Consider the following 57,671-nt stretch of genomic DNA (forward strand, 5'->3'; position numbering starts at 1 on the left):
AGATTAGTGAGGTGCTCTTCTTTTTTCAATCACTTTCGAAGTTGAGAGTGGGGTTTATAGATATAATTTTATACTTGTATCAAAAAATGTTTATGTCAGAAAAGCGATAGCAAAAACAGCATCAGTTATCATCAGAATTAGAGACTCAGAATGCTTTAACCACCGATTATCGAGAGATTATGCATGATGCCACTGTTCGAGTCATGCAGATGATGATGTTCAGGCTTAATCGGCATAAAGCTATGCAGGGTACTCACTAGCCCTTGGATATCGTCTTGTTGTAAGTATGGACGGATATCATAATTACCTTGGTCAAATAAGCACAGATGCACCTTGCCCTGACTACTGACTCGCAAGCGATTGCAAGTATCACAAAAGTGCGCCGCATAAGGGGCAATCATGCCAATACGACCAACATAATTAGGATGACTGTACTCCACGGCTGGACCATCGGCACTACCGCGTTCATGCGGCTGCCAACCATGCTCTAACAAATAATCCGTGATGATATCAGACTGAGCATGCTGGGCAAAAAACAAATCGCTGTTGTCACTGGTCTGCATAAATTCAATAAAACGGTACGTCACCTGTCTGTCTTTGACGTAGTTAATCGCGGCGATCAGGTTTTCAAAGGCAGTTTCTGCCATTAAAATACTGTTTATTTTGAGTTTGATATCCGTCGTTTCTAGCAAGGTATCCATATCCGCCAATATCTGTGGCAAGGTATCAAAACCAGTCATTTTATGAAAAGTAGCCGCATCAAAACTGTCCATACTGATATTGAGCTGATCGAGTCCAGCTTCTTGCCAGCTAGCCAAATGTTTGCCTAACTTATAGCCATTACTGGTCATTGCCACTGTTTCAATGCCATCCGTTTGCTTAATGCTCTTGATAATGTCGACAACATCACGACGAATGGATGGTTCACCGCCCGTGATTCTCACTTTTTTGGTACCTACTTGGGCAAAGCCGTGTACCAAAGTGGCAATTTCAGAAACGCTCAACTCATCGTCAGGACGCTTGCCCTGATAGCCATTTGGCAAACAATACTCGCAGCGAAAATTACAGAAATCAGTAATAGACAGACGCAGATACGTCAGACGCCGTGCAAACCCATCAGTTAAAGGCTGATGATATTCAGCTGGCTGGTCAACAAGTACCATTGAGGAGGGTTGTATATCTCCATCAGACAGTACAGAGGCTGACGCAGGAGAGTACCATTTCGGGCTATCTATTTTGAGGGTGTCGTCATTCATATATTACTGCCATCAGTATTGCTTACCATAAGCGTTACTTTATTATTCGTGTTTAGCATTCCATAGCTAGATTGCTTATTCATTATGTCCATCATTTTATAGCAGATTGACTAACGATAAATCAGCGATGTAACCAAGGAAACGGCTGCACCGTAACCTTATCACCAGATGATATGTTGCCGCTGTCTTGATCTAACACAATAAAGCAATTGGCGCGGCTCAGCTGTTTTATTCTGTGTGATTGTTGACTCAAAAAACATTCCACTTGGTAATGACCTGCTTCATCTTGTGACAATACGCCGCGCTGAAAGTCTTTGCGGCCAGGGAACTTTTTGATGTCATTTGTGAGTTTAGCGTTGATCGTTAGCGGCATCGGCTGCTCGGACACACTCGCACCTGACATCTGCCATAATGCGGGTATCACAAACTGTAGCGCGCCCACAACTGTGGAGAGCGGATTACCCGGTAGACCAAAATACAACACAGGCTTATCAAGATTTTTATTTAACTCGCCAAATACGAATGGCTTGCCAGGTTTCATCGCCACTTTATAGTGGTTGATTTGTCCAAGCGTATCGATCACGGTCGTCAAAAAATCATAATCGCCAACCGAAACCCCTGCGGTCGATACCAGCACATCACAGTCTTGCATGGCTTCATGAACCGCAGCTGTCGTCTTCTCCAAGTCATCAGGAATGATGCCATAGTCACGAATGATTATAGGTAAGTCCGACAGTAGGCTTTTGAGCGTTGGGGTGTTTGAATTATATATTTGGGCTAGATGTTCCAGCTCATCGCCAATAGCGACGAGCTCATCGCCTGTCGCGAGCACACCGACGACGAGTGGTTGAAACACGCTCACTTCGCTGATACCTAAGTTTGCCAGCAAGCTGATATCGGCAGGATTGAGGCGCTTGCCTATCTTTAGCACAGCTTCGCCAGACTCAATCTCTTCGCCTTGCGCACGGATATGACTATTGGCATTGGCGGCTTGCGTGAGAGTGATGCTGTACGGCTGACTCTTATCAATAGTCGCTTTGATATCAGCAAAGTTGGTATTCTCTTGCATGATGACCATATCACAACAGTCAGGGACGACCGCGCCAGTAAAAATACGCACACCCTGCCCTGCTTTTGTCTCACCAGCATAGGCACTGCCTGCTTGAGACTCACCAATGATTTCAATCGTCTTGCCTTCTGACAGCTCACTTCCTTTTGCAATGGCATAACCATCCATAGCAGATAGATTCTGTCTTGGCACATCAAAAGGTGATGCAATATCTTGCGCGAGTATGTGGTTACGGCTGTCTAATAGATCACAGATATTGACGGCTCTTTTGTGCAGCGGAAAATCCACATCATTATAATCATTGATACGCAGCTTTATTGCCGCTTGTAATTCTTCCATGGTAATCATAAAGGTATGCTCTTTTGATCGTTCTAATTATTTATTCTTGAGTAGCTATTATTCACAGTTGCTATTAAAAAAGTTGCTATTGAAAACTGATATTAATCATCAATGGTTAAAGTCAGTCATCAAAAACTGCTTATGAAATCATACTCTCCTAGAGTCTATCATTCACAGTATCCATTTTCTTGTATTAACCTTGTCCTGATAAGTTTTGAAGAAAACCATATCAAGGAAGCCATATCTGATCTGCTTTTGACAGTTGGTGCTTGTGGCAGAACTTATGATGCTTTATATCGATCATTTTTAGCAAAAACAAGTATAGACTGAGGCAAAAAAAGCACCGTGGCAAGGTGCTTTTTGTAGAACAAAGTAAAAATAGCGGTTTTATCACGAAGGACTAAAACCACTGAAAAGGGTGGTTTCTATACAGTGTATAAAAACCGCCAGCTTATCTCACCATCCAGCCAATGAAGACGCACTACTTTGAGTGATAAACCCATCTGGTATTTGCCCATTATCCGCCTGCCAGCGCTGGAATGCCATGCGCGTGTTGGTACCTACAATGCCATCAGCCCCTTTGGTATCGTAACCCATGCTCGTCAAACGGAGCTGTAAGTTCGTGACCTGTGTGGTCGATAATGGACGCTCATAACGCGGCCATGATTTTCGCAGGCCACTTTGTCCATCAATTGTTTTTCCCAAGAGGCTCACCCCTAGCGCATAGCTCGATGAGTTATTATAGACTTTGATCACATCAAAGTTTGGGCTTAGCAGCAATACGGGGCCATCTTTGCCAGCTGGCAACCACAGCTCCATCTCGGTATTGGCATCTAGATAGACGTCATCTATCGTATCGACACCCATCGCCGCCCATCTGGCAGCAGGTTGCTTACTCCCCATCAGTGAATAATCAAACGAAGCAGGTACAGTCGCCTCATAAAAAGGTGCTAGACCGCGAACCCAACCTGAGTTGCTCAAATAGTTGGCAGTAGAAGCCAGCGCATCACCTGTGGCCCAAGGGTTACGGTGACCGTTGCCATCGCCGTCTACGCCTTGCTTGAGCCAAGTCTCAGGGATGAACTGCGTTTGTCCCATACCGCCCGCCCAAGAACCCTCAAGCTGAGACCATGAGACATCACCGCGCTCTAATAGCGTGGCTAATGATAATAGCTGAGCTTCAGCGAATTGTTGACGACGACCATCATAGGCGAGACTGGCAAGCGAGCTTGGCAGATCGCTGCTACCCGTGACCGCGCCATATGACGACTCCATACCCCATATCGCTGCGATCACCTCTGCATCAACGCCATACTGCGACTCTAATTGAGACAAGAACGCACGTTGCTCTGCAAACTTACGCTTACCTACGCTGACACGGCCACTAGAGACAGCAGAGTCCACATATTCCCATGGCATCTTAGAGAATTCAGGCTGTCCTGAATCCAACGAGATCACTTGTTGATTGAGATACGCTGAGTCAAGCAAACGACGAATCACCCCAGCGTCATAGCCTGATGATATCGCCCGCATAGAAAAATCTGATTTCCAATCATAAAAGCTGTTATAGCTTGGCTTAGGCGCTGGCTGCGGTTTGATGACTGGCGCAGGTGTTGGCTTTACCTGCACCGTTTGGGTCTGCGTGATCTCAACGCCGCCTTGGCGCACCGGTTTTTTTTGCATCGCTTGTTGGCTTGTACACCCAACCATCACGAGCGCTGGCATCAGGGTGAGGTACTGTTTTTTTAATCTCATAAAAAGTCTCAAATATGAATAAGTAAAATGTCTCAAAGTCGCCAAGCCATCAGCAACCATACTGCACGCTTAACGCCCAAGTACCGTACGTGGATCAATGGGGTTTCCATTTAAGCGAACTTGGAACTCTAGCCCCACCTGATTGGTCTGACCACTGCTACCCATTGTAGCAATACGTTGACCACGCTGTACTGCGTCACCTTCTTTTACAAGCAATTGGCTATTATGCGCGTAAGCCGTGATGTAGTCATCACTATGGCGAATCATAATCAAGTTGCCATATTCTGGTAGGCCGTTGCCTGAGTAAAGCACAGTTCCTGACTGACTGGCAAGTACCGGATCACCCACATTCCCAGCAAACCACATACCCATGTTGCCTGTGGCTGGATCAATGTTACGCGTGACTGGATTTCGCGTTGGATAGTCATAGCCAGCGGTAGAATTGGCAGGTGCTTGGTACGCTGGTGTTTGAGTTTGTGTGACAGGCGGCGTATAGGTCGGTTGCGGCTGTGCAGGTCTACTATAGTTATTACTTCTAACCGTGTTACCTTGCCATAGCTTGAGCCATTGCCCACTATAGATTGTGTACTTGCTGTCGAGGCCATTTATCGCCCCAATCTGACGATAGTTCAGATTATACCGTGCCGCAATTTGGCTGACCGTATCGCCACGCTGGACACGATGATAGTTAGGAACGCCCTGAGCGTTAGTAATAATCTTAGGGCCTGCTTGGTTGGGTAGCTGATACGTCGGCTTAGTGGCACAGCCGACCACAGATAAAGTAGCAACTGCCATCGTGCCAATCAATGCGGCTTTAGCAAAGTATGATCCGCTCATGATTTTTTTCATACAAGGTTCCTGTTCTTTGTTGCTTATCTATTGTTTCATCATCCAAAAGCGCTTGGTATGACTCAAAAGCCTCTGGTCGTACTTACGACACGGTAGTCATTAGCAAGTAATATCACTAACGCGGTCACTCGCACAGTACTCACTATTCATATTACTTTTGATTGTATCGTATCAAACTCATAAATCTAATATTGACAGCGTCTCTAATGTCGATGTCGGAGTATGGTGCAGACGCACTGGTGACAGACTGATGTATCCTGCCGCTACTGCTTGATCATCAGTCATATTGGGCACAAAAGGCACATCCGCATCATGAGACACTGTATCGCTGGGTATAAATGCCTGAGCTGGCGTCGTCGATGGGGGATCATCCTTACGCTTGCGTAACGATAACCAATAAGCATCTCGACCACGCGGATCAATCATATGGTGTACGGGCCGGGCGATTTGCTTATGTCCCAACGAGGTGACCTTTCGACCTTTGATATCACTACTGCTGCTCACATCGGGAATATTAACGTTTAATACATGATAGGGCAAACTTTTGAGAAGCGCTAATACTGAAGTCTCAGTAATGAGTTTGACAATTTCATCGGCGGCCACTTGATAATCACTGGCTGATTCTTGTCCGCCATTTTTGACACCGCCACCTACCAAAGACGTAGCAATAGCAGGTATCCCAAATAGCTGCGCTGTTAATGCAGCACCAAAGGTACCAGAAAACATCACATCCTGTCCTAAGTTGGCTCCTGAATTGATGCCCGTAATCACACAATCAAAAGTTATATCACCATATAGCTCATGTAGCGCTAGGTGAATACAGTCAGCAGGTGAACCGTTTACCGCTACAAATCCTGAAGCCAGTTTGTGCGTATGCAATGGTTTTGAGACGCTCAGAGCACTGGCATAGCCACTTTGCTCCTCACTTGGGGCAACCACCACCACATCGCCAATGGCAGATAGTGCTTGGGATAGAGCCACTAACCCCGGTGCATATACCCCATCGTCATTACTAATCAAAATCTTCATATCAACTCAGTATATTTGTATCAGACCATCTGTCTACCAGTCATTTTTGCTACCGTACCATATCTTTGTTAGCATAAAAATAGCAATCCACATCCCTTCTATCAAATACAAAAAAAGGGGCAAGCTGCTCTATCGCGCCATTGATATCAACATCTATGAGGAAGATTGGCTTGATGACACGAGCGATTATACCTGAATAATACCGACACACGAACTCAGTGTTCGTCCAAAAACAATCTGTCGTTTTTTTATCTGGGACAATGCCATCAATGTGAATATAAATTAAAATATTCTAGACAAAGCAATGCGTTACAATATACAACACCATAAAACAATACAAACTTCTGCGTTTATATTGTTGTGACTTCACTGGTATATGCTACGGATATGTTGCTGTAAACTACCCTTGGCTCACAAGATATCTACACATAAATCAATATTTTATGTGACTTTTATTTTTTTACCCATTAACATATCACCATTAAATAAAGATAAGCGAGTGTAATACTGAATGAAGAATCAATCGATATTATCTATAGCTTCTGTTATGGCAAAGGCCGCTTCGAAAATTGGGCTTGCAGGTCTAATAGCGTCGGTTGCTATAATGTCTCAAGCCTCTAATGCTGCAAATAATTCTGCGACCACCATTCCACTAGATATGTCTGGTATTAATATCACCAAGCACGAAATTGCTGTGATGCAGGTGCTATCAGAGATCTGTCCATCTATGCTAAACGGCAATCAAAAACAGCGCTTTTATAAGTCTTATACGGTGCAACTGCACGAGCTGATGCCGTCTTTAGAAGATCCAAAGGCTGCGATTCAGTATCTGTCAACACAACAAGATTATCGTCAGATACTACAAGGTATTCGTAGTTGGACCATGGGTTTCTCAAAGCAAGAGAATAAAGCGCTTTGCGAAGATCTTGCAAACGCAGAATACTAATACATATGAGGTAAGCTGTACCCAGTTCCGATAAACTGGACTATTAACGACTATAAAAAACCACTTTATCTCATCTGAGTAATTGCTTTCTTTCATCATCTTAAAGAGTAACGCTGACAACTTACTTATTAAGATTGGGTAACATCAAAGCTTGCTGCCACGCCGTTCATAAATCATGAGTGAGGCTGCAGGCTTTTTGTGATTATTAAGTGCGCTTTGTCAAAACCATCTCTAGATTGATGGAGTAAACACTTACATACCCATTCGCTTTTCTTTTCATTGGCGTCTGACTTTTTTGCATTTATCGATTCCCCATCGGTTGGCATTTTGCTAAGATAAGGCGTTAATTTTATGTCTATCGCGCAGTCGTTTCAGTTTTGATTCATACATTATTTTAGACAGGATGGTACAGTCGTGCTGCTTAAAACAATGTATGAAATTGGCACTGAGCACGAACGATAGATACATTTGGCTCCATGATGCGGTGTAATGATATATGACAGTAAAGCGTGTGAAAAACCAGTTAGTACAGCTGGTAGTTGGTGTAAGTATCTCAATGAGTGCAGTGATGGCAAACGCAGCCATACAACCACCTGAGATGGACAATACCGCCTATGTATTGATGGACTATAATACTGGTGAGATTTTGGCTCAAAAAAATGCGAACGAGTCGTTGCCGCCAGCGTCCTTAACCAAAATGATGACCAGTTATATCATTGAACAGCGTCTAGCATCAGGCGACCTTAAAGAAGACGACCAAGTACTCATGAGCAAAAATGCTTGGTGCCGTGGTAGCAGCAGTCAATCTTGTATGTATGTACCAGTCAACAAGACGGCGAGCGTCATCGACATGCTACGCGGCATTATCATCCAGTCGGGCAATGATGCCTCAAAAGCCATGGCTGAGCATATCGCGGGTAGTGAGTCATCGTTTGCCATTTTAATGAATGAGCAGGCCCAAAAGCTTGGCATGGATCATTCTCATTTCGTCAACTCTACTGGTATGCCAGCTGAAGGACATGAGGCCTCTGCATTAGATTTGGCCAAACTTGCTCGCGCCATTGTCAAAAACAGTGGCGATTACTATAGTATTTACTCAGAAAAAGAGTTTACTTACAATGGTATTACCCAAGGAAACCGCAACGCCCTACTCGCAACTGATCCAACGGTCGATGGCTTAAAAACAGGTCATACAAATGCGGCAGGCTATTGCTTAGTGGCGTCTAGCAACCGTGATGGTATGCGCCTCATTTCGGTCATCATGGGTACTAAGAGCCAACAAGCTCGTGCTGACCAGTCACGTGAATTACTCAACTGGGGTTTTGGACACTTCACCACAGTGACCAAAGCACCTGCTGGTCAGTTTGTGAGCAAAATTCCAGTATGGTTTGGGGAAGCTGATGAGGTCGAGTTGGCAACTGGCGACAATCTACAGATCCTAACCAGCAAAACGCAAAAGAATAAAATCACAACAGTGGTTGATATTCCTGAAAGCCTAGAAGCACCGATCAAAAAAGGTCAAGAAATCGGCAAAATGATGGCCGTTATCGACGGTAAAGCCGTTGCCTCTGTACCTATTGTTGCCACCAATGATATCGAACAATCAGGATTCTTGAGCCGTACTTGGCAACATATCGTACGCTGGGCAAAAAACCTGTTCTAAAAAATTTTAGAGCATATGTTTTTTCAGCCTAACTCAATTCAATAAACAAAAAAGACGCCTTATCTAAGGCGTCTTTTTTTCTTCAACAAGCACTTAAGCTCAACAGCTGGCAGAGGTAGCAATAGCAAAATAAGCTTGTATTGATACAATCTCTTACAGCGCTTCTGAGTTGACTAACCTGAAAGCAGACAAGACCATTTTAGGATGATGTTATGTCCATAGCAACCAACGTTTTAACAAGTCGCTCAATGCTTTGCTCTCGTAGGTTGTGCTATGACAGTAGTCAACGCCTGCTGATTTTAGCCCATACTCAAAACTATCGACATAACGTGCTCGATGCTGTGGATACCAATATATTAACATCGCACGCTGTCCACTTTCTTTGCGCTCATGTTGACGAATAAGCTTGGCTAACAGCTCAGCTTTGTCCGCGAGTACATCCTCAGCGAACATCACCATATCTACTTTTTGTGCCCGTATCTCATTCATCACTTGCTGTGCGTCTTGGTAACAGATCACCGTAGCGCCCAGATACTCAAGCTCACTCAATAGAGCACCTGTCTCGTGATTATAATAATAAATAATCACGAGACCATTGAGCAGTCGCTGCTGTCGAGATTGTTGTTGATTCGGCATCACTAACGTCAAAGTAAACTGAGTCCCTGACCCCAAGGTGCTATCAACATCAATCATAGCGCCCATCAGTTGTACCATTTGCTTAACCACAGGCAGGCCTACTCCTGAGCCTTCATACTGTCTCGTCTGAGAGGAGTCTACCTGAAAAAAAGGATTAAAAATATCTTCTATATGGTTGCGATCAATACCAATGCCCGTATCTTTTACACTCACTCTCCAGCGATTACTTTTGTCAAAATGCGTTAGCTGTGATGTGATGACCACTTGCCCAGTATGAGTAAATTTAATGGCATTACTGACCAATATCGACAGTATCTGTTGAATTTTTGAGGAATCGCCATATAGACTGTAATCTAAGTGATGAATATTACTGATCAGCTTTAGACCTTTTTGCTGGGCAACAGATTCAAAGTCTGTTAGAAGATCAGAGATCAGTTGTAATGGATTAAATTCATTTTTATGGATCTTTAGTTGTCCCTTTTGTATCTGATTTAATTGGATAATATGATCCAATGACAACACCAGCTTGTCACTGCCATTACTAATGATTTCAACCGCATCTTTTTGCTCTCTGGTCAGACTGTCATAGTCTAATAACTGCAGACCACCCACGATAGCATTGAGCGAAGTTTTCAATTCATGGGTAATCATGCTTTGAAAATTATGCAGCTGCACATCAAGCGACACATCTTTATTATGGAGCTGCTGCTCAAAGGCAGCAAGCATCTCATATCCCTGCTTGGCCTCTTGCAGCCGTCCAAACAATATGGTCAGCGCCTTTTTGATTTGTATCAGTTCGTGAAAATTAAAACGCTGCGGAATAATGGGAAGTTGTTCTAATTCTGCGTTTTTTATGACAATACCGCACACATCGTTCAGAGCTTCAATGTCTTTGACAGGCCAGTTCAGTTTTCGGAAAATATATATGCCTGACATAATGGTCAATATTAAGGTGGTCAGCCACAGAGGGATAATGCTACGAAACCAATGTGAACGCAATACACTCACATCCATCGTAATATTGATATAGCCAACCAGCGTGTTATTGCCACTGAGTTTATCAGTCACTAATAACGTACTCATCCCCTCAGATAAGTCTGCCGCTAACTGCTGATTTGATTTGGGTGTATTGAGCCAAGCACGCCCAAGCGCTTCAGGTTTACTAACGACTGGACAATTGAAACTGATCGTATCGGCAAATAACGCATTTTTCCAATCATTTACTGACTGGTTTACATCGTTAATAGGGTGCGATGTCGAATAAAAAACAATGCTTTGAATGCTAGGTTCATTCTTTAGTAATATATTGACCTGTTCAGCCACGACATCAGCACCGTTTGCGGTCGATGCACTGACCGTCATCAATGAGGCTAGCTGTTGTATGTGTTGCTGCTTTTCTTGATAGTGATGCACCAAGCCATAAATAAAAGGCAAGACAAAGCCTGCCAGCATCGCCACAATCACGGCTTGTCCGACAGAGCGCCAAATGAGCATTGAAATGGTTTGAGACGAACGGGTGTCCATGTCACTCCACTGAGTCAAGAAAACTTTTACTTATAGTACAGGTATTTTTAGAATGTGATAAGCGAAAGATTGAGGTAAGCAGTCCCTGTGTTGCGGTGGTTACCGAAGCACCATAATAATACAGTGCTTCGTGTTTTTATTATCTTCTATTGGTGTGCGACGACGTCAGTCATCAACAGATTGTCATATTAACGAGGCTTTTTATCTTTGGTAGTGAATTTCTTTGCACGGTTGCGCTCACGCTGACGTAACTGCTGCGTCTTCGCCTTGGTGGGCGTATCGCTCTTGTTGGCATATGGATTGTCATTTTGTTTAAAGATGACATTGAGCGGCGTGCCTTCGAGTTTGAATACTTGGCGGAATTGATTCTCTAGGTAGCGCTGATAGCTTTTGGGAAGCGCACTGGTTTGGTTACCATGGATAACAATAACGGGCGGGTTATGACCACCAATATGCGCATAACGTAATTTAATACGGCGACCCGCAATGGTTGGCGGCGGATTGGCAGTGACCGCATCTTGCAAAATTTGCGTCAGACGATTGGTTGATACCTCAAACATAGAAGACTTGTATGCACGTAGGATAGATGGATATAGATTGCCCACGCCGGTACCATGCAGCGCTGATATCAAATGCACTTTTACATAAGGAATAAAGTTAAAACGACGATCCATCTCAAGTTTAATATAGTCTCTTTGATCTGGCGTCAAACCATCCCATTTGTTGATGGCGACTACCAATGCACGACCAGCATCTAGCGCATAGCCGATCATATGAAGGTCTTGATCAACGATACCTTCATGAGCATCAATCACAATCACAGTCACGTTAGAGTCTTCAATGGCTTGTAAGGTTTTAATCACTGAGAACTTTTCTACTTTTTCATCAATCTTACCGCGGCGGCGGACGCCCGCCGTGTCGATCAATACGTAATCTCTGCCATCGCGCTGATAAGGAATATAGATGCTATCACGTGTCGTGCCAGGCATATCAAATACCACCACGCGATCTTCACCCAAAAGACGATTCACTAACGTTGATTTGCCAACGTTTGGACGACCGATAATCGCAAGCTTCAGACCGTTTGGCTCAACTAGGTTTTCTTGTGCAGGCATATCAGCTGTTAAGACTTCAAGCAAGTTGCCCACACCGCGACCATGACTGGCCGCCATCGGATATGGCTCGCCTAAGCCTAGCGCGTAAAACTCTGCGGGCGCTGCATCGTGGACACCATCAACCTTGTTTGCAACCACGTAGACAGGCTTACCCAGAGTATGCAAGAACTTACCAATCTCAGCATCAGCACCGATCATGCCAGCACGAGCGTCAACAACGAATACAATAATATCTGCTTCGTGTATCGCGGTATGCGACTGCTCAGACATATAGTCATCGATATTGCCGCTACCATCATCTGCTTCACCAATACCACCCGTATCCACAACAATGAATGACTTATCTTCATAAGTCGCATCACCGTATTGACGGTCACGAGTCAATCCTGACAAATCAGCGACCAATGCTTGCCGACTTTTTGTGAACTGATTAAATAAGGTTGATTTACCGACGTTTGGACGACCAATTAAGGCGACCACAGGCTTGATACTCATGGGTTACTCTCAGTGAAAGGCATAATGACGGACAGTACAGTGATTCTTCTGACTGATAATATAACCGTCATAAGAATGGGCTGCATGTAACCGCAAATTAAAATGAATGATAAAACAATAGCAAAAATAATGGTTAAGATGACTATATTATATCGGATATACAGATAGCACATCGGTCGCATAGAGTACGCGAAAGCCTGTGTTTAAACAAGCCCTTTACACAAGGCACTAAACGCTGACTAAGCAGCGTTCGTGTTTCATAAAGAATACTTAAAACGTTTTTTATTAGCGTACTAACTGCCAAATAGCCACTTGTCCTGACGTACTTTGAGTCATCAATTGATTGCCTTGCACTTGCAGGTTTGTTAGCGAGCCTTTGGTCTGCACACGGCTCACGATATCGCCAGTCGCTGGAGCAAACAGATGTACCACACCATCAAAATCACCAACCGCAATATAGTTACCAATCATCACAGGGTTGGTTAAGTCACGATACGCCAATGCGTCACTTTCCCACAACGTCTCACCGTTATTGCGATCATAAGCAACCACTTTGCCATCCAAGCTAGTCGCAATCACTTGCTGAGGATTGACGGCTAGTGCTTTTAGGCTGGCAAGCTCATTGACGAACATAACTTGACGCGAAGCCAAATCAATCCCTAGCAACTGCCCACTATAACTGATGGCAAATAATTGATCGTTATCTACGATAGGCATGCCGTCCACATCGCTCATGCGTTCCACTTCACTACTACCAGCACCGATACCGACACGTCTTGACCATTGCGGCAGTCCATTATCAATGGTAATTGCGTGCAAGCGACCATCCGCAGTAGCGAGCAAGGCAGTTTCGTTGTTTAGCAATGTGGGGGCTGCACTACCACGAACACTGATCGCAGGCACTTGCGTTGCAAATTGCCATACTGATTGACCCGTTTGCAGTGACAAACCATGCAAAAATCCATCATTGGCTGATAGTATGACGCGATTATTGCTAATCAGTGCAGGAGACAAGACGGTCCCCGATAACTGTTGTTGCCAGCGTTTGGCGCCAGTCGCGCTATCAAAGGCCATTACTTGACCATTACGAGTACTCACAACCGCTGTCTGACTTAATGCATCCAACGCCACGCCGCCGGTGATTTGGTCTCCGACATTGATAGACCATACACGCTCGCCCGCTCGATTAAAACCTGTTAGCTCACCACCACGTGATGCCGTCACGATTTGCCCATTGGCATAACCCACTTGTAGATTTAGTGGGTCTTTTTTACTGGCTTTTTTGTTGCCAACATCTGTGCTGAACACTGGCTGTAGCACATTGATTGGCTGCGCAATTTGTACCAATTTTACAGGATCATTAACCACTGGCTTGATACCGCGGTTGCACCCCACCACTGCAGTGCTCATTACAGCCAGTACTGCCACATGCATGACTGTCTTTTTGACGCTCTTAACACTGAACAGGGGATTTAACACTTTGCTTGCGCGAATAGATTGAGTCATTAGATGTTCTCACTACAAATGAATTATTATTAATTGGTACATTGGCCAACAGTGGATTGATAATCATAAAATCCGATCAAAAAACATGCAAACAATAGTCATCGCTTCATATCATCTTACTGAGCAGTCTCAGCGTCGACCGTTTCTGAGTTTTCGATAACCATTGGCTGCTCAGGAGTGGCGGCTTCTTGAACCAGACTTGCTTGCTGAGCGATTGGCTCAGGAGTGAGTCCTAAGCTCTCCATCTTCAACGCCAATACGGCTCGCGTTTCTTGACGACTGCGCAGTAATTCCCAAGCGTTGTTGTAGGACTTAATCGCTGAGTCTTTATTGTCTTGTGCCAAATAAATATCACCCAGCAGTTCTTGTTGACTGGCCTCGAAAGAGCTTGGCATATCATTGTTGGCCTCTGACAAGGCTGCATCTGCATCGCCTGTCGCCAGCAACGTTTTGGCATAACGCAGCTGAGTGATTGCCTTTAGACCTGCATCACCCAGATCGATTGCCAGCGCTTGCTTGAATGTCTCAGCTGCCGCAGCAAAGTCATCATTATCGACCTGTTGACGAGCTTTTATCATCAGTGCTTGCCATGCGTAGACTGAGTCACCATGCGTGCTGACCAGTGCATCAATATCTTTGTCTAACTCTGTGCGGCTTTGTACCAACGCGTCTTGTGCATCTGCTTCTAGATCTGGGTTTTGCGATGCCAAGCTCACTTCTTCATTCAATCGTTGAATATCTGCATATTGATCGGCGGCAACAGTATCTACTCGCGCATGGTTATTCTGCCAGTATGTCCAGCCAAAATAAGCAGCCAACGCCAGCAAAATCGCAGTGACAATATAGCCACCATACTGCTTCAATGATTGTATGGAGTTATCTGTATTTGGCGAATTGGGTGTCAGAGCCATATATATTTACCTGATAAAATGTACGTTAATTACTGCTACTAACCTTAAAGCTGCGGCGTTACAAGACCATTAATGACGAGAAAAGTTGTCTTCACTTAAGAGCCAATCTTGTGCTACCGTCTGCTGCTCACCTGTCTGCATGTCTTTAACACTGATCGTGTTGTCATCCAGCTCTTGCTGAGCGATGATGACAGTCAATGCTGCACCTGACTTGTCCGCCTTTTTCATTTGCGCTTTCAGACTTGTCGCACTTGCCATCTTCACTCGTACATCTGGACGACTATAACGTAAGTTTTGCGCATAACTGACGCCTGCGCTATAAACGTCAGGATGCGCCACAACGAAGACATCACAAGCTGGTATATCACCAATCGGCGACACGGCCTCCATAAGTAATAATAAGCGCTCAAGCCCCATCGCAAAACCAACCGCAGGTTCAGATTTTACAGGCTTTTTATCTAATTGATCATCGTTTTTGCCGACGGATTTTAATTGCCCGACCAGACCATCATAACGACCGCCAGCACAGACTGTGGCTTGGCTACCAAGCTTGTCCGTCACCCATTCAAATACTGTCTTATTGTAGTAATCGAGTCCACGTACCAGATGTGGATTGATCTCAAATTTGATACCAAGCGCCGTCAGATAGGCTTGCACTTGTTCAAAATGCGTCACACTCTCTGTGTCCAAGAAATCAGCAAGCTTTGGCGCATCAGCCAACACTGCTTGCGTACTCGCCTCTTTGCTATCCAAAATACGTAGCGGATTGGTGGTCAGACGGCGTTTGCTGTCTTCGTCCAACTGATCTTTTTTGTCTGTCAAATAGGCAACGAGCGCTTCACGATAAGCATAGCGCTCATCGATCTCACCTAAGCTATTGAGCTCAAGACGCATCTCATCGTTTAGCCCCAACTCTTTCCACATCAGATGCGTCATCGCAATCAGCTCAGCATCCGCGTCTGGTAGCGCACTACCGAAGCTTTCAACACCCAATTGATGAAATTGACGGTAACGGCCTTTTTGTGGGCGCTCATAACGAAACATTGGGCCAATATACCAAAGCTTTGGTGTATCACCGCGCAATAAATTATGCTCAATAACCGCACGTACCGCCCCTGCTGTACCTTCAGGACGTAAAGTTAATGGCGTGGGTGGCTCAGACTTGTCCGTGAAGCTATACATCTCTTTTTCGACGATGTCTGTGGCCCCGCCAATCGCACGGGCAAAGAGATCCGTTTGTTCAACGATTGGCAGGCGAATATGCTCATAACCATATCTACCAAGCACATCAGCCAATATCGCTTCTAAATGCAGCCATTTTGCTGACTGTTCAGGCAAAATATCATTGAACCCTTTAATAGCCTTGATCATGGTAAGCTTATATCCTTAAAATTTAACAGTGATGTCTATTATCATTATTTACGTGGTCAAATGAGCGCGATCGCTGCTCTATTTTTTGGCGATGTAGCCAAACGTATATATCCACCCTACAACTTATTTGACGCGTATGATCTCGTTCTCGCGTTTTTTAGCCAAAACTTCTGCATGAGCGCGCACCATGCCCTCTATTTCATCGACCAAATTTTCTGTGTCAATAAGATGGCTTTTTTCGCCCATACGATATACCAAGGATCTTGGCGCAGCACCCACGATCCCGATATCCGCTTCTTTGGCCTCTCCTGGGCCATTTACTTTACAGCCAATCACGGAAAGATCCATCGGCTCACGGATATCCTCTAAGCGTGACTCTAGCGCCGTCATCACTTTAATCACGTCAAACTCTTGACGAGAGCAGCTTGGGCAAGCGATAAAATTAACACCGTTCGAACGTATGTTGAGCGATTTTAAAATATCAAAGCCAATTTTGATCTCTTCTTCAGGCTCAGCCGCTAACGAGATACGAATCGTATCGCCAATACCATCTAGCAATAACCCGCCAAGAGCGATGGCAGATTTTACAGCGCCTGTACGGTAGACACCCGCTTCGGTCACGCCCAGATGTAATGGATTGTCAATCTGCGCCGATAGCAGACGGTAAGCGTCCAAGGTCAAAAACACATTACTGGCTTTGACAGACACTTTATACTGATCAAAATTTAATCGTTCCAAAATATCGATGTGACGCATTGCAGATTCAAGCATGGCTTCGCCAGTTGGCTCAGTATATTTACGCTGAATTTCTTTTTCTAAAGAGCCGGCATTGACGCCAATGCGAATCGGAATATTATGATGTCTAGCACAAGCAACCACTTCACGCACTTTGGCATCGCTGCCAATGTTACCAGGATTAATACGCAAACAATCCGCACCCGCCTCAGCCACTGCTAATGCAATTTTATGGTCAAAATGCACATCTGCAATCAACGGCACGCTCACAAGTTTACGAATCTCGCCAAAAGCTTTTACTGTGTCCATCGTTGGCGTCGAGACACGCATCAAATCAGCACCTGCTTCGACGCAGCGCTTGATTTGCGCGACTGTGGCTGCCACGTCACACGTATCAGTGTTGGTCATACTCTGTACGCTAATTGGTGCATCACCACCGATCGCAACATCGCCGACATAGATTTTTTTGGTCAGACGGCGGTTAATAGGCGATGGCATTGACATAGATAAATCCTTGAATCAAAAATAGAAAAACCATAGGCTTAGATACAAACACGAGAATACAAAAACACTCTCATACGACTGAGCACTTCAGTAACAACGCATCATGACGCTTTGATGTGTCAATAACAACTATGGTGTCAACTCAAAATCGGCTTGCTTGTCAGTGGCATAAGCATCCAAATCAACGGATTCTTGATTGAGCATCAAGCTGAGATTGTCGATATTATCAATTTGCACGCTAAATGGCGGGGTACCTGATAGATCATAGCTACCAGCCGTCTGCGCACCACTGATAAGGGTATTGCCCGAGGCATCCGTGATCGTCACCACCGCATCATCGGTCAGATTGACATTTAAAAAAGCCGTCTCTGTACTGGCATCACCTAAGTTTAAGGCGGATCCGGAGGCACCGACACTGTCTGTATCATTACTAATCGCAGCGCCTTGGGCTTGCTCTATAGCAGAGATGTCTTCGACAGTAGAAACAGGCTCTTGATTGTTTTCCTTACTCGCGTTACTGACCATACGGAATAAAAATACGGCCAAAATAATCAATGCAATCACACCAATAATTAATAATGGATTAAAACGAATGCGACTGTTTGTGTCGCGCTGTAGTGTGCCCATGGGCTGCAATGGCGTGTCGATATTATTGACTGATTTGGCTTTGAGCTCATTAGGATAAGCAGCATCAAAACTATTGGCGATTTTGGCAGAATCTAAACCCAAGTATTTGGCATAGTTAATAGCAAAGCCACGAGCGAAAGCCGCTTGTGGTAGTTCAGCAAAATTTTCGTTCTCTAGCGCTTCTAGATGACGTTTTAAAATAAATAACTCGGCGGCCGCCTCATCTAAACTGACTTGCTTAGTTTTACGGGCTTGCTGCAACATGGCACCAAATGATCCCTGAGCGTTAGATTGAGTGTTTGATGATGGGGTGGTCATTTCCATGGTGCCTCTGGATTATTAAGCCAAGTCTTAAGTTGTTTTGCTTCGTCGCTCAGTGGATAAGCGGATAAAAGCTGCTGAGCCAATTGTTGGCGTGTCGTCATATCGCCTTGTGCGGCAGCAAGCTTGATACCTTGTAAGAGTAGACGCGGGCTAATACCCTGCCCTTGTACCAATATCAGTGTCTCGTCATACAGCCTTTGAGCCTGAGGTACACGCTGTTGCTCAAGCAATAAATCTACCAGCTCAATATGAGCAATGATGCTGTTGCGATTGCCATCGAGCGCTCGCAAAAACGCCTTAGCAGCTGCGCTATTGTCACCCAACTGTAGGTAGGTACGACCCAAATTCTCTAGCGCACCGATACGACCTTCGTAACCGAGTGATGCGCCTGCAATCTCAAACTGCTCTGCCGCCTCACGATAGCGGTTCATCTGTGATAGATAGACGCCATAATTATTGTGCGCTTGCACAAAATCTTTGTCCAGTGCGATGGCTTTTTTGAAGTACTGGTCGGCTTTGGCAAGGTTGATGCGACTGCCTTCTTGCTGTAGCAAAACGCCCATCATATCATAGGCTGGCGCGTAACGGCTATCTGCAGCAAAGGCTTTTTCGAGTTGACGCTGGGCTGTATCGAGCTCATTTTTACGAATATACTGCGCGGCAAGTGAGGTGCGCACACGAGCGATTTCTTGCTGATCTAAATTGCGGTCACCGCTGGGCCTCGTGGATGTCTGATAAGGCGCGATGCCTGACAAGTCATTGTTAGGTGTACTCTGACAACCACTCAGCAATGCGCCTACTAGCGTGATTGCAAGAAGTACAGGTTTCGGTGCAGCCGTCTGCTTATAACGGTTGAAAAATGATTTTTGATACGTAAACTGACAAGAATTTTTAGAAGTCATCATAGCCGCCATCATAAAACTGTGATTCAATGCGTTCGATCTTCGAGGCATCAGTTTAATAGATTTAGCCCCTATAAGTACAATTTAGTTGTGATTAATTGCAATGTTATTCAATCTTTGTCGTTATTGATACATTTTCATTACCGTTGCGACAGATAAAAGACAGCTAAGCTTTTATGCCAAGCAGACAATTAGCGTGTCGTACAAGTAGATTATGAAACGCTTTCACGATCTTTGATGCTTTGTTGCCATGCAGCCGAGCGTCTGGTACGGTCAGCCACTTGTCCGACCAATTGACCACAAGCGGCATCGATATCATCACCGCGCGTTTGGCGAATGGTACACACAAAGCCTGCTTCACTCAATATATTACTAAACGCATGAATACGATTATTGCTTGATTTGTCATACGGCGCATGCGGGAACGGGTTAAACGGAATCAGGTTGATTTTGCTTGGTAGATCGTCTAGTAACGCCACTAACTGCTTGGCATGCTCATTGCTATCATTGACGCCATCCAGCATCACATACTCAATCGTGACGTGCTTTTTATGACGTGGATTGACATCATAGACATAATTTTTTGCCGCAGCGATAAGCTCATCTAACGGATACTTTTTATTAATAGGCACAAGCTCATCGCGCAGCTCATCATTTGGCGCGTGTAGCGAGATGGCTAGTGCCACATCGATGTCTTGCGCCAACTGATACATTTTTGGCACCACCCCTGAGGTAGATAAAGTCACACGGCGTTTTGATAAGCCATAAGCATGATCGCTTAGCATCACCTCCATCGAACCCACCACAGGCTTATAATTCAGTAACGGCTCGCCCATCCCCATCATCACAACATTGGTGACGTTATTTTCCCACAAACTATGATCGACGTGCTCTAAGCTTTCATCTTCGTCCGTCATATAAGAAGCATTGGCCACCCACAGCTGTCCAATGATCTCAGCGGCGCTCAAATCACGCTCAAACCCCTGCTTGCCTGTACTACAAAAACTACAATCGAGTGCGCAGCCAACTTGTGAGGACACGCATAGTGTTTTGCGGCCATTGAGTTTGCTGTCATCAGCTGGAATCAATACCGTCTCAACCAGTGAACCGCCCGTTACCTCAAACACCCACTTACGCGTACCATCATCGCTGTATTGACGATGGATAACCTTTGGCGGTACCACACAAGCATTGAGCGACAATTTATCACGCAATGATTTACTTAGATTGGTCATCTTCTCAAAGTCTGTCACCCCATGCTGATAGATCCACTTCATGACTTGAGTCGCACGAAACGGCTTTTCGCCGATACTTTTGAAGTAATCAGACAGCTGTGCTTGAGTCATGCCCAACAGATTGGTCTTGGCATACGCCTCATCCACCAGCCTAATGCTATCAGTAAGCTTGGTAGGGATGTGCTGGGTTGGTGCTTGAACAGTTGACATAATAGGTAACCTTTTTGCGTGCGCTCAAATAAGCGCGGCAATTATTGATATGAGCGTTGCCATACATACGTATGGCATGAATGCATGAGCAATCCGTTATAAGCGCATTTTTGGTATATTGCACAAAAACATGCTGATAAGGGATTGATAACGCTAGTTAAAACCAATAATGAGGGAATCTTTTCATAATTTCAATCTAGATTGCCTTATTATAATCGACATTGACTGTTATCAAATAATTAAAACGGCCTATACCCATAAGATATAAGCCGTCCTGCAAAAGCAATTATGAGCAATCAGTATGCTAATAATCGCTGCTATTAATAACTATTGTTATTAACGCTTACGTGCACATACTTCGTTATCGCTAAAGAAGTAGCTGATTTCACGTGCCGCTGATTCAGCTGAATCTGAGCCATGTACCGCATTTTCGTCGATGCTGCTCGCAAAATCAGCACGGATAGTGCCTTCAGCCGCTTCTTTTGGGTTAGTTGCACCCATGATTTCACGATGTTTAGCGATTGCGTTTTCGCCCTCTAGTACTGATACCAATACTGGACCTGACATCATGAACGATTTTAGATCATTGTAAAATGGACGCTCAGCGTGCTCAGCGTAGAAACCGCCTGCTTTTTCATCATCAAGTTGTAGCATTTTAGCTGCAACGATTTTTAGACCCGCGTCTTCAAAGCGGCTGTAGATAGCGCCGATGTGGTTGCCAGCAACTGCGTCAGGTTTGATGATAGATAAAGTACGTTCGTTAGCCATGAAAAGCTCCTAATAAATAATAAACTCGGTAAAAGTCAAAGGGTTAATGCTTTGTTTTGTCTTTGGCCGCAATGTTGGATATGGACTGATTTGACCAACTCATGATTCATCAAATCAAAAACCTGAGCGCCAACATAGGATTGCTGCCTATTATAATGATTAAGACTATAAATGATAGGGTTAATTTATGACTATAACTTGTATAGAAGCAAATTTAGTCAGCATCAATGATAAGTCGTACTACAAGCTTTAATAAGAATAAAAACCCCAATGCTTAGCACTGAGGTTTTTTTATTGATACTACAGACTACTGCATCACAGTAGCCTTAAAAACTACGCATCGTATGGATCACGCAACACGATAGTCTCTTCACGATCAGGGCCCGTTGAGATGATGTCAACTGGGCAACCGATCAAATCTTCGATACGTTTGATATATTTTTTCGCATTTTCTGGTAAGTCGTCATAATTAGTAATACCGACGGTTGACTCACTCCAGCCTTGCATGGTTTCGTACTTAGGCGTTACTGACTCATAGAATTCAGCATCATGTGCGCCGGCACACTCAGTCTCAGGCAGGTTGTAGCCCACACCAATGAGCAATTCTTCAAGACCATCTAGTACGTCAAGCTTGGTCAAGCAAATACCTGACATAGAGTTCAGTACCACTGCACGGCGTAATGCCTCAGCATCAAACCAGCCACAGCGACGCGCACGACCAGTCGTCGCACCAAACTCGTGACCGACTTTGGCTAAGTGAGCACCAACATCATCGAACAATTCGGTTGGGAATGGACCACTACCAACACGCGTGGTATAAGCCTTGGTGATGCCCAATACATAATCTAAGTACAATGGACCGATACCTGTCCCCGTTGACACGCCACCAGCGGTTACGCTTGAGCTGGTCACAAACGGATAAGTACCATGATCGATGTCAAGTAGCGTGCCTTGCGCACCTTCAAACATTAGGTTTTTGCCAGCCAGACGCAATTGGTTAAGGTCTTCGGTGACATCAGTAACCATGCCATTAATCTCATCGCGCCACTCTTGGCAGAGCTTGTACGTCTCATCAAAGTCAATCGCGTCAACTTTATAGTACTCAGTTAATTGAAAGTTGTGATACTCAATCAAGTTACGTAGCTTTTCTTCTAGATCTTCACGGAACAAATCAGCAAGCTTGATCGCACGGCGTGCGACTTTGTCTTCGTAGGCAGGACCAATGCCGCGACCTGTTGTACCGATTTTGCCGCTGCCACGCTTGGCTTCACGCGCTTGGTCAAGTGCTACGTGATAAGGCATGATAAGTGGACAGTTGGGAGAGATACGTAGACGCTCACGTACTGGTACGTTGTTGTCTTCTAACTCTTTCATCTCTTTTAGTAGTGCGTCAGGTGCTAACACCACGCCATTACCGATAAAGCAAGTGACGCCTTCACGCAAGATACCTGATGGAATCAAATGCAAGACCGTGGTTTTGCCATCGACAACCAACGTGTGACCAGCATTATGACCGCCTTGGAAGCGGGCTACTGCTGAGGCTTTTTCGGTAAGTAAATCAACGATTTTACCCTTACCTTCGTCGCCCCATTGGCTACCCAAGACTACAACATTCTTACCCATGATCAATCCTTACCTTTATGTATTGAGGTGTGTGCAATAACAGTTGAAAAACTAAAATGATTTTATTGACTGTATCTTTTTATCTAACGAACAACATAGCGTTTTAATAACTGGTGCTTGATGCGCGTGTGTTTCACAAATGACTCATTAAACCGTTTGCAGTTGCCATTGATTATCAGCAAAAACCAAGCGATGAGTGACATCATTTGGGCTGTCTTGTGCGTCGAGCGGCATGGTAACGCGATAGCCTTGCTGACGTAGACTCTCAACTTGTTGTAAGAGTGTCTGCATCTCATCTTCATTGGCATTATTTATAGCAGCAAAGTCAACTAGTACTGTGGTTGGTGCATCAAGCTGCGTATGCGCCAGCAAGCGGCTGACATCCATACTAAAGCCTGTGGCCGCGCGTAGTGTTTGCGTCTGGCTTTGCATGCCATCAAAACGACCCCCACGTACCAAGGGCTGCGTCTCACTATTGATATAGCCGTTGAACACAATACCTGTGTGATAATGATAGCCTGATAGTTCTGTCACATCGATACTGACTGGGCACTGCCATTGCGTTTCTAAATATGACTTTAGACGCTGTAACTCATCGACAGCCGCTACGATTTGATCGTCTTGCTGCGCGGTATTTGATAATTTGGTCAGTAGATTTGCAATATCGTGACCAAAGCGTGCCAACACATAAAAATCATCGCCCATTGGCAAGTCTCGGCAGACGCGCTTTAGTTCTGGTAGGTTTTTATTGGCGTATAAGTACATCAGCTGCTCAGTAGCAACCTCTGGCAACTCAGCCAATTCGGCTAAGCGCTTAAAGATTGCCACATGACCCAAATCAATATGGAGAGCGGCACTGATGTTTAAGTTATTGACCATCGTAAATAGCACATCTATTAGCTCAATATCTGCTGCCAATGATGCACAGCCAAATATCTCAGCGCCCAGCTGTAACGGGGTTCGTGAGCCAAATAAACCTGATGGCAAGGTATGAATCACATCACCCACATAGCAATAGCGTGCAATGCCCATCCCCCCATGATGCGCATCAATACGCAATATCTGCGGGGTAATATCTGCACGTACACCCATCAAACGACCAGTCAGCTGATCGATAATCTTAAAGGTTTGGCGCTTAAGATCTTCAGATGCATCACTTAGCAAAGATTCAGTAAATTCAATCATCGGCGGGCAAACCAGCTGATAACCATGCGTGATTAGCTGCTCAATCAGTTGATGCCTAAGCACCTCTTGCTTATGAGCATCTTCAAACAAGACATCAACCACACCATCAGGCAACAACCAACTATTGGCAACGTCGCTGCCAAAATTGCTCAAATAAGGCATACCATTAGAGGCAGTGCTGCTCTTAGCAGACTGAGTCGTTTCATTTGTAGAATTTCGCTGGGCAGGTTTTGCAGAATCAGAACTAACAGACACAATAAATCCTTGTTTGGCGTATCGCTGACCAAAAACGCGGTAATGAGGCGGTACTCAAAGGTTGTTTTACCAAGTATTGACGCCATGGGTGTTTATTTTTAACGCGCAACATCATTGACCCAATTATTTATCAACAAACCAGGTAACCGCTAAAGGGTAAATAATAAGTATAATTTGGAATGATAAGACGAGTATCTTTATGCGCTAAAAAATTGCGACAAATAATCAAGGCACTTTATGCTTTAGTTTAGCATAGCACTCAAGGTTCGCCTAGTGACAATTAGCCACAATCGCCATCTAATTCATGTCTGCCTACAGCTTATTAGCGCGGTCAATGCAGTAACTAATGAGCCCTTATTTGTCTCAGTATTCGGTGGATTCTACTAGCGTTTATTTTTTGTTATATAGAGGTTGATGAGTACCCTAACAGCAGGGTTTTTGGCACATACTCGTGGTACACTAACCCATATTTTTATCTCGGAAGCCTTATGTCATCTGATTACCACCCAAATCCTGCCATCAACCAGACCAATGTCTTAGGTACAGCGCTTGCCAGCTGCTGCTTTGATCCCATTACTGGCTATTATCGTAACGGCTTTTGTCATACGGGCAATCATGATGTCGGTCAACATACCGTGTGTGCCAAGATGACCAGTGAGTTTTTAAACTTCTCAGCCAGTCGTGGCAATGACCTTATCACCCCTTTGCCTGAATACAATTTTGCGGGTCTCAAGCCTGGTGACTACTGGTGTATCTGCGCACTACGCTGGGTTGAAGCGCTAGACTTTGATATTGCACCTCAGATTAAGTTAGAAGCTTGTCATGAGAGCCTCTTGGCACTGGTAGACATCGACACACTAAAAAGCTATGCGCTGTAAAAGGTGGCTCGTAGCTAAAAACAATAAAGAGTAGTAGCTGCGCTTAAAACCCGTTTAGGTTATTGCAGTTTTTATGATATGACAGGAGGGTGTATGGAAAACGACAATAACCAATTAATCAAAAAAACGGCTCATATTACCCCCAACTCCAACATGAGTCATGTCTATGCCACAATGAATGACAAGCATCTCTATTTAGATGATGATGACAGCTATATCTATGGCGACGTTGATGCCACAACTGAGGACACTATTGAGACCATGACGGTCTATGATCCTGATTCTGAGCGCTACGAAGACATTGATTCATCAAGTAAAGATGAGGTGGTTAATTGCTACGCTTACTCGCGTAAAACCGGCGAACGTCTAGATAAAGTGGCACTTACCGATGTGAGCCGTGCTCTTAGCAATAACGGTCAATTTATTTGGCTCGGTCTCTACGACCCAAGCCTAGAAACCATGGTAAAAGTCAAAGACGCTTTTGATCTGCATGAGTTGGCGGTTGAAGATGCGTTTGCCGATCACCAGCGTGCCAAGGTCGAAAACTATGACAATGATATGGTCTTTGTGGTGCTACGTACCGCCAAGCTCGAAGACAATGTCATTCGTTATGGTACGACTGCGATATTTATGGGCAAAAACTATCTGATTACGATTCGTAATGGTCCATCAAACTCTTATGCCCCTGTACGCGAGCACTGTCACCGCCGCCCCGAAAAGCTGCGTATGGGCCCTATTTTTGTGCTACACGCCATACTTGATTTTATCGTTGATAACTATATGCCAATCACCGATCGATTGGGTCGATATTTGCGGGAGCAAGAGCGCTATGTCTTTACCTATGAGTTCGATAAAGGCACATTAAAAAACCTATATCAGCTCAAGTCACAGCTGGTACATATGCGTGCCATTATCTTACCTGTGCAAGATATCTGTAGCTTTTTTATCAATCATAAAAAGAGCGAAATGGTCTCTGGCTTCTCTCAAGCAGCCAAGCCATATTTCCGTGATGTCAATGATCACCTCTTGCACTCATTGGATGCCATTAACGGTCTGAATGAGATGCTAAGTGTGGTCATGAATACCTATATGGCCATGGTCAATATGGGACAGAACGAAGTCGTTCGTAAACTTGCCGCCTGGGCGGGTATCCTTGCCGTCCCAACCGCTATCGCTGGCATTTATGGAATGAACTTTGATTTTATGCCAGAGCTGCATTGGAAACACGCTTACTTCGTTATTATGATTATCATCATCGCGTTGTGTAGCTTCTTGTATTACAACTTTAAGAAACTCAAATGGTTGTGATAACTCATTCATACATAAAAAAAGGCTACCAGTGGTAGCCCTTTTTTGTGCTGATTGTGCCTTATTACTCACGGCGGTGCTTGGTATGGCTGTCTGGAGCTTGCGCATTGTCAGGCAGCATGGCATTGACCGTTAAATTTGCATACTGTCTATCAAGATTGTCCTCTGGACGACCAAAGGTTTTTGCCGTCCAAGTCAATATGACAATAGCACCACTCAATAGCATGATTGCCACAGAGATCGTTGCCAATAGCCATAGATGAAAATAATCTGACACTGCCTGCACATCAACGACCAGATGTCGCGACAATGCGGTGATGGCGATAAATATCAAAAACTGTACGGGCAATCGATGGGTTTTAAAATAAATCCCTATCATAGCGAGTAGCTCAAGATAAATGAACAGCATCAAAATATCTTTTAGATCCGCTGAGCCTTTTTGGACAATATAAATGAACTCTTTACCTGCCGTCCAGACCACCACCACACTGATTAAAAATAAAATAACGTAATGACAGACATCGACAAACTCTCTACCAATACCTTGTAGTCGCTCATGAATACCTACGTCTTTTTTAGCCATTTTTAGATCCTATCAACGAAGAGGTGGTTGATTTGCCTGACTCTATCAATCAGGCCCCTTTATCTATCGGCAATCAGCACTCACATGACTATCTTTTTAGTTAATACCCAAACCTGCTGATTTTTCAGCCGCATCGACTGTCTGGCGAATAAGCGTGTTGATGGTCATTGGGCCGACACCGCCTGGCACTGGTGTATACGCGCTAGCAATGTTTTCCATGCCTTGCATTTCGATATCGCCAACACCGCCATTGTCGGTGGGATGAAAACCTGCATCAACGACTACTGCGCCTGATTTGATCCACGCGGCTTTGATCAGCTCAGGCACACCCACAGCACCAACTACAATATCGGCACGCTTAATATGAGACTCTAAGTCTTGCGTTCTTGAATGACAGATAGTCACCGTACAGTTCGCATTCAATAGCATCATCGCCATTGGTTTACCCAAAATGGTGCTACGCCCGACTACGACCGCCTCTTTACCCGAAAGCTCAATATTGTAATGCTCTAATAGGTGCATAATGCCCTGCGGTGTGCAAGAGCCATAAGCGGGCTGCTGCATCGCCATACGACCAAAGCCAAGACACGTCACGCCATCGACATCTTTTGCCAAGTCGATCTGTTCAAAGCACGCACGCTCATCGATATGCTCAGGGACGGGATGCTGTAGCAAAATGCCATGCACATCTGGATTGCTGTTCAATTCATCTATCTTGGCCATGAGCTGCTCTGTGGTGGTAGCACTTGGCATCTCAACGCGTATCGAGTCCATACCAACACGGCGACAGGCGTTGCCTTTCATACGGACATAAGTGGCAGAGGCTGGATCATCACCAACCAATATCGTTGCAAGGCTTGGGGTGCGCCCAGTCTTATCCTTGATCGTATCCACGCGCGCGCGTAGATCCTGTTCTATTTGTTTGGCAAGTGCTTTGCCGTCCAAAACGGTAGCAGACTCTTGGGCAATAGACATAGTAACTCCAATAGAGGGTACGATATAAAAAATAAAGACAGCGCGCGCAAGTACTTTGCATGCCTGTCTTTTGCTTCGTCAACCTTTGACTAATAATAATATTGTACCTGTGTACGCGGCAAAATCCTAGCGTAAGATAAAGCCAAAATATTGATACGCTTTTTAATAAGTGACTGGCAAGAGAAGAGGTATTTGTAGATAGCTCTCTTACCGTCTTTAAAAAAACAACACGGCTATCGCTACCCTTTTTAGAGCACTCTTTCTTAAAATAGATAACCCAAACGCGAATTTTCTAATAAATATTGGTTTGAGTCATCATCGACAGTAAGCAGTTGTTTACGTGCTAATTTTGTTAAAATAGCGTAGAATAGGCGCTCTATTTTTTTACATTGAGAAATGTAACCCACCGACTCAAGGAGCTTCAGATGAAAGATGAAAAATTGCAAAAAGCGCTAGCCCGTATGGGGCTAGGTTCACGCCGTCAGATGGAAGAAGTCATTAGATCAGGCCGCGTGTCTGTCAATAATGCGCCTGCAACCATTGGTGATCGCGTGCAGCAAGGTGATGAGATTCGAGTTGATGGTCGTCAGATCAAATACACCGCCGAAAATGAGAAGCGTCGCCGAGTGATCGCTTATTATAAGCCTGAAGGTGAAGTCTGCTCAGCAAAAGACCCAGAAGGTCGTCCTACTGTGTTTGAGCGTTTGCCAAAACTGACTCATGACCGCTGGGTGATGGTTGGCCGCCTAGATATCAACTCAACTGGTCTATTGTTATTTACCAATGACGGTGAAATGGCGCATCGCTTGATGCACCCATCAAGTGAAGTCACACGTGAATATGCGGTACGTGTCTTGGGTGAGGTCACCCCTGATATCGCTCGCAACTTGACCGCTGGTGTCATGCTAGAAGATGGAATGGCACAGTTTGACGATATCAAAGAAGGCGGCGGCGAAGGCGTTAACAAGTGGTATCACGTCCAGCTCAAAGAAGGTCGTAACCGCGAAGTACGTCGTTTATTCGAGTCTCAAGGTCTAAAAGTCAGTCGTCTACTACGTACACGTTATGGCACGATTTCTTTGCCAAAAGAATTGCGTACTGGTCGTTTCTTAGAGCTTGATAAAAAAGAGATCAATACGTTAACAGATTTGGTAAGCTTACGCCCACGCTACGGTACAGGTCTACACGGCGCTGCCAAAGAGAAGCAAGAGCGTATCAAAAATAAGCCGCTTAAGGCACGTCGCATAGATACGCGTAGCGACAACCGTAAAAGCAGCGCAAAGCCTAAAAGTAGCGCCAGCCCTGCAAGTCGCGGGACACGCAACACCCGTGATCGCAATAACAAACGCTAATTCACGCTACCCTTAAGAGTCTTATAGTCTCAGACTCATTATAAAAAGCGGCCAAAGATTATAAATCTTTGGCCGCTTTTTATGTCCGACTTTTATATCCAGTATAAAAACTGAGTGTTGCCTTCTACTGATCATGACTGTCGATATAACGATCCATCACGCGCAGGTCCTGTAGATGCTGTCCTTCTATTTGTGCCAGCAATCCATCCAAACGCTGCTCGATATTGTCTAGCATTTTTTGCAATAAGGCATCGGCTTCAAGTTTTTTCTCATCACGCACACCATTGTCATTGGTATTGAAGCTTATGAAATGATGATGACTGGCTAGCATGTCAGGGAGTCTGGTTTGCAGCATTTTATTCAATAAAAACTGTTGTTCTGTCACCGCTGGCGTTTGGTTTTGCGTATGTATGGCATGCTGATAGGCTTGGTAGCTACTCACTTTTTTATCTATCCGTTGTAATTGCCGTAGCTGCTCATCTGATAAGCTTTTTAAGTGACTTTGGTTTACATTAAGCTGCTGCCAATTTAGCACAGACAATGACAGCGGCGCCCTATCATCTTGATAAGTGAGTACACCTGGGGTAATGCCAACTGCCTTGTGTAGCGCATACCAAGCTTTTTTACCCAAATAAAAGGTCGTGACGGTTGTGACGATGCCGACACCTATTAATATACTCATGACTGCTCGCTACTCATCATTCAACCCTACGTATTGTGCCGCGTTGGCACACACCGCTTGATGTCATCTATTGCTCAATTTTCACATCAGTATTATTGGTATTAGAGATTTTGTTGACGGCATTATGGGTAGCAGCGCTGTTTGATGTCGGTGCTTCGATAGCCTGTGTATTCTCATTGAGACGATCCAATGGCTGCATTGTTGACTCTGCATTTGGATGATCAAAACGCACCTGCAGATAACGATTGGTCGCGAGCAGCTTTTGCCCATCTTCGTGGTATGAGGCATTGAGTAAGTCATCAAACTGTGTGTTGATCGTCTTAAGTACTTCTAACAATGCTTGTTTACCAGTGACATCTGAATGCTTGATTTTGGTCGTATCGGCACGCGCCCCATCTGTCACATCCAAATCATGCAAGCGGCGATAGTCTGCCACGGCTTGCGGGATGTGCTTATCCATCAAATTTTGGATCATGATATAGGTTTCATTGATGGTGTCTTTATCGTCTATTTTGCCGTCATTATTGGTATCGCCATAAATCAAGCGGAGTTTTTTGCCTTTTCGATTGATTTGCTCAAGTGCAATTTTGACATCAGCTGGCAAGCTTTTCTCTGGTATATAGCCCAGTTGCGGCATGGCAGTATATTCCAGCATTTTGGGTGCCGTAACTTTTTTGATACCGAGATACCCCAGATATAACCCAGCGGCTGGTAGCACTCCGTATAGTACAAACATCACTAGCATGGCAGTCACTTGGGTCATCAGAGCATCCTTCTTATTTGAGAATCGGTCTTATTGTTTGGCATTGGTTTTATTAAACAAAAAAATAAGGCTCTATTAAAGCCCTATATTGTTATACATTGAGTCTGCACTGTTTTTGGATAACCTTTTATTTTATAAAATACGCTAGCTTTGCGTGCGGCTCTTGACATAACGATGGGTTGAGGCAAGACGATTTAAAACGGTTTGATGCAGCTCATCTAATAGCTCATCAAGCTCATAATCAACTTCTAAAAACAAATCGGTCAACATATCACCTGCGGTCATTTTTCCCTGAACCATATTGTTTTTGGTGCGATGCGGACTAAAGCGCTGCAGCTGCTCGTAATGATGTAGCGCTTCTGGGATGCTCTCGGACACGAGCTTGTCAATGACAAACTGACGTTCATTATGTTGCTGCTGCTGTTGCTCGTTTAGCTCACTACTCCACTCACGATAGCGTTTTAGCTTGCCATTGATACGGTCTAATATCGCAACGGCTTCGATGGGCATGGCGTTTAGGGTGGCCTCATCAACCACATCAACAAGCTCAGTCATAATCGGACAACGTCCATGTTTGAGATACCACAAGGTATCTGGATCAAAAGGTGGTCTATTGGTCGGTTGCATTTGGGCGCGATTGGACAAATAGCGATCAGTCAGCGGGGTTGATGAGTGAATATCGTTCACTTGCGCCAATGCATCACGTATACGGTCTACCCGCTCAGGTGGCGTTAATGCAGCACGCTCGTGATTTGATTGAGTGCCGTCATTATTATGATGGATATCGACATTATCACTATCATTATCCATGTGCTGACTGGCACCTATTTCCTGCGCATTGTTGGCAGCTAGCGTTGGTAGGTCATCTTGCGCTTGCCCAAATGACTTTAGCATTCTTGTCAAACTAACGACCATGACTTGCTCTGCCCCTCGTTCGATACCTGCAATCTGTGCTCATATTGCATACCTTCATTCAATAGCGTATCTTAACAGGTTTTTGCTGACCTGCCAGTACGCAAAGTGTCAACATTCCTACCCTCCATACTTACTCTGTCAATGCTAAGCCCCGTATTATGAATACTTCCGATTATCTCTCTGGTTTTTTGCTTGGGTTATCGCTCATCATCGCCATTGGTTCTCAAAATGCCTTTGTACTCAAACAAGGCCTTAAGCGCGAGCACATATTTTTTGTTTGCCTGTTTTGCGCGGTGAGCGACGCGCTCTTGATATCAGCAGGCGTTGGTGGATTTGGTGCGGTCACCGCACGCTATCCGCATGTGATCGATATTGCAAAAATAGCAGGGGTTTTATTTTTGTTGGGTTATGGCTTACAGAGTTTGTATGCCAGTGTGCGCGTATCTCATGCGCTGACGGTCGAGGGACAAGTGGTGAGTAGCTTAAAAAAAGCGCTGCTGCTCTGCTTTGGCTTTACGTGGCTAAACCCGCACGTCTACTTAGATACATTGGTGCTCGTTGGGATGGTTTCAACTGGCGCTGCTAGCAAACTTACCTTTGCCATTGGGGCAATTAGCGCCTCATTCTTTTTCTTTTTTGCGCTCGGTTACGGTGCACGCTTACTGAGGCCGTTATTTGAAAAGCCAAAAGCATGGAACATACTCGATGCGCTGGTAGGACTACTGATGTTGTATTTGGCTTGGCATTTGTATCAAAGCTAAGAAGCGCTAGGCGTTAAATTAAGAGGCCATTATCAGCTATCTGATACGGCCTCTTAACTCAATTATTAGGATTTTAAATGCTCAATATTATAGACAGAATAAATAGCTTAGATTAAAGCAGGAAACAGCGTACGCAGACCGCTAACGATAATCTCGATAGACACGGCTGCCAATAGCATACCCATGATTCGGCTCATGATGTTAAGACCAGTATCACCGAGCAAGCGGCTGATACGTCCTGCTGCCATCAATGCCAAATAGCAGAACATACTGATTAACAGACCTGCAATGATGATGGCAGACAACTGCAATATACCTGACACTTGCGAGGAATAAATAATAACGGTAGAAATACCACCTGGTCCAATCATCATCGGTATCGCAATGGGGACCACTGCTGAGGCCATCGTCGGCGGTGCATCTTGCACGTGGTCGACATCGAAGTTCTCTTGATCAGGCTTAACAGGGTTGCCTTCACCGTTCATCATATTTAATGAAATCAAGAACACCAATATCCCACCCGCCAGTTGAAACGAACCGATAGAGATACCTAGTGCTTTTAGTAAGGTCTCACCCGCCACCGTAAAAAAACTGATGGTGATAAAAATGGTCAGACAAGCAACACGCGCAACTTTGCGTCGATTGTTCATCGAATAGCCGCGAGTCAAATCCAAGAACAACGTCAATGCGCTAAATGGATTGATCAATACCATAAAGGCTAGGATTATCTTGATAATTTCAGTATTCACTGAGCGCTCGCTTGTCTATTGATACCACTGGTGCAAAAAGATAAGGCCATCGTGCGAGTGCGACGATGACCCAATAGGCAATTCATAATAGCATTGTAACATAGGCAGATAAGCGAGTTAAATCATTAACTTTGCTCGGTTACCCTTCTATGTCATCTTGGCGAGAAATCCAGCGAATATAAAAAGCGGCGGCTCAGGTTAAGCTGAAATAATTGATGGCCTATGCACTAAAATCTAAGCCAATATCCAAAGCGGTAGTACTGTGCGTTAGGTAGCCCATCGCGATAAAATCAACCCCTGTACTGGCGGCGGCTCGTACCGTTTCAGGCGTAATACCACCGGATGCTTCAGTCTTTGCGCGACCTTTACACATAGCCACCGCTTGCGATAAGATTTCTGGCGACATATTGTCTAGCAATACCAAACTCACACCCGCCTCTAGCGCCTGCTCTAATTGCTCTAGTGTATCGACTTCAACCTCTATAGGAATCAGATGCCCAGCAAAGTTTTGCGCTTGCTCGATAGCCGTCTTTATATCACCGGCAATGGCGATATGATTGTCTTTGATTAAAATCGCATCATCCAGTCCCAAACGATGATTGCGACCGCCACCGCAGCGTACCGCGTATTTTTGTACAATACGCAGACCTGGAATAGTCTTACGCGTACAAGTAATTTGTGCCGGATATTGCGCCACGCTATCGACGATCTGGCGGGTCGCGGTCGCAATACCGCTAAGATGCGTCATGAAGTTTAATGCTGTACGTTCTGCTGTGAGCAGATGGCGTGCATTACCTTTTACAGTAGCCAATACGGCACCAGCGGCGACTGTTTCGCCATCCTGCACTTGAGCCACAAACTCAATGTTTGCATCAACTAAGGCAAAAGACAACCGCGCCAAATCCATACCGCATATCACACCTGATTGCCGCGCCTTAATTTGCAGTTGTGCTTGCATATCTGCTGGGATAGTGGCTTGCGAGGTGACATCACCACGCCTGCCCAAATCTTCCGCTAGCGCATCTTCTACCAAAGGTTTAAGCAATACGTCATCCAATACTGGCTCTTTTTCAATTGTCATGTTTGACCCTTATGTAGGCGTAATATGAATAAAAACGTCTAAATATTTAAACTCAAAATGAGCATAAATATAGCGTAAAGTTGACGCTCCTGCAAGGGAAGGTGAAAAAGTTTTTATTGAGCAAGTCGATTTCTATATGAAATTGATCTAGCTGTATTTGTTAGTAGCAATTATTTACGCTTAGGAAGTTTGCTGTCCATCAATAAGCTTTGTAGCTCGATATCATGGCGAAAACGATAGAGTTTGGCGGGGCGACCACGCTGAGCACTACTACTCTCTCCTGTCTCCATCACAAGATTCTGAGATTCCAGCAAACGGCGAAAGTTTTGTTTGTGCAAGCGTATGCCTGATAAGGCCTCAACACTTTGCTGCAATTGGGATAAAGTAAACACATCTGGCATCAACCCAAAGATAAGCGGTCGATATTCAATCTTGGCGCGTAGTCTGGAGATAGCGGTGGCAATCACGCGGCGATGATCGTAATACATCGGTATGCCGATACGCTGAGACCAGTCGCTTGGCAGCTCAACCGTTTGGTAATTAGGCGGATAATTGGGCGCTTCTGGTATCAGTCCTGCTTCATACAGCATCTCGTAGCGCAGCAGCACATGCTCTGCGATCCATTCTGTGCTTTCATCAGCCTTATCGCCAACTGGTTCAGTTTCTATGAACTCGCTATCTGTCAAAAACTCTTCGCTAAGTCCCCAACACAAACCAATACGCTGACGCCGGCGCTGCCGGGCAATAGAGTCTTCGGCGGTATCTGCCCACTCTAAGAGCATAGGAACGATAAAGTCGGTAATAATACTGGGCATACCATCCAAATGATTTTCCCACGGGAAATAATCATACCAATCTCGCCATAGCGCTTGGCTTTGCAATGCCTGCATTTGAGTTTCTTGTACCAAACCAAGGTAGCTGACGTACACCAATGCATGACCATCAACATTACGTCTGTTGGTATCGACAAAGGTGTATAACTGCTCCAAATACCCAAGCGGTTGCTGCGTTTGCTCTTCTACCCATTGACGCACGCCTGCCTGTAGCGAGCGATGTAATGGCATAAGCGGCCCATTTGGCAGCAGCTTACCTTGGTCAACGGTTAGGACACGAGCGATATGATCGGTAATCGCGACCAATACGGCAACCACTTCTGTCGTGCCGCTACCTTGCTGGTGCGCATGTGAATAAGACAACGTCATAATTTAGGGGATTATCCTATCTGTATAAAGTGTGATGAGTGGACTATCAATGCTGATAATAATAAGACTCAGTATAACGTGAATCTTGAAATATCATAGTCTGGCGTTGTAATCAGACAACATCAAACTGGTCCTTCTACTATCAAAGATGGTGCAGAGACATGCTAGAGAATCTCTATCACATAACCAAGAATAAATGATGACAACAGAGGAAATAAATCAGTAAACCTATAAAAAACACTTGTATTTATACTCAAAATGAGCATAATTAAAGACCAATTAAATTTATTTAACCAAACATCTTGTTTTAGCACACCCATTTATCACTATAGCGCCAACAGAGGTTGCCATTATGAAAAGTTATCCTTACGACGCACCCATCATGAGTACCGACAACCGTATTGCTACTCAAATGAACATCGACTATGCCAGAGCAAAAATACCAACAGATTTGCCACGTGCTGAGCGTTTGGTGGTTGAAGAGAACATCAAAAAACTCTTAAAAGACAATAACGCCGTACTCGTTGCACACTACTATGTCGATCCTTTTATTCAAGACTTAGCCCTCGCGACAGGTGGCTGCGTCGGTGACTCGCTTGAGATGGCACGGTTTGGACAAGCTCATAGCGCCCAGACTCTAGTCGTCGCGGGTGTACGCTTTATGGGCGAATCGGCAAAGATTTTAAGTATGGAAAAAACCGTGCTCATGCCAGATTTAGAAGCAGAATGTTCGCTCGACTTGGGTTGCCCTGCTGACGAGTTTTCCGCATTTTGTGATGCCCATCCTGAGCGTACCGTGGTCGTTTATGCCAATACCAGCGCCGCGGTAAAAGCGCGCGCCGACTGGGTTGTGACATCATCGGTCGGTATCGATATCGTCCGTCATTTGCATGCGCAAGGTGAGCCGATCATTTGGGGACCTGACCGTCATTTGGGCAAATACATCGCTCGTGAGACGGGTGCAGATATGCTGCTTTGGCAAGGGTCTTGCCTCGTGCATAATGAGTTTAAAGCCACTGAATTGCTGCAATTAAAAGCCGAACATCCAGAAGCCAAGGTCTTGGTACATCCTGAGTCGCCCGATAGCGTGGTGGCACTTGCTGATGTTGTTGGCTCAACCAGTAAACTGTTGCAATCAACGTATGAGATGGATGCTGACACCTTTATCGTTGCAACTGACCTCGGCATATTGCATGAAATGCAAAAACACTCACCTAACAAACGCTTTTTAGCCGCGCCTACCGCTGGTGAAAGCGCGAGCTGTAAGAGCTGTGCCTTTTGTCCTTGGATGGCGATGAATGGCCTAAAAGGTATCGAGCAATGCTTGACCAATAACAGCGGTGAGGTACTAATTACGCCTGAGCTTGCCGCCGCCGCTAGAAAACCCTTACAACGCATGCTTGATTTTGCTGAATCACAAAAGCAACGTGTGGCCGCCAGTGGCGATATCGTCCAAGACCGTGCATTGTTTGCCAATGTTGGGGCAGCCTAGCATGAGTCAGCCGCACTCAGCCAATCAAACCCGTACCACCATCCCTGATAACTGTATTCCTGATAACTATAGGAGTAGTCGCATGAGCCATATTGTCAAAACTGACGTCCTTATCATTGGCGCTGGACTGGCAGGCTTGAGTACAGCGTTATCGCTACCAAAGTCACTGAATATCACGGTTTTGAGTAAAGCGGCGCTTGAGGTTTGCTCAAGTCACTATGCTCAAGGCGGCATTGCCGCTAGCCTAGACAAAGATGACTCTGTGTCTGACCATGTTGCTGATACCTTAGTGGCTGGTGCAGGGCTTTGCACACCTGACAATACTGCCCGTATCTTGGGTGCAGGACAGCAAGCGGTTCAGTGGCTATGTGCGCAAGGTGTCCCTTTTACGCAGAACTCACCTAACGCTTTGGATAATATAGACGCACAGGATTTCTCTCAGTTACAGACCAGCGACTTGCATTTAACAAAAGAAGGCGGTCACGGCTGTAGACGCGTGGCACATGCAGACGATGCGACGGGTCGACACGTGATGGATGCATTGACCATCAAAGTACAAGCTGCTACCAATATCACTATCTTGACTTATCATGAAGCGCTTGAGTTACTGACATTGCCTATAACGAGCAGTCAGCCTTTTTTTACAGATGGTAGCGATGCTAAGCATTGCCGAGGCGCGCTTGTCTTTGATCATATCAATGGGCGCCCGCTCACCTTTCATAGTCGTGCAGTGGTACTGGCTAGTGGTGGATTGGGTCAATTATTCAAGCGTGCCAGCGCGCCTAATGTCTGCGTCGGTGATGGCGTGATGATGGCATGGCAAGCAGGCTGCCGCTTGGCAAACTTGGAATTCATTCAGTTTCACCCAACAGGCTTAGCGCTAGATGACAGCAGCTTTTTGATATCTGAGGCACTGCGCGGTGAAGGGGGACGACTCTATTGTCCGCAAACTGGGGTCCGCTTTATGTTAGAGGTAGACCCACGGGCGGAGTTAGCGCCGCGCGATATCGTTGCTCGGGCGATAGCCACACAGATTAATAACAATGGACTTGGCTACGTGCATCTTGATGTCAGTCACTTAGCCACAGACTTTGTAAAAGCGCATTTCCCGCAGATTTACCAAACGCTATTAACGCTTGGGATTGATATCACGACAGATCCTATTCCAGTTGCCCCGACGGCGCATTATAGTTGTGGCGGCGTGGTGACTGATGCCAATGGATTGACGGATGTACCAGGACTTTATGCGACTGGTGAAGTGGCTTATACGGGGCTACACGGAGCAAATCGCTTAGCAAGTAATTCGTTGTTGGAGTGCGTGGTGGTTGGTCGCCATATTGCAGCCCACTTGCCTCAGTATGTCGCCCGTTTAGCAAACGCAGAGAAGATGAATAATGATGCTTATCGTGACATAAATCAATCCGTCATTGAATCTTGGTCAGTGCCTACGCTCACAGATGCGCAGTCAATTATTTTGACTGATACGTTATTTACAGCCTCCGAATATGACAATGATGATAAGGATGACAAGCTATCTGGCTCTGAGGTGGACATGACCAAAATTACTGCTGCACTAAAAGCACTCATGACAGCCAATATGGGTATCACCCGTAGCGCCAGTCAATTAGAGCAAGCACTAACCCAAATACAAAAGTGGCAAGATTCGCTTGCCAGTACTGAGCTTGGACAACAAAATATCATTAAAAATGACAGCCCCACGAACATACATGAGCTGGCATATTTTCAATTAACCAGACAGCTTGAATTAGCGACTTTAATTATTCAGTCTGCTTATCAGCGTATGGAGAGTCGCGGCGGTCATTATAGACAAGACTATCCAAACTTAGCGAGCAAACCTTTGACCAGTGTCATTGAGCCGCCCTCGCTGACCGCATTTGCTACTATTGACGATATAGACACAACAGCCCATATAACAACAGCGGATGTGCAAAAAATAACTGTACCACCTTTAGCCATGCGGATGTCCGGTTAATATCAGCTAATACCATATAGTTTATCAACTATAGTTAGGATTAAAGAAGCATTTACGCTATCATAACAATTCGGCTGTAAGCGTTGCAACATAATCCGCGACATAAAATGGTGGCATTTGGATCTTAAAGGTATGGCTTCTGATATCGTCTTTGTGATCGCGCTAATGGGGGTGGTTAGCGCGGTATGGGGAGCGCTGGCCATACCACGCCTGCGCAGACGCCTACCGAAGATTTATCTGATCGCACGCTCATGGTGGTTTATGCTGGCGGCGCTCTTTGGCTGCTATGCAATCGCAAAGATAGCAGATCGCCATGCCGAGCTTTTGACGTCCAGATACCCCTATCAATGGCTGCTTATTGGTTTTTTTGTGCTGATCGGCCTGCGCGGTGGCTACGAAATCAAACGGATATGGTGCCTACCTAGTAGGGCGCGACTGATCCATAAGCTACAAAGCCGCGGCCTGCAGCCAAGCGTCACTCCCACCTCTTCTGCTGACCACACCGCTAGCGCGACCACTCCACACTACACGCACCCAAGGGGTTTAGATGGGTTATTGAGCATGGCATTTGTCGCCTTGATTGTCAGCTTGATTGCCCTCCAGCAGCTGACGTGGCAACGCGAGCAGTATGGTGTCTTATTGTTTGTATTATTTGCCAGTCAATTTAACGATATCGCACAGTATCTATGCGGTCGCCTACTTGGTCATCGTCTGTTTTCACGTGGCCTAGCGCCGCGCATCAGCCCCAACAAAAGCATTGAAGGCGCTATCTTTGGCAGTATGTGTGCCGCGCTACTGGCATCGCTACTGGGGGTCTGGCTGACGGGATTTGAATGGTGGCTTTGCTTGCTAGCCGCTTATGGATTGGCAGTGAGCGGTATCGCAGGCGATCTGCTAGAGTCTGCGTTTAAACGTCAGCACGGTATCAAAGATACAGGTACCATGCTAGCAGGGCACGGCGGCGTATTGGACCGTATCGATAGCTTGCTGATTGGCGTGCCTATTTTTACCGTCCTTTATTGGCTACTGGGTTAAATAAAGCCTGTTGCAAAGACAGTTTTTTTACTCATTTTTCATTACTCATTGTTTTTATCAAGCTGGCTGCGTAATACCCAGTCTAATAACGGCTTGGGCACACTGTTTAAGGCATAAATAATATAACGCATCGCTCGTGGAAATATGGCAAGCTCGGTATCATCAGCGATCGCTTGCATGACATGCTGGACGGCGATCTGTGTACTGATGATAAATGGCTTATGACTGGCGTCACCGTCATTTAGATCACGCAGCGCTTGGGTATCGATATAGCCTGAGGCGATGCCGTTTACTTGAATATCATACGGGCGCAGTGCCAAGCGATAGGCGCTGGCCGTGGCTATCATCGCGCGTTTGCTTTTGGCATAGAGGCTGGCATAGGGATAGTCCAACGCCCCAGCGATGGAGGCAATACAGATGAGACTTGGCTTGCCATATTGCCTCATGTCAAACGATGTCGGCTGTTGTTTTAGCCGCTCACTTGCCCACCAAAACACCTGCTCAAATGCTTGTAAGTTAATCGCTAGCATGCGCGTGCTGTCTGCCGCATTGAGCGTCCGCACCCGCTCGTTGGTATAACTGCCTGCACTATAAACCAGCCGATAAAACGTGATGGCAGATAAGCGCTGCAAAAACTCATGCGTTTGGGCGCGGTCAGTCAGATCACAGCGATAGGTGATGATGTGCGGATACTGACGATTGATCTGCGCTATTTTTTGGCGATCGTGACCCACCACACTCACATGCCAGCCCAGTTGCTGGTGATGACGTGCCAATGCCAACCCCAAACCACTGGTGCCACCGACGATGATGACGTGCGGTGCATCAGCTGTGGTAGGCTTTAAGGCGTTTGGTTTAAGATCTGTCATATCATCGGTTCGGCATAAATCGCGGTATTCGTATATCGTCAGTTCAAAACACCATCGTTATAAGTCTAAGCGCGCTACTGGGATAAATGTGGCGTAGCCGCTGGCGGTATAGGCATAAGCAAAGGTATAAACACAGTACACCTGTAAAACGGTAGCGCTAACGTAGGTCAACTATAGCGTATGCTGCCGAATATAGCTGCTCGTTCGCTGATAGCCATATTGCCACTGCGCCTGCATTTGCTGCACAAAACCATCATAATCACGATGAATCAACGCTACGGTCATTTGCTTTATACTAAAGCGCTTTTGCACGCTTTGGCCTGCGAGCTGCTCGGCATTGTCAGCAAACGGCAACCAATGCAGCGGCTCGGTATGGCGATGGCTTGCCTCTCTATGATAGCCATGCACCTGTGCCAAACGAGCATTGGGATCAAAACCAAAGACACGCTTAATCGCTGGGGCAGCAAGCCAGGTATCATACCCCGCTTTGCTCTCGGCAAATACCGTTTGCCCCAGCTTACAGGCCAGCTCAACGGGCGTGAGGTTGATGACACCGCCTAAACACCAACCGAGCGCTGAAATATGGGTAGGTGGCAGATAGTACATATCGGCCATAGACGCACGTATCGCGTCTGCAAACCTCCACTGGCTCACTATCTGTACATGCGGCGGTATGCGCCCATCAGCAAACGCATGCGCAGGTGATCGTATCTTATCATCAGCTTCGCCTTGCATGGCGGCGGCAAGCGACATCATAGTCGCCACACGCGGCGAGGCAAATAACAACTCTTGCAATACTGCTGCTGGACCCGCCCCCGTATATGAGGCAGGTGGCCACGCGCTGTCAACCCCAGAGGCTTTTTGCAGACGGCTGGCGATGATGGCAACCTCAGGTATGGCTTGCTTGGTGCTTTGAATACGCTTATGACCACAGGCACTCTTGTCTCTACGCTCATTGGCAACACCAGATAGCGAATCGAGCCAATACCGCTCATCATCGATACGAAACATGGCCAATTGCTGCAGCTCTGCGAGTAGCTGCTCATAGCTGGCTGGCGATGAGCGTTGCGGTTTGGCGCTTTGCTTGCTTGCTAAGCGCCAACGCTGTATGGCCTGCGTTATATAGCGCATTTTTAATCGTCTATTTGCTTCATCTGGCCTGACATGCCTGATTGCACAAATGGCGGTATACAGTTCATGGCTATACAGCAGTGCTTGCAAGTCTTTTGGCTCAGGTGCAAGATGTACCAAATACGCCGAGAGGCTGCCGCCGCAAGTACCTATGATCATATCTGGCCTCAAATCATGGGCGACCAGCGCGGCATAACTGCCCAAATAATAGGCAAAGCGCGAGCCGCCTCCCGAAAACAGCTGCACACGCTCATATGTTGTGTGCTTATTTGTCATCGAGCGGGGCGACCTTTACCGCCAGCGACACTGTAAAGATACCAAAACGATCGATACGCATGCTGACTTTTTGAAAGCCTGCCTGCCTGACCAGCTGGTCCATCTCCGCTTGTGAGCGGCAACGCATCACCCAGTCACGGCCGCGATGGTTGTTTAAGGTTTTACTGATAAACTCTTGCTCAGGGTGCCATGGTTGATTGGTATAAATCAGGTAGCCATTTGTGTTTAAGTTATCATAAATACCTGCTAATGCAGTCTCGGGTAAGCGGTTGTCAGAAAACAGCTCAAACAATCCAGAGACGATAGCCATATCAAACCCTGCATCAGATTTTGCGTTATTTGATGATGGCATGTGTAGTGATGACGCGGTGACACTATCCTCCTGCACGGCCTGCGTATAACTGGCAGGGTCAAAAGCGTCCTGCTGCCTGACCACCACTCGATCAGTGATACCTAAGCGTTCAGCTTTTGCTTGTAGCGCTTGAATATTATGTACCTCATAATCTCGCAGCTCAGCTTGTAGTCCCGTAAATTCCGTCAACAGATCAAATGCATAATAACCATGACCACTGGCGATATCTAGCAGCTTTGGTTGATAGCGCTTAGAGCTACTTGGTTTTTCCCCTTGGGGGTTGTTGTCTTCGATAGCTGTCAGTGCGGTACGCGCCAGCTCTAATATATGCTCGCGGCGGATACGAATGCCTTGCCAGCCGATGTTGTTAAGATAGAATTTATCGACCGCTTGACCAAACTTGTTTTGGCCACTAGGCTGGTTTTGATAGACATGATCGAGCGAATGCCCTGAGTCAAAGCCATGCTCAAGCCCTGTGGCAATCGCATCGCTGACATGACCAAATGTTTGCATCGCCAACCGAGTTAGCGCAAAGCTTGGATTAAATGGCTTGATGGCCAGTCGATCGACCTTGTCTTTGCTAGCGCTATGCAAATGCGCCGCTCTTAAATCCGCTGTTTGTACCGGTGTGCTAAATACGTCCTCGGCAAACGCCAGACAGTCGGCAAACACGTCGGCTTTGTTGGTCTCATGAAAGATGGCATGGTAGCTATCAGGATACAGCTGCCAGCGTTTGCTTAAACTATTGATCGCCTCATAAAATGTCCGCTCTGCTTGCTTATCCACCACATAGTCTTTGCCAGCACACAAGACAAAGGTCGGTACGGTGATGGCCTCTGCATCATCGAGCAGACGCTGACCGGTCGCGTGCGTGTCGATCAGCAGGTCGGTTGAGATGCTGCTAGAGATCAGCGGGTCGGCATTGTAGGCGTGCTGCGCGTCTTGGTCATGGGTGAGTACTTGCGCTTTGACGTAGCTGCTGACGCGTGACATCAGCCCAAGCGTACGCGCTACCTTTAGCGACGGTATGGCAAAAGGCAGATACAGACGAATCTTGAGCGCAGGTGTGCCGAGTATCATGCCGCGGATGTTGGGCGCATAATCATGCACCCACGCGGCGGCGAGCACGGCACCGATACTACTGGCGACGATTAGTGTGTCGTCGATGGCGATGCCGGTTTGTCCCATCACCAGCTGAACAAAGTCATTTAAATCGCGCTCAAGCTCGGTGACGCTCTCGGCATGATCTTTGATACCGCCTGATCGGCCATTGCCGCGCGCATCCCACGCAAACACCTGATAGCCTGCCGCTGCAAACTGCTGCCCCAGCTCTGCCAGACGTCCTGAATGCTCATGACCACGATGCAACAAAATCACTTGCCGTAAGCACTGATCGGCGTTTTTTAACTGCTCAATAGGCATCGTTAGCCAATAACGGTAATAAATCGCTGTGCCATCATGCGCGTTATAGCAGCTCTCACCTTCTATCACGGCAGCTTGTAATACTTCTGTAGCCGCGCTAGGAGAGGCTGGCATATCCTGCGCCGCTGTATCATTTATATTTATAAAATCAGAAGACATGGTCTGGGACTCCAAAGTAGTATGGGCTGAGCGCGGTACAGGCGGCTGACGCTGTAGATACAATGCGGCCATATAGCGCAGACGATTGAGGCACGTTTTTAGCAGTAGTATTTCTATTAGCATAAAAAACGGACTTGCTGAGCGATCAGACAATGATATCGGTACGCTAAGGCTTTTTGCCGCCCCAAGCACGCCCAGCACAAACGCACGGTCACTTTTGCCCAGCGGCCCTTGATTGGCTCGAGCGCCCACCGCAGCATCGCAGGCGATGGCTATCAGCTCAGTGCTGACACTCAGTATCATTAGCCCAAAGACATGACGCTGCTGATGAGCCTGTTGGTCAATCACATTTTTAGATGGACAGCTTGGCTGAGCGCTATGAGGTAGCAAGCTGCTGATGAGCGCCGTATCGGCAATAATGTCACCTGCTTCATTGAGCACACCGCCCAGCGCAGATGCCTGTGCATGCTCACGCGCCATCATGCCATCGATGGCATTGAGCGCCATACGCACAAACAGCGACGACGGTAGCAGCGCCCAAAGCGCCTGATGGTGAGCCGCGGGCTTGGCAATCACATAGGCCGTCCCTAGGCTGAGTATTACAGCAGATATCGTCACTTGATTGGCGCTGCATCCTGACTTAGCCAATGTGTCGCTTATGGGGCGCAACTGGTCTTGAAACTGAGATTTGAGCTGATAGAGCGACATAGTTCTGACCACAGAGATTGAGTGCCTTAATGTAACAACAAAAGTTGATCAGGTAAAGATAAGCCAAGCATATAAAAGTACTATTCGCGGCCAGTATCGTTCTATTTTATGATGAATATCATGCGCGGATAGTCGTATTTATAAGTGAATATGATACAATCTTCGGCTTGTTTAAAACCGCTGCGAGCCTGCCGACATGCAAAGCCTGATTACCCTTGTTCTTGTTCTTATGCCGATGTTCATTGGCTTTGCCATCCCCTCGAATCCCAAAATGACCAAGCTTGCGGATAAAGGCTTGTCGTACTTGGTGTTTATTATCTTGGCGCTCATCGGTATAGAGCTATCACAGGTAGAAGGGCTGGGCAGTCAAATAGGTGAGATTGCCCTGTATGTCATTATATTGTCGATATTGACCATAGGTACGGGGCTATTTAGCCTAATGCTCTTTGATCATCTAAAACCTTGGCAAGCTAAAAAACCAGTAGCCAAATCTAAAGAGCATCGGGTCAGTATTAGAGGCAGCTTGGCACAAGTGATTTGTGTCGTGATTGGCATGGTGATTGGTTATTTTTTACCGGCAGGTTATATGCCGCCTGAAAACACCATGACCGTCATGCTGATGATATTGATCTTATTGGTCGGTATCGGTCTCAAAGGCTCAGGCATCACCCTAAAAGAAGTCTTGCTCAATAAGCGCGGGGTGGAGATGAGTATTATCTTTACCCTTTCGATATTGGTAGGCGGGCTTGTCTTTGCGCTGATGTTTAGCGATGTATCGTGGACCAAAGGCTTGGCGCTGGCGTCTGGATTTGGCTGGTACTCGCTATCGGCCATCGTCATGACCGATGCTTATGGGGCGATTTGGGGCAGCGTGGCGCTGTTTAATGACTTGATACGGGAGTTCTTTGCGCTGCTATTCATTCCTGTATTTATGCGCAAATATCCTTCGGCTGCTGTCGGGCTTGGCGGTGCGACCAGTTTGGATTTTACCTTGCCTATCATTCAACAGTCAGGTGGACTAAAAGTTGTGCCATTGGCAATCAGTTTTGGCTTTTTGATTAACATTGTCTCGCCAGTGCTGATGGTGTTCTTTTCGGCGTTGGGGTGAGTATAGATTTAATAGTCGCTAATTCAGCTGATAGCTAAGACCGATAGCAAATTTACTTAAAACTCAACGTATTAATCTGTACATAAATCGTTTATCGAGATATAAAACAAGTTGCTTTAAGGCTCTTGAGCTAACCCATAAACTCGGCGGTTCATAGACCTACCCTCTTCGATATCAGAAGAGGCTATGGGCCGCTGAGCACCATAACTGGCGGTACTTAGACGATTAGGATCAATTTGATGCTGCATTATCAGATAGTTTTTGACGATAATTGCTCTATTTCTTGTTAGAGAATTTGATCGCAATTTTTTATCTACTTCATCTGCTGAAGCGTGCCCCTCAATACGCATAGTTGCTGTGTCGTACTCTTGCAATTTTTTTGCTACTTTATCAAGCTCAAGCTGGTACTCTTTTGATAACTCACTACTACCCTTGGCAAAAAAGGCTCGGTATTCCATTTTTAGACCGACACCAATAAGAGTAAATGGACAGCCTCTTCGATCTACTACTGTATGAAGTGGCGTTTGTGGACACTCATCTATATCATCAAGGATGTCATCGCCATCTGAATCAGGAATATCCGGTATCAAAGTAACGATATTATCAATCTGAGGTATATCGCTAGGTGGCGCAGTTGAAGTGGTTTGACAGCCAGCTAACGCTATAGATGTTGCTAGCAGCAATAAATTTCTGTAGTTTCTAGTTGTCATTATTATTCTCTTTTCGTCCAGAATGACTTACAGCTTTATTTATCATCATTTTCAATCTTTTTGAAACGTTCAATATATTACTCAACATTGCTAATAAGCGCATAAATACGCTGATTGAGCCAACTGTTTTCAGCATCATTAGGCGCAATTGGACGTTCTGATCCATAGTAAACGGTCTTAATACGATCAGGACCGATGTTATATTTCGTGGTCATATAATTTTTAATCCCTTCCACACGGTATCTTGATAATGTTTGATTGGCGTTAGTTTCTTCACGTTTGGATATATGCCCTTCAACACGCATGACAGCGTCCAAATGATCTTGCATTTTCTTGCCTGCGTTATCTAGCTGTTCATAATACTCACTTTTTATCTCACTGCTATTTTCATCATAATAGGCTCTAGCTTCCATCATAAATTCGTTTTCAGCAAAAGTAAGGAGTGCGGACAGCCTCTTTCATCTATTACCACGTTATACGGAGTGCCTGGGCATTGATCCAATTCGTCCGGAACACCATCACCGTCTAAATCACGAGTCTTTGCTTGCATCTTCTTGATATTTTCATATTGAGATGTATTTTTGAGTGGCGCAGCCGTAGATGTACTCTGACTCTGACAACCAAAAAGACTAAAACCACTTAAAATAACTAAAGCTAATGGCAATACTTTATAAGTTTTCATACATATCCTATTATGACTCAAACCGCTCACAGTACTTAGCGTACTCACCATATATTTCTATATAATAGTCATATTCAAGATTCGTTAAGTCCTGTACTGAACTGCTGGCCTTTAAGGTTACTCGGCTTTGTTTTGACTCAATACTTTCATTATTAAGCGCTTTAAAGTTTCGATCTATATTTTCTGTATTTTCAACAAAAATATTATTTGAGCAATCATAAGTACGCATACGCTTAGCATCAATTCCATGCTGCGATGCTAAAGTATTCTTGACGATAAGCGCCCGATTGCGCGCTAAAGAGTCTTGATTAATTTCATTTGCTGCTACATGACCAAAAATAAAAACATTAGCTTTTGGATACTCATTGAGACTTTTTACCATAGTTATATAATCTTCATTATAAATAGCAGGTAATTGACTGCTCATTGGCGGGAAAAAGCCGTTAAATTCCATTTCAAGCCCACTGGTATAGACCTCTATAAGACAGCCTCTAGCATCCACTACTGTATGCAGTGGTGTTTCAGGGCACTCATCTATAACATCAAGAACGCCATCGCCATCTGAATCAATCTCTGCTTTCATCGTTCTGATATTTTCATATTGAGGTATATCGCTAGGTGGCGCACTGGTTGTGGTTTGGCAGCCTATTAACAATAAAGTGCTTATAGCAACCGTCACTATATTCAATGATTTAATATTCATAAGCTACTCATCCTTAAGCTATTGTCCCTAAACCCCACTCGCCTGCCTAGCAAGCAGATGCATTAAAGGTTTAATCTTGCCCACACGATACATGCCTTCGCTACGCAGTTGCTGAACTGGACGAGTTTGTGCAAGCTCGCCTGCAAATAACCAATTCAGCGCGGAAAAGCTATGCATCATTATGCTATTATGCGGACGACGCAAGCGCTCATAAGTGCGTAATGTTTGCGCGCTACCCCACAAGCTGTTACCGCTGCGCTGATAGTCGTATTCTAATTGCGCAAATAGTTCTTTTACATCGAGCATACCGAGGTTCAACCCTTGGCCTGCCAGTGGATGAACGCCATGCGCGGCATCGCCTATGAGTACTAAGTTATCAGCGACGTAGCTTTTTGCTTGCTGTGCTGTTAAAGGAAAACTGGCGATGGATTCGATCTGATGGATAGCGCCCAGCTCGTAATGACTTGCCGCTGCGAGTTTATCTGCGATAAAGCGGTCGTCTTCCTCTATCAATGCCAATGCCTGATTGCGCGGCAAGGTCCATACGATAGATTGCCAATGTTGTGGATTTACCTTATCGTCATCAGTAATATCCGCTAGCGGCAAGAGCGCTAGCGTGCCCGTTGGCAACATGGCTTGGCGAGCAGTCGCTTGATGGGGCTTTTCGGTCTGAATCGCACAGCAAATCGCGGTTTGCTGATAGTCCAAAGTATCAAGCTCAATACCTGCTTGACGACGCACAAACGAGCCGCGACCATCAGCACCAACCAACAGACGCGCATCAATCGCTGTCCCATCATCCAAGGTCACACGGTAGCCTTGCTGTGCACCTAGCCAGTCCATATTGACTACTTTGTGTCCAGCGATAACCGTCAGATACTCGCTGACATCCGCTTCATGCAGACGCTGCCACAAGGCATACTCAATAACGGCTGGCTCCACCATACTACCGAGTATCTCAGGCGCAGCGCTTTGGTCATGACTGTCACCAAATAATAGCTCGCCCATGCCATTCAACTGCCAAACCTGCATTTGCGAGTAATCCGCCTTTCGTCTTGATAGCGCTATCTTTTGCCAAGCGCCTACGTCTTTTAACAGCGCAATGCTGGCGAGGCTCAGCGCATAAACACGGGCATCTCGCTTGCCAAGCATTTGTTGCCACGCTGACTCGTCACGCGCAGGACGGGCATCAACCAATGTCACTGGCATTTTATTTTGTGCCAGCTTTAGCGCGAGCGTCACCCCAACGATACCGCCACCGATAATCAGCGTATGATTGTCTTTCATGAATTATCCTTTCTGGAGCATTGCCTGTCCATCATCCTATAAATGATGCACGGACGACGCCCCTCTTATTTATTGTATATTTTGAAAAAAACGTATTTTTATGCGCTTCTATGACTTTAGACCCATTGCATAGGTCGCAACCAATGGCTTAATGTTTGGCAATTTATCAAAGGCCAGTAATGCCATATTTCGTGCCAGCTTAATGGCGGGATTAGGATGCGTGAAGCCATGTACCACGGCATCACAGAATCGAATCACCCGCTTTTGATCCGTTTGACGCGCTTTCTCATAGCGCTTTAGTAATTGTGCATTACCGATGTCTTCGCCTTTGAGCACTTGTGCGCTCATCATCTGCGCCAACACATGCGCATCTCGCATACACAGATTGAACCCTTGACCCGCAACAGGATGCAGGGTGTGAGCGGCATTACCCATGATAACGCAGCGACCCTCGACCTGCTTGTCTGCCAGCACGCGAGACAAGGGATACGCGCCGCGGCGACCAGCAGCAACGAATTTGCCAGCGCGTTGTCCAAACGCTTGCTGTAGCGTCTGCAAGAAATGCGCGTCGTCTTCTAGATATTTGGTTTCTTCACCTGTTGGACAGACCCAAACCACAGAGCGTCTATAGCCTTGTTGATAGGTGTCATTGCCATCACCTTCTGGGTCCGTCAGCGGTAGCACCGCCAGTGGCCCTGCTGGGCTAAAACGCTCAATCGCTACATGCTCATGCGGTCTATCGGTCTCTACCACACCAACAATAGCCGTTTGCTGATAGTCATAGGTTGTGGTGCCGATATCTAACAATTGACGTACCGTAGAGTCACGTCCATCACAGGCAACCAATACGCTGGCTTGCAGCTGTTGCTCGTTTTCTGCTTCGCCATCATTGCTAAAACTCAGCGTCACGCCATCCACTTGTTGGGCAACGGTATTAACGCTGGCATTATCAATCAAGGTAATAAGTGGCGACTGCTGTGCGGCTAATAAGAGCTTACGCCCTAGCCACGCGTTTTCAATGACTTGTCCAAAGGATTCTACTTTCTCTTCGGTTTTATTGAGCTGTGCGCGCCCAAAGCTGCCTTGCTCGCTAATCTGCACGCTATCAATTCGGCACGCATGGCTTTGTAGCTCGTCCCATAGACCAATCTCTTGATAGATCTGTACTGTGCGCCGCGATAATGCCGTATTACGACTGTCTAGGTAATGACGGCGCGTACGGTCATCGGACGGACTAATAGTGGGATAACGGTTTTTTTCTAATAACGTGCTCGCAATACCGTGATACGCCAGCAATAACGCAAAAGACAAACCGACATGACCGCCGCCAACGATAAGCACCTGTTGGTCGGTGATGGCCTTTTTATTATCAGATCTATGCTTAGTATTGAATGAATGTGAATCAGTCTCTGGCATCATTATCGTTCCTATTATAATTTTTGGGTATAGAGATCTTTAGTGATTGATAGCCGTTTTATTGGATAGCCTTTATCTGATAAAGGCTGCTTTTTGCTCAATCGTAAAGCGCTGTAATATCGCTCATAGATTACCACAAATTGCCTATCCTGCTGTGCTCTTAACCGTAGACAAATCGTTTGTTTACGCTCAGCGCAACGAATATGGACATCCATACTACTAAAAAGATCTAAGTGATCAGCGCCTTCATAAGAGTGTGTCGTTTTACTAACGATAGCGTTGAGATAATAAGTGCTGCGGCATAAGACTTGCTTGGTTTAACTTGATAGCCGTCTATGCGCAGATTGCAATCGATATACAAAAACGACGCTATCCGCTCAATGTATCGCTTGAATTTTAAAAATTCTCTACCATAATGAAGGCAAGACTTTTATTTATTATCTTCCACAAGACCAACAATAATATTACCGTCATTTTTAGTATCTACTATAACTACTCGACACCTATATAACGCCATTAACCACTTTATCTCTGAAACCTATGACGCCACCAAAAACCAAATCACAGCGTCGGGCACACAATACAAGGATAATCGCTTGACTGATACCATGAGCCGCCGTATAAAATTTGAATCTCTAACGCCAGCACAGCTCAAAACCGTGCTTGGTGAATACAATAACCACATGAAATATATCCAAGAACGCCTCGACATCAAAATCATGCAGCGCCAAGGTGATTTTTGCTTGAGTGGCGATGTGACCGCCGTCGAGCGCGGTGAGCGTATCATCTACAAGATGGTCGATGAAGCCCAAAACACCAAAGATATCAGTGCAGAAGAGCTGCATCTGATTATCCAATCTAGCATCTCGCGTGATGAGGATATGGACGACGAGGAGCAAGAGGATGACATCGAGGAAGATGATAATGTAGATGAGGCAAATGAGTTTACGCCCGTCAGTTTGCGTACGCGTAAAGGCCGTATTATCCCGCGCGGTGGCAATCAGCAGCGCTACGTAAAAAACGTCTTAAGCTCTGATGTGTCATTTGGTATTGGCCCTGCTGGTACTGGTAAAACCTATCTGGCGGTTGCCTGTGCGGTCGATATGCTTGAGCGTAACGAGATTGAGCGTATCCTACTCGTACGTCCAGCGGTAGAAGCTGGCGAAAAGCTGGGGTTCTTACCTGGTGATTTGACGCAAAAGATTGACCCTTACTTACGTCCATTGTATGACGCGCTGTATGAGATGATCGGGTTTGAAAAAGTCGGTAAAATGATCGAGCGTCAGATTATCGAAATCGCCCCACTTGCTTATATGCGTGGTCGTACGCTCAATAACTCCTTTGTTATTTTGGACGAAGCGCAAAACACCACGCCTGAACAGATGAAGATGTTTTTGACACGTTTAGGCTTTGGCTCACGGGCTGTGATTACAGGTGACATTACTCAGGTTGATTTGCCACGCGGTCACAAATCAGGTCTCGCGCAGGCGATGGATATCTTAAAAAACATTGAAGAGATCCACATCACCAAGTTTGACTCAAAGGATGTAGTACGACATCAGTTGGTACAACAAATCGTTGAAGCTTATGACGTATATGACGAAGAGCAACTGGCACTACAAGAAAAACGTAAGTTTGAACGCATAAAAGAGCAAGAGCGCAAGCAAGCCATCACGGACGCCGCCGCCAAGCTATAATGACGTTCGCTATACGCTAGATTTAAAAAACCGGATTACTAAAGGTAGTCCGGTTTTTTCTTGGCAGAGATAGCGTATATTTAATATTATTTGGGTTAAGCATGGCCTAGAGTTAGTGTGTTTGACTAGGCACACCCATCTATAATGAGACAGGACAATAATATGAACCAGTTTGACAATGATAATGGCCATCAAGATGAAAAAAACCACACTCAGGATGAGAGCTTGGTAGCGCTTGATATCAATGCAGCCGATAGTATCAGTGACGAAGTATTGGATAAATTTTATGATCGTGAGCAGCTACTATCTATCATGATGGCGACTTTGGATGATATGGATGGGCGCATCAACGACGGTCTGACGCTGCCCTACTTTGCCGATATTGATTCTGAGCTGTGGCAAGATAAACCTAAAACCTTGGATATATACATTACAGATGAAATCGAAGGCCAAGCCCTCAATTTAGAGGCACGCGGTAAGGACTACGCGACCAATATTTTGTCTTATCCAAGTGAGTTGCCTGCCGCCGTCATTGAACTTATGCCAACGCTACCGCTCGGTGAGCTGATTGTCTGTCATGACGTGATGGTGCGGGAGGCTCGGGAGCAAGACAAAACCGTGGTGCAGCATATTAGCCATTTGCTGATACATGGCATACTGCACCTACTGGGTTTTGATCATGAACTCGGAGACGCCGAGCAAGAAGAAATGGAGCGATTTGAGATTGAGATTTTGGCAGGCCTAAATCTACCAAATCCCTATCTTTAATTCAGTCTTAATCAATCTTTAGTGGTCGGCAGCTTTTGTGCTTGACCCATTTGATTGATCATTTGATCCAAACCTTTGACATGGACACTGCGCTGCGGGAATGGAATCTCAATATTCTCATCATCCAACGCGTGTTTGAACTGCTCAAGTAACTGGCACTGCATGGTCCACCAATCAGCGTTGGTCGTCCATACGTTCAATGTCAAATCAACTGAATTGTCGCCAAGATTGGTCACTCGTACAATAGGCTCAGGATCAGTAAAAGACAACGGGTTATTTCTGGCCAGACTCAGCATCAGATCTTTGGCCGTTTTGATATCTGCATCATAGCCAATGCCCACGGTGATATCGACGCGGCGATTGGGTAGTGCTGTATAGTTGACCACTGCTGAGGTTGTGATGTCGCTGTTAGGAATAATGATGTCATGATTGTTAATGGTCGTTAGATGCGTGTTGACCAAGGTAATCTCTGTCACTGTACCCGTATAGCTGCTGATCTGCACATAATCACCGCGTACAAATGGGCGAAAAGTCACGATCATAATGCCAGCGGCAAAATTTGATAATTGATCCTTTAAAGACAAACCAACCGCAACGGCAGCACCGCCCAAGATAGCAACGACCGAGGTGGTCTGTACGCCCACTTTGCTAAGTGCGGCTAAGACTACGACAACCAATAGCACGCCATACAACAGACGGCTTAAAAAGCCCGTCACGGTCTCATCTAAATGACTACGTGCCATGAGACGGCCAGAGAAAACGACGGCTTTTTTGGCAAGCCAGCGCCCAACGATAAATATAATTATTGCCAAAGCCACCTTGATGACTATCTCTAATGCATTGCTGGTGAGCGTTGCAACATCTACTGTAAAACCTAAAAATTCCATACTGACTCTTTATTCTATAGCGGTTTGTGATAAGTTTGAATATCTGTTGATACTACGATCGTCAAATATTATGACGTATTCGTTATTATTCTATGTTTATTTATCGTGTTATCTGCGGTTTGACCTTAGTAAGTAACGTCCACCTTGTCACTATAGCGATAGGTACGTATCAGTCGCAACTCGACAATATCGCTCATCTCTTTGGTAAATTGTCCAAAGGGGGCCGCTTGTCTTACCGATTGTTTGGCCGCCTCATCGAGTATCGTCGAGTTTGAGCTTTCTAGCAGACGAATGGCTTTGATATTGCCATTGTTACTAATGATGACCATGAGCCGCACTTCACCAGTGATACCTTGCGCGCGGGCCTGTACGGGATAGTGCAGATTGCCGACACGCTCGACATGCTCACGAAAGGTATTGATATAGTCGGCGGCGGCCCCGCGTGTGGTCGAGTTACTGTCCATGGTCACAACTTTGGACTTGGTGGCATAGACTTGTTGACGCTGAGAGAGCTGTGCTTCTAGAGTAGCGATTTGCTTACGCAAACGCGCTTCTTGTGCCATGATGTCATCTTGTGCTTGTTTGCTATCATTATCCGACTCTACGCTCGCCTGACGCCAGCTTAGCGTGGTGCGCAGATAGCTCTCTTGGTAGCGCTGCTGTCGCACTTGGCGCTGCAGATTGATGACGTCTTGTGTCTCACTCATTTGCTCAGCAGACAATGGACTCATTTGGTCACTCTCTTGTCTTAGTCGCTCCTCTATGGTACCGCCGCCTTCTTGTGAAGCGTTGGCAATAAAATGAGCGTCCTCATTTGGCTGCATATTGTCGGTGAGCGCCTTTGCCACATCTTGCATCATTGCCGCAGGATCCTTACCCATCGAAAAGCTGATACCAAAGATAATCAGCACGTGTATGGCAACTGCAATGACGACCGCAACAGCTAAGCTCACATCACGCTTAGGCGGCTGCGCTGAAAAATGGTAGCTTTGTGAGTCTTTGATATAGGCCACGATGGGTCTCAGATTATGGACAAAAAATATCATGGCAGTGTCGGTATAAATGAGCACTGTCATGATGTACACGATATATGTTGGCGCTATCATAACATGACATAGAATTAAGTCGCTAGCCCAACCGATAGTGTCGAGAGATGGCGCTAACCAGTCAGTGTTTACAACCTTTCATCTACTTAAAACAAATCCCTATCACTAAAAATGTTATAAAACAGGTATCGTCTTTATGATATCAAATGAATTGTCATAAAACGCATGTGTCCATTTTGAAGCCACGGTATTTGTTATATACTGTTTTAGAATGGTAGTGCTAAGCCCTATAATTATAAGGATAATGAGTTTGAGCGACTTCGATCATGTGAATAATTCAGACAGTTTTGACGAGTTCTTTGAGAGTATTGGCTATCGTTTTGATGAGTCACTTGGCAGTGGTTGGGAGCGTATCGCCCAGTCAGTTAAAGACATTTATCATAAAACCACCGATAAACTCGAAGATGAGCTGTCACTACCAGTCGCACAAAAATACGTGAATGAAGCGCTTCAAAGCTTTGTAACGGATAATGTAAAAGCCATACTAGAGCTACGTGTCGAGATGCATGATGACTGGTTTCGCTTGTACTGTACGGTCAATGTGGGTGGTATTTACGCCGAAGTGGCCAGTAACTTTAGTTTGATACATGTCCAGCTCGATCGTAATGTCCAACGCTTTGTATTTGGTCAGCAGACATATACTGATATTTTAAATTTACGCTGTGAGTCTTTTATCAAACGCCAAGGGATCAAGCTTGCTATTTGGTTTTATCATAGCATCCTTAAAAAAGACCCATTGGGTTTCATTCTCTCTTACGTCAATATTGCCCGTCCGAAAGACGAAGTGATCTATCTCGATATTCATCGCTGGCTAAAAAACAATAAAAAGATCATGGGCGCACTGTACAAGGTGCAGGTCAACTATGGAGAGCTTGAAGAAGAGCAGATGGTTTTAAAGGCTCAAATCAACTACCGTGATTTATTGGCTTCCAGCAATAACGAGGATATCATTAGCGATGCAGATGAGCCGCAATTGATGCAAGGCCCTATCAGCCCTGTAGATGATGCCACCGAACCCAGCCAAGAATAACGATCCATAAATGATGTCTCCAAAAAAAACACTACATCTCACAGGTTATTAGCCTGATAGATGTAGCGTTTTTTATTAAATGAGACAATCGTCAGTGGGTACTACCAATAGTTCTCAACAGCAATATTACCCTCACCTCGGCGATTCATGACCAATCCTAGTTTTTTTAACGCTTCTTTAGTGTCTTCTACCATATCTGGATTGCCGCACAGCATGACATGGGTGGTATCAACATCTAATGCGATACCCGCGCGCGCTTGCAACGTGCCTTCTAATAACAGTTTTGGTAGTCGCTCTGATAATGCGCCGTCAACAGTCTCTCGGGTGACGATAGGAATGAAAATCAGCTTTGCAGGATTATCAACCAGCGAGCCAAAATCGTCTTGCAAGCGCTCGATTTGCTTAACGTAAGCAAGCTCATCCGTCGAACGAGCGCTATAGGCCAGTACAATATGCTCATAATCCTCCCATGTCTTTAGGTCTTGGAGCATCGACAAAAACGGTGCAAGGCCAGTGCCTGTGGCAAGCAGCCACAAGTCCTTAGGTAGGGGTTTTTGGTAACGCGCCAAAGTCAAAAACCCAAATGGCATGGTGTTAAGGAGTAGCTCATCGCCCACTTGTAGATGCTGCAACTGTGAGGTAAAAGCACCATCAGGAATCACAATAGAAAAAAACTCTAGCACCTCATCAAAGGGCGAAGACACAATTGAATACGCTCGAAAGATATCTTCATTCAATGCTTCATCACTTGCCTCAACC

At 45.6% G+C, this 57,671-nt stretch carries 50 protein-coding genes (1 of these 50 running past the window's edge); 13 read left to right on the plus strand and 37 right to left on the minus strand.

Annotated elements, in window-relative coordinates; translation table 11 throughout:
- Nucleotides 1-155: 155 nt before the first annotated feature.
- From moaA to surE, 5 genes are all read right to left on the minus strand, one after another.
- Nucleotides 156-1,256, minus strand: a complete 1,101-nt coding sequence (gene moaA, locus L0G63_RS00460; protein WP_301448882.1) for a GTP 3',8-cyclase MoaA — start codon at nucleotides 1,254-1,256, stop codon at nucleotides 156-158.
- A 121-nt stretch (nucleotides 1,257-1,377) separates the two neighbouring features.
- Nucleotides 1,378-2,673, minus strand: a complete 1,296-nt coding sequence (glp, locus tag L0G63_RS00465; protein ID WP_301448883.1) for a gephyrin-like molybdotransferase Glp — start codon at nucleotides 2,671-2,673, stop codon at nucleotides 1,378-1,380.
- 447 nt (nucleotides 2,674-3,120) lie between these two features.
- Nucleotides 3,121-4,419, minus strand: a complete 1,299-nt coding sequence (locus L0G63_RS00470) for a lytic murein transglycosylase (RefSeq protein ID WP_301448884.1) — start codon at nucleotides 4,417-4,419, stop codon at nucleotides 3,121-3,123.
- Between the two features lie 69 nt (nucleotides 4,420-4,488).
- Entirely contained in the window at nucleotides 4,489-5,268 is a 780-nt protein-coding gene (locus tag L0G63_RS00475; RefSeq protein ID WP_301448885.1) for a M23 family metallopeptidase, read from the minus strand.
- A 177-nt stretch (nucleotides 5,269-5,445) separates the two neighbouring features.
- Nucleotides 5,446-6,297 (minus strand): 5'/3'-nucleotidase SurE, encoded by an 852-nt coding sequence (gene surE, locus L0G63_RS00480; RefSeq protein WP_301448886.1) that lies wholly within the window; start codon nucleotides 6,295-6,297, stop codon nucleotides 5,446-5,448.
- 604 nt (nucleotides 6,298-6,901) lie between these two features.
- Here surE and L0G63_RS00485 point away from each other — a divergent pair.
- Both L0G63_RS00485 and L0G63_RS00490 read left to right on the plus strand, forming a co-directional pair.
- Nucleotides 6,902-7,243, plus strand: coding sequence for an MCR_0457 family protein (locus L0G63_RS00485; RefSeq protein ID WP_301448887.1), 342 nt, complete (start codon nucleotides 6,902-6,904; stop codon nucleotides 7,241-7,243).
- 496 nt (nucleotides 7,244-7,739) lie between these two features.
- The gene (locus tag L0G63_RS00490; RefSeq protein ID WP_301448888.1) at nucleotides 7,740-8,906 is read left to right on the plus strand and encodes a D-alanyl-D-alanine carboxypeptidase family protein; all 1,167 of its coding nucleotides are present in this window, start codon (nucleotides 7,740-7,742) and stop codon (nucleotides 8,904-8,906) included.
- A gap of 210 nt (nucleotides 8,907-9,116) precedes the next feature.
- Here the strand turns inward: L0G63_RS00490 and L0G63_RS00495 are convergent, their stop codons facing one another.
- The 12 genes from L0G63_RS00495 to L0G63_RS00550 all read right to left on the minus strand — a co-directional run bounded on the left by L0G63_RS00495 (nucleotide 9,117) and on the right by L0G63_RS00550 (nucleotide 24,832).
- Complete coding sequence (locus L0G63_RS00495) at nucleotides 9,117-11,066, minus strand: HAMP domain-containing sensor histidine kinase (protein WP_301448889.1); 1,950 nt, start codon at nucleotides 11,064-11,066, stop codon at nucleotides 9,117-9,119.
- Between the two features lie 188 nt (nucleotides 11,067-11,254).
- Nucleotides 11,255-12,676, minus strand: coding sequence for a ribosome biogenesis GTPase Der (gene der, locus L0G63_RS00500; protein ID WP_301448890.1), 1,422 nt, complete (start codon nucleotides 12,674-12,676; stop codon nucleotides 11,255-11,257).
- Nucleotides 12,677-12,961: 285 nt separating this feature from the next.
- Entirely contained in the window at nucleotides 12,962-14,182 is a 1,221-nt protein-coding gene (gene bamB, locus L0G63_RS00505) for an outer membrane protein assembly factor BamB (protein WP_301448891.1), read from the minus strand.
- A gap of 116 nt (nucleotides 14,183-14,298) precedes the next feature.
- Entirely contained in the window at nucleotides 14,299-15,093 is a 795-nt protein-coding gene (locus L0G63_RS00510) for a tetratricopeptide repeat protein (RefSeq protein ID WP_301448892.1), read from the minus strand.
- A gap of 69 nt (nucleotides 15,094-15,162) precedes the next feature.
- The gene (gene hisS, locus L0G63_RS00515) at nucleotides 15,163-16,464 is read right to left on the minus strand and encodes a histidine--tRNA ligase (protein ID WP_301448893.1); all 1,302 of its coding nucleotides are present in this window, start codon (nucleotides 16,462-16,464) and stop codon (nucleotides 15,163-15,165) included.
- A 123-nt stretch (nucleotides 16,465-16,587) separates the two neighbouring features.
- Complete coding sequence (ispG, locus tag L0G63_RS00520) at nucleotides 16,588-17,703, minus strand: flavodoxin-dependent (E)-4-hydroxy-3-methylbut-2-enyl-diphosphate synthase (protein ID WP_301448894.1); 1,116 nt, start codon at nucleotides 17,701-17,703, stop codon at nucleotides 16,588-16,590.
- A 129-nt stretch (nucleotides 17,704-17,832) separates the two neighbouring features.
- The gene (locus tag L0G63_RS00525; RefSeq protein ID WP_367618342.1) at nucleotides 17,833-18,654 is read right to left on the minus strand and encodes a helix-turn-helix domain-containing protein; all 822 of its coding nucleotides are present in this window, start codon (nucleotides 18,652-18,654) and stop codon (nucleotides 17,833-17,835) included.
- Nucleotides 18,645-19,559: a type IV pilus biogenesis/stability protein PilW gene (gene pilW, locus L0G63_RS00530; RefSeq protein WP_301448895.1), complete on the minus strand. Its 915-nt coding sequence runs from the start codon at nucleotides 19,557-19,559 to the stop codon at nucleotides 18,645-18,647. Before pilW ends, L0G63_RS00525 begins: the two co-directional genes overlap by 10 nt.
- 209 nt (nucleotides 19,560-19,768) lie before the next feature.
- Nucleotides 19,769-21,001 (minus strand): 23S rRNA (adenine(2503)-C(2))-methyltransferase RlmN, encoded by a 1,233-nt coding sequence (rlmN, locus tag L0G63_RS00535; RefSeq protein ID WP_301448896.1) that lies wholly within the window; start codon nucleotides 20,999-21,001, stop codon nucleotides 19,769-19,771.
- A 336-nt stretch (nucleotides 21,002-21,337) separates the two neighbouring features.
- The gene (gene ndk, locus L0G63_RS00540; RefSeq protein WP_301448897.1) at nucleotides 21,338-21,769 is read right to left on the minus strand and encodes a nucleoside-diphosphate kinase; all 432 of its coding nucleotides are present in this window, start codon (nucleotides 21,767-21,769) and stop codon (nucleotides 21,338-21,340) included.
- Between the two features lie 333 nt (nucleotides 21,770-22,102).
- Complete coding sequence (locus tag L0G63_RS00545) at nucleotides 22,103-23,392, minus strand: adenylosuccinate synthase (RefSeq protein WP_277077604.1); 1,290 nt, start codon at nucleotides 23,390-23,392, stop codon at nucleotides 22,103-22,105.
- A 147-nt stretch (nucleotides 23,393-23,539) separates the two neighbouring features.
- A complete protein-coding gene (locus L0G63_RS00550) occupies nucleotides 23,540-24,832 on the minus strand; it encodes an ATP phosphoribosyltransferase regulatory subunit (protein ID WP_301448898.1) in 1,293 nt (430 codons plus the stop codon).
- A gap of 488 nt (nucleotides 24,833-25,320) precedes the next feature.
- On the opposite strand from L0G63_RS00550, the gene L0G63_RS00555 reads away from it, so the two are divergent.
- Nucleotides 25,321-25,710 carry a DUF2237 family protein gene (locus L0G63_RS00555; protein WP_058024362.1) on the plus strand — a complete coding sequence of 130 codons (390 nt, stop codon included), beginning with the start codon at nucleotides 25,321-25,323 and terminating at the stop codon, nucleotides 25,708-25,710.
- Between the two features lie 93 nt (nucleotides 25,711-25,803).
- Nucleotides 25,804-27,018, plus strand: a complete 1,215-nt coding sequence (gene corA / locus L0G63_RS00560) for a magnesium/cobalt transporter CorA (protein WP_301448899.1) — start codon at nucleotides 25,804-25,806, stop codon at nucleotides 27,016-27,018.
- A 64-nt stretch (nucleotides 27,019-27,082) separates the two neighbouring features.
- On the opposite strand, the gene L0G63_RS00565 is transcribed toward corA, so the two are convergent.
- A complete protein-coding gene (locus tag L0G63_RS00565) occupies nucleotides 27,083-27,601 on the minus strand; it encodes a phosphate-starvation-inducible protein PsiE (protein ID WP_105245016.1) in 519 nt (172 codons plus the stop codon).
- Between the two features lie 96 nt (nucleotides 27,602-27,697).
- On the minus strand, nucleotides 27,698-28,576 hold the full coding sequence (gene folD / locus L0G63_RS00570; protein ID WP_301448900.1) for a bifunctional methylenetetrahydrofolate dehydrogenase/methenyltetrahydrofolate cyclohydrolase FolD: 879 nt from the start codon (nucleotides 28,574-28,576) through the stop codon (nucleotides 27,698-27,700).
- Between the two features lie 425 nt (nucleotides 28,577-29,001).
- On the opposite strand from folD, the gene rluB reads away from it, so the two are divergent.
- Nucleotides 29,002-29,928 carry a 23S rRNA pseudouridine(2605) synthase RluB gene (rluB, locus tag L0G63_RS00575; protein ID WP_301448901.1) on the plus strand — a complete coding sequence of 309 codons (927 nt, stop codon included), beginning with the start codon at nucleotides 29,002-29,004 and terminating at the stop codon, nucleotides 29,926-29,928.
- 124 nt (nucleotides 29,929-30,052) lie between these two features.
- Here rluB and L0G63_RS00580 read toward each other — a convergent pair whose 3' ends face one another.
- The 3 genes from L0G63_RS00580 to L0G63_RS00590 form a co-directional block, all read right to left on the minus strand.
- Entirely contained in the window at nucleotides 30,053-30,610 is a 558-nt protein-coding gene (locus L0G63_RS00580; RefSeq protein WP_301448902.1) for a hypothetical protein, read from the minus strand.
- A gap of 67 nt (nucleotides 30,611-30,677) precedes the next feature.
- Entirely contained in the window at nucleotides 30,678-31,373 is a 696-nt protein-coding gene (locus L0G63_RS00585) for a hypothetical protein (protein WP_301448903.1), read from the minus strand.
- A 144-nt stretch (nucleotides 31,374-31,517) separates the two neighbouring features.
- Nucleotides 31,518-32,267, minus strand: a complete 750-nt coding sequence (locus L0G63_RS00590) for a hypothetical protein (RefSeq protein ID WP_301448948.1) — start codon at nucleotides 32,265-32,267, stop codon at nucleotides 31,518-31,520.
- 179 nt (nucleotides 32,268-32,446) lie between these two features.
- Here L0G63_RS00590 and L0G63_RS00595 point away from each other — a divergent pair, with 179 nt between their 5' ends.
- Nucleotides 32,447-33,049, plus strand: a complete 603-nt coding sequence (locus L0G63_RS00595; protein ID WP_301448904.1) for a LysE/ArgO family amino acid transporter — start codon at nucleotides 32,447-32,449, stop codon at nucleotides 33,047-33,049.
- Nucleotides 33,050-33,156: 107 nt separating this feature from the next.
- Here L0G63_RS00595 and L0G63_RS00600 read toward each other — a convergent pair whose 3' ends face one another.
- The 3 genes from L0G63_RS00600 to L0G63_RS00610 all read right to left on the minus strand — a co-directional run bounded on the left by L0G63_RS00600 (nucleotide 33,157) and on the right by L0G63_RS00610 (nucleotide 36,081).
- Complete coding sequence (locus tag L0G63_RS00600) at nucleotides 33,157-33,798, minus strand: MarC family protein (RefSeq protein WP_301448905.1); 642 nt, start codon at nucleotides 33,796-33,798, stop codon at nucleotides 33,157-33,159.
- Nucleotides 33,799-34,018: 220 nt separating this feature from the next.
- Entirely contained in the window at nucleotides 34,019-34,879 is an 861-nt protein-coding gene (gene nadC / locus L0G63_RS00605; RefSeq protein ID WP_301448906.1) for a carboxylating nicotinate-nucleotide diphosphorylase, read from the minus strand.
- Nucleotides 34,880-35,049: 170 nt separating this feature from the next.
- Nucleotides 35,050-36,081 carry a hypothetical protein gene (locus L0G63_RS00610; RefSeq protein ID WP_301448907.1) on the minus strand — a complete coding sequence of 344 codons (1,032 nt, stop codon included), beginning with the start codon at nucleotides 36,079-36,081 and terminating at the stop codon, nucleotides 35,050-35,052.
- Nucleotides 36,082-36,433: 352 nt separating this feature from the next.
- Here L0G63_RS00610 and nadA point away from each other — a divergent pair, with 352 nt between their 5' ends.
- The 3 genes from nadA to L0G63_RS00625 all read left to right on the plus strand — a co-directional run bounded on the left by nadA (nucleotide 36,434) and on the right by L0G63_RS00625 (nucleotide 40,601).
- Nucleotides 36,434-37,573: a quinolinate synthase NadA gene (gene nadA / locus L0G63_RS00615; protein ID WP_301448908.1), complete on the plus strand. Its 1,140-nt coding sequence runs from the start codon at nucleotides 36,434-36,436 to the stop codon at nucleotides 37,571-37,573.
- Between the two features lies 1 nt (nucleotide 37,574).
- A complete protein-coding gene (nadB, locus tag L0G63_RS00620) occupies nucleotides 37,575-39,566 on the plus strand; it encodes an L-aspartate oxidase (RefSeq protein ID WP_367618343.1) in 1,992 nt (663 codons plus the stop codon).
- 132 nt (nucleotides 39,567-39,698) lie between these two features.
- A complete protein-coding gene (locus tag L0G63_RS00625; RefSeq protein ID WP_301448909.1) occupies nucleotides 39,699-40,601 on the plus strand; it encodes a phosphatidate cytidylyltransferase in 903 nt (300 codons plus the stop codon).
- A 41-nt stretch (nucleotides 40,602-40,642) separates the two neighbouring features.
- On the opposite strand, the gene L0G63_RS00630 is transcribed toward L0G63_RS00625, so the two are convergent.
- From L0G63_RS00630 to L0G63_RS00640, 3 genes are all read right to left on the minus strand, one after another.
- Nucleotides 40,643-41,470: an SDR family oxidoreductase gene (locus L0G63_RS00630; RefSeq protein ID WP_301448910.1), complete on the minus strand. Its 828-nt coding sequence runs from the start codon at nucleotides 41,468-41,470 to the stop codon at nucleotides 40,643-40,645.
- A gap of 171 nt (nucleotides 41,471-41,641) precedes the next feature.
- Nucleotides 41,642-42,877 (minus strand): patatin-like phospholipase family protein, encoded by a 1,236-nt coding sequence (locus tag L0G63_RS00635; protein WP_301448911.1) that lies wholly within the window; start codon nucleotides 42,875-42,877, stop codon nucleotides 41,642-41,644.
- On the minus strand, nucleotides 42,867-45,518 hold the full coding sequence (locus tag L0G63_RS00640; protein ID WP_301448912.1) for an alpha/beta fold hydrolase: 2,652 nt from the start codon (nucleotides 45,516-45,518) through the stop codon (nucleotides 42,867-42,869). The genes L0G63_RS00635 and L0G63_RS00640 overlap by 11 nt, the downstream gene beginning before the upstream one ends.
- Nucleotides 45,519-45,714: 196 nt before the next feature.
- Between L0G63_RS00640 and L0G63_RS00645 the strand changes: the two genes are divergently transcribed.
- Entirely contained in the window at nucleotides 45,715-46,626 is a 912-nt protein-coding gene (locus tag L0G63_RS00645) for a lysine exporter LysO family protein (RefSeq protein ID WP_301448913.1), read from the plus strand.
- A 116-nt stretch (nucleotides 46,627-46,742) separates the two neighbouring features.
- Here L0G63_RS00645 and L0G63_RS00650 read toward each other — a convergent pair whose 3' ends face one another.
- The 6 genes from L0G63_RS00650 to L0G63_RS00675 form a co-directional block, all read right to left on the minus strand.
- Complete coding sequence (locus L0G63_RS00650) at nucleotides 46,743-47,336, minus strand: OmpA family protein (protein ID WP_301448914.1); 594 nt, start codon at nucleotides 47,334-47,336, stop codon at nucleotides 46,743-46,745.
- A 77-nt stretch (nucleotides 47,337-47,413) separates the two neighbouring features.
- Nucleotides 47,414-47,752: an OmpA family protein gene (locus L0G63_RS00655; RefSeq protein WP_301448915.1), complete on the minus strand. Its 339-nt coding sequence runs from the start codon at nucleotides 47,750-47,752 to the stop codon at nucleotides 47,414-47,416.
- Nucleotides 47,749-48,018, minus strand: coding sequence for a hypothetical protein (locus L0G63_RS00660; protein WP_301448916.1), 270 nt, complete (start codon nucleotides 48,016-48,018; stop codon nucleotides 47,749-47,751). The genes L0G63_RS00655 and L0G63_RS00660 overlap by 4 nt, the downstream gene beginning before the upstream one ends.
- A 10-nt stretch (nucleotides 48,019-48,028) precedes the next feature.
- On the minus strand, nucleotides 48,029-48,721 hold the full coding sequence (locus tag L0G63_RS00665; RefSeq protein WP_301448917.1) for an OmpA family protein: 693 nt from the start codon (nucleotides 48,719-48,721) through the stop codon (nucleotides 48,029-48,031).
- 27 nt (nucleotides 48,722-48,748) lie between these two features.
- On the minus strand, nucleotides 48,749-50,008 hold the full coding sequence (locus tag L0G63_RS00670; RefSeq protein WP_301448918.1) for an FAD-dependent monooxygenase: 1,260 nt from the start codon (nucleotides 50,006-50,008) through the stop codon (nucleotides 48,749-48,751).
- Nucleotides 50,009-50,116: 108 nt separating this feature from the next.
- Entirely contained in the window at nucleotides 50,117-51,424 is a 1,308-nt protein-coding gene (locus L0G63_RS00675) for a UbiH/UbiF/VisC/COQ6 family ubiquinone biosynthesis hydroxylase (RefSeq protein WP_301448950.1), read from the minus strand.
- A gap of 608 nt (nucleotides 51,425-52,032) precedes the next feature.
- On the opposite strand from L0G63_RS00675, the gene L0G63_RS00680 reads away from it, so the two are divergent.
- Together L0G63_RS00680 and ybeY are read left to right on the plus strand one after the other, a co-directional pair.
- Nucleotides 52,033-53,121 (plus strand): PhoH family protein, encoded by a 1,089-nt coding sequence (locus L0G63_RS00680; protein WP_301448951.1) that lies wholly within the window; start codon nucleotides 52,033-52,035, stop codon nucleotides 53,119-53,121.
- Nucleotides 53,122-53,283: 162 nt separating this feature from the next.
- Nucleotides 53,284-53,889: an rRNA maturation RNase YbeY gene (ybeY, locus tag L0G63_RS00685; protein ID WP_301448919.1), complete on the plus strand. Its 606-nt coding sequence runs from the start codon at nucleotides 53,284-53,286 to the stop codon at nucleotides 53,887-53,889.
- Between the two features lie 11 nt (nucleotides 53,890-53,900).
- Here ybeY and L0G63_RS00690 read toward each other — a convergent pair whose 3' ends face one another.
- Entirely contained in the window at nucleotides 53,901-54,776 is an 876-nt protein-coding gene (locus tag L0G63_RS00690; RefSeq protein ID WP_301448920.1) for a mechanosensitive ion channel family protein, read from the minus strand.
- Between the two features lie 125 nt (nucleotides 54,777-54,901).
- The gene (locus L0G63_RS00695) at nucleotides 54,902-55,852 is read right to left on the minus strand and encodes an energy transducer TonB (protein ID WP_301448921.1); all 951 of its coding nucleotides are present in this window, start codon (nucleotides 55,850-55,852) and stop codon (nucleotides 54,902-54,904) included.
- 274 nt (nucleotides 55,853-56,126) lie between these two features.
- Between L0G63_RS00695 and L0G63_RS00700 the strand changes: the two genes are divergently transcribed.
- Entirely contained in the window at nucleotides 56,127-56,912 is a 786-nt protein-coding gene (locus tag L0G63_RS00700; RefSeq protein ID WP_301448922.1) for a hypothetical protein, read from the plus strand.
- A 101-nt stretch (nucleotides 56,913-57,013) separates the two neighbouring features.
- On the opposite strand, the gene L0G63_RS00705 is transcribed toward L0G63_RS00700, so the two are convergent.
- Nucleotides 57,014-57,671, minus strand: the 3' portion of a protein-coding gene (locus L0G63_RS00705) for a ferredoxin--NADP reductase (protein ID WP_301448923.1). Its footprint extends 158 nt past the window's final position; 658 of the gene's 816 nt are visible here — the last part of the coding sequence; the start codon falls outside the window, past its right edge; the stop codon is at nucleotides 57,014-57,016.

The organism is Psychrobacter sp., assembly GCF_030454045.1.
Lineage (GTDB): Bacteria > Pseudomonadota > Gammaproteobacteria > Pseudomonadales > Moraxellaceae > Psychrobacter.

What these genes read in the sequence shown, in the direction of transcription:
- moaA (WP_301448882.1), bottom strand. Translation starts at nt 1,256, where the DNA reads ATGAATGACGACACCCTCAAAATAGATAGCCCGAAATGGTACTCTCCT.
- glp (WP_301448883.1), bottom strand. Translation starts at nt 2,673, where the DNA reads ATGATTACCATGGAAGAATTACAAGCGGCAATAAAGCTGCGTATCAAT.
- L0G63_RS00470 (WP_301448884.1), bottom strand. Translation starts at nt 4,419, where the DNA reads ATGAGATTAAAAAAACAGTACCTCACCCTGATGCCAGCGCTCGTGATG.
- L0G63_RS00475 (WP_301448885.1), bottom strand. Translation starts at nt 5,268, where the DNA reads ATGAAAAAAATCATGAGCGGATCATACTTTGCTAAAGCCGCATTGATT.
- surE (WP_301448886.1), bottom strand. Translation starts at nt 6,297, where the DNA reads ATGAAGATTTTGATTAGTAATGACGATGGGGTATATGCACCGGGGTTA.
- L0G63_RS00485 (WP_301448887.1), top strand. Translation starts at nt 6,902, where the DNA reads ATGTCTCAAGCCTCTAATGCTGCAAATAATTCTGCGACCACCATTCCA.
- L0G63_RS00490 (WP_301448888.1), top strand. Translation starts at nt 7,740, where the DNA reads ATGACAGTAAAGCGTGTGAAAAACCAGTTAGTACAGCTGGTAGTTGGT.
- L0G63_RS00495 (WP_301448889.1), bottom strand. Translation starts at nt 11,066, where the DNA reads ATGGACACCCGTTCGTCTCAAACCATTTCAATGCTCATTTGGCGCTCT.
- der (WP_301448890.1), bottom strand. Translation starts at nt 12,676, where the DNA reads ATGAGTATCAAGCCTGTGGTCGCCTTAATTGGTCGTCCAAACGTCGGT.
- bamB (WP_301448891.1), bottom strand. Translation starts at nt 14,182, where the DNA reads ATGACTCAATCTATTCGCGCAAGCAAAGTGTTAAATCCCCTGTTCAGT.
- L0G63_RS00510 (WP_301448892.1), bottom strand. Translation starts at nt 15,093, where the DNA reads ATGGCTCTGACACCCAATTCGCCAAATACAGATAACTCCATACAATCA.
- hisS (WP_301448893.1), bottom strand. Translation starts at nt 16,464, where the DNA reads ATGATCAAGGCTATTAAAGGGTTCAATGATATTTTGCCTGAACAGTCA.
- ispG (WP_301448894.1), bottom strand. Translation starts at nt 17,703, where the DNA reads ATGTCAATGCCATCGCCTATTAACCGCCGTCTGACCAAAAAAATCTAT.
- L0G63_RS00525 (WP_367618342.1), bottom strand. Translation starts at nt 18,654, where the DNA reads ATGGAAATGACCACCCCATCATCAAACACTCAATCTAACGCTCAGGGA.
- pilW (WP_301448895.1), bottom strand. Translation starts at nt 19,559, where the DNA reads ATGATGACTTCTAAAAATTCTTGTCAGTTTACGTATCAAAAATCATTT.
- rlmN (WP_301448896.1), bottom strand. Translation starts at nt 21,001, where the DNA reads ATGTCAACTGTTCAAGCACCAACCCAGCACATCCCTACCAAGCTTACT.
- ndk (WP_301448897.1), bottom strand. Translation starts at nt 21,769, where the DNA reads ATGGCTAACGAACGTACTTTATCTATCATCAAACCTGACGCAGTTGCT.
- L0G63_RS00545 (WP_277077604.1), bottom strand. Translation starts at nt 23,392, where the DNA reads ATGGGTAAGAATGTTGTAGTCTTGGGTAGCCAATGGGGCGACGAAGGT.
- L0G63_RS00555 (WP_058024362.1), top strand. Translation starts at nt 25,321, where the DNA reads ATGTCATCTGATTACCACCCAAATCCTGCCATCAACCAGACCAATGTC.
- corA (WP_301448899.1), top strand. Translation starts at nt 25,804, where the DNA reads ATGGAAAACGACAATAACCAATTAATCAAAAAAACGGCTCATATTACC.
- L0G63_RS00565 (WP_105245016.1), bottom strand. Translation starts at nt 27,601, where the DNA reads ATGGCTAAAAAAGACGTAGGTATTCATGAGCGACTACAAGGTATTGGT.
- folD (WP_301448900.1), bottom strand. Translation starts at nt 28,576, where the DNA reads ATGTCTATTGCCCAAGAGTCTGCTACCGTTTTGGACGGCAAAGCACTT.
- rluB (WP_301448901.1), top strand. Translation starts at nt 29,002, where the DNA reads ATGAAAGATGAAAAATTGCAAAAAGCGCTAGCCCGTATGGGGCTAGGT.
- L0G63_RS00580 (WP_301448902.1), bottom strand. Translation starts at nt 30,610, where the DNA reads ATGAGTATATTAATAGGTGTCGGCATCGTCACAACCGTCACGACCTTT.
- L0G63_RS00585 (WP_301448903.1), bottom strand. Translation starts at nt 31,373, where the DNA reads ATGACCCAAGTGACTGCCATGCTAGTGATGTTTGTACTATACGGAGTG.
- L0G63_RS00590 (WP_301448948.1), bottom strand. Translation starts at nt 32,267, where the DNA reads ATGCTAAAGTCATTTGGGCAAGCGCAAGATGACCTACCAACGCTAGCT.
- L0G63_RS00595 (WP_301448904.1), top strand. Translation starts at nt 32,447, where the DNA reads ATGAATACTTCCGATTATCTCTCTGGTTTTTTGCTTGGGTTATCGCTC.
- nadC (WP_301448906.1), bottom strand. Translation starts at nt 34,879, where the DNA reads ATGACAATTGAAAAAGAGCCAGTATTGGATGACGTATTGCTTAAACCT.
- L0G63_RS00610 (WP_301448907.1), bottom strand. Translation starts at nt 36,081, where the DNA reads ATGACGTTGTCTTATTCACATGCGCACCAGCAAGGTAGCGGCACGACA.
- nadA (WP_301448908.1), top strand. Translation starts at nt 36,434, where the DNA reads ATGAAAAGTTATCCTTACGACGCACCCATCATGAGTACCGACAACCGT.
- nadB (WP_367618343.1), top strand. Translation starts at nt 37,575, where the DNA reads ATGAGTCAGCCGCACTCAGCCAATCAAACCCGTACCACCATCCCTGAT.
- L0G63_RS00625 (WP_301448909.1), top strand. Translation starts at nt 39,699, where the DNA reads ATGGCTTCTGATATCGTCTTTGTGATCGCGCTAATGGGGGTGGTTAGC.
- L0G63_RS00630 (WP_301448910.1), bottom strand. Translation starts at nt 41,470, where the DNA reads ATGACAGATCTTAAACCAAACGCCTTAAAGCCTACCACAGCTGATGCA.
- L0G63_RS00635 (WP_301448911.1), bottom strand. Translation starts at nt 42,877, where the DNA reads ATGACAAATAAGCACACAACATATGAGCGTGTGCAGCTGTTTTCGGGA.
- L0G63_RS00640 (WP_301448912.1), bottom strand. Translation starts at nt 45,518, where the DNA reads ATGTCGCTCTATCAGCTCAAATCTCAGTTTCAAGACCAGTTGCGCCCC.
- L0G63_RS00645 (WP_301448913.1), top strand. Translation starts at nt 45,715, where the DNA reads ATGCAAAGCCTGATTACCCTTGTTCTTGTTCTTATGCCGATGTTCATT.
- L0G63_RS00650 (WP_301448914.1), bottom strand. Translation starts at nt 47,336, where the DNA reads ATGACAACTAGAAACTACAGAAATTTATTGCTGCTAGCAACATCTATA.
- L0G63_RS00655 (WP_301448915.1), bottom strand. Translation starts at nt 47,752, where the DNA reads ATGATGGAAGCTAGAGCCTATTATGATGAAAATAGCAGTGAGATAAAA.
- L0G63_RS00660 (WP_301448916.1), bottom strand. Translation starts at nt 48,018, where the DNA reads ATGAAAACTTATAAAGTATTGCCATTAGCTTTAGTTATTTTAAGTGGT.
- L0G63_RS00665 (WP_301448917.1), bottom strand. Translation starts at nt 48,721, where the DNA reads ATGAATATTAAATCATTGAATATAGTGACGGTTGCTATAAGCACTTTA.
- L0G63_RS00670 (WP_301448918.1), bottom strand. Translation starts at nt 50,008, where the DNA reads ATGAAAGACAATCATACGCTGATTATCGGTGGCGGTATCGTTGGGGTG.
- L0G63_RS00675 (WP_301448950.1), bottom strand. Translation starts at nt 51,424, where the DNA reads ATGCCAGAGACTGATTCACATTCATTCAATACTAAGCATAGATCTGAT.
- L0G63_RS00680 (WP_301448951.1), top strand. Translation starts at nt 52,033, where the DNA reads ATGAGCCGCCGTATAAAATTTGAATCTCTAACGCCAGCACAGCTCAAA.
- ybeY (WP_301448919.1), top strand. Translation starts at nt 53,284, where the DNA reads ATGAACCAGTTTGACAATGATAATGGCCATCAAGATGAAAAAAACCAC.
- L0G63_RS00690 (WP_301448920.1), bottom strand. Translation starts at nt 54,776, where the DNA reads ATGGAATTTTTAGGTTTTACAGTAGATGTTGCAACGCTCACCAGCAAT.
- L0G63_RS00695 (WP_301448921.1), bottom strand. Translation starts at nt 55,852, where the DNA reads ATGACAGTGCTCATTTATACCGACACTGCCATGATATTTTTTGTCCAT.
- L0G63_RS00700 (WP_301448922.1), top strand. Translation starts at nt 56,127, where the DNA reads ATGAGTTTGAGCGACTTCGATCATGTGAATAATTCAGACAGTTTTGAC.